Source organism: Kitasatospora sp. NPDC050543, from assembly GCF_044457565.1.
Classification (GTDB): domain Bacteria; phylum Actinomycetota; class Actinomycetes; order Streptomycetales; family Streptomycetaceae; genus Kitasatospora.
This window is the reverse complement of sequence record NZ_JBITGZ010000021.1, coordinates 54,834-112,504: the sequence shown is the minus strand read 5'-3', so window position 1 is coordinate 112,504 and position 57,671 is coordinate 54,834. Positions and strand designations below refer to the sequence as shown.

Here is a 57,671-nt window from a genome sequence, read left to right as displayed (position 1 = left end):
CGTACGGCGAGTGGGCGGGCGCTGCGCCGGCCCCGGTCGTGGGCCCCGCGCCGCAGGGCAACGCGAGGTAGGGCCGGCGGCCTACGCCCAAGGGACGAAGCGGCCCCGGGGCCGACGGCCGATCCGCACCGGGCGGGCCCGGGGCGAGAGTTGTGCCATGGACACCGCATCCGACATCGCACCGGACACCGCACCGAAGACCCCGCCGTCGCCGACCCCGACCGCGCCACCCGTCGCCGTGATCACCGGCGCTTCCCGAGGCCTGGGCCTGGCCCTGTCCAGGGCGCTGGCCGCCGAGGGCTGGCAGCTGGTGCTGACCGCCCGCGACGAGCGCGAACTCTCCGTCGTCGAAGCCGAACTGGCCGCCGTCACTAAGGTCTCGGCGCTCGCCGGATCGGTGGTCGACGACGACCACCGGGAGCGCCTGGCCCGGGCCGCGGCCGCCCTCGGCGGAGCGTCCCTGCTGGTCAACAACGCCTCCACGCTGAACGGTTACACCCCCGGCGGCGAGCCGCTGCCCCGGCTGGCGGACTTCCCGCTGCCCGGACTGCTGGAGACCTTCGAGGTCAACGTCCTCGGGCCGATCGCGCTCACCCAGCTCGTCCTGCCGCAACTGCGTGAACGCACCGGCGCCGTCCTCAACATCAGCTCGGACGCCGCCGTCGAGGCGTACGAGGGCTGGGGCGGCTACGGCGCCAGCAAGGCGGCGCTGGACCACGCCTCGGCCGTCCTCGCCGCCGAGGAGGCGCCGGTGCGGGTCTGGGCCGTCGACCCCGGTGACATGCGCACCGCGCTGTACCAGGAGGCCTTCCCGGGGGAGGACATCTCCGACCGCCCGCTGCCGGAGAGCGTCGTCCCGGCGCTGCTCACCCTGCTGCACACCCGCGCCGACTCTGGCCGCTACCGGGCCGCCGAGCTGCCGGCGTACGGCGGGGGTGAGCGATGACCACGGCGCTGGACGGCGTCCTCGACCTCACCGTCCCGCCGGAACTCTCCGCCCGGGCCCCGGCGGAGGCGCGCGGCCTGCGCCGGGACGGCGTGCGGATGCTGGTCGGGCACGGCGACCCGGTGGCGGTCGAGCACCGCGCCTTCACCGACCTGCCCGAGGTGCTGCGGCCCGGTGACCTGCTGGTGGTGAACAACTCGGCCACCCTGCCGGCCGCGCTCCCCGGACGGCTGCCGGACGGCACGCCCGTGGCCCTGCACCTGTCCTCAGCCGAGCCGGACCCGCGCGGCAGCCACCTGGTGGAGCTCCGCCGCGTACCCCGAGGATGCTCCGCCCGGAACGCCTCGGGTGGCTCGGGTGCCTCGGGTGCCTCCGAGTACTACCCGCCGGGCGTCGGCCCGGCCCGGCCGGGCCTGCGGGTGGCCCTCCCGGGCGGCGCCGCGGCCGAGCTCACCGAGGCGTTCACCGCCAGGCTCTGGCGGGCCCGCCTCACCCTGCCCGGCCCGCTCCCGGCCTACCTGGCGGGCCACGGCCGGGCCATCCGGTACGGCTACGTCGACCGGGACTGGCCGCTCGACGCGTACCAGACCGTCTTCGCGACCGTCCCCGGCAGCAGTGAGATGCCCAGCGCGGCCAGGCCGTTCAGCACCGAGGTGGTGGCCCGGCTGGCCGGGCGCGGGGTGCTGATCGCCCCGATCACCCTGCACACCGGTGTCGCCTCGCCCGAGGCACACGAGGCCCCGTATGCCGAGCGCTTCCACGTCCCGGCGAGCACCGCCCGGCTGGTGGGCCACGTCCGGGCGGGCGGCGGCCGGGTGATCGCGGTCGGCACCACGGCCGTCCGCGCCCTGGAGTCCGCCGTCGGCCCGGACGGGCGGGTGTGGGAGGCGGACGGCTGGACCGATCTGGTGATCACCCCGGAGCGCGGTGTGCGGGCCGTGGACGGCCTGCTCACCGGCTGGCACGAGCCGCGCGCCTCCCATCTGCTGATGCTCGCCGCAGTCGCCGGGCGCCCGCTGCTGGAGCGCTGCTATGCCGAGGCGGTCGAACACCGGTACCTCTGGCACGAGTTCGGCGACGTGAACCTGCTGCTCCCGCGATAGCCGAGCGCCTGCCCGAGTCCCCCGCCCGGAGCCCTCGCCCGAAGCCCCGCCCACAGCACGCGCCCGTGCTGCCGCCCGCACGGCCCCCGACGGCCGTGCGGGCCCGCGTGCTCCCGCCGCACCGGCGCCGCCCGGACGGGATCCGCCGATCGTGCTGCGCCACCCCCCGAACTGCCCTAGGGTGTCCCGTGCTTGAGGTAGCCGAGCTGGCTCGCCCGGACCCCGACCTGGAAGCGGTTCTCGGTGCCCAGCTTCTCCATCAGGTCGTACATCAGGCGGCGCATGGTCCGGATCGAGACACCCAGCTCGCGGGCTATCGCCTCGTCCTTCATGCCGGCGTTCATCAGCCGGAGGATTCCCGACTGCTGGGCGCTGAGTGGGATCTGGGCGGGTTCCTGCGGCGTCGGCGCGTCGGTGCCGAGCTCCACGGCCGACTGCCAGCAGTGTTCGAAGACCCGCCGCAGCAGCCGGGTGATCACCGGGCCGCGGGTGACCAGCGCGGTGGGGTGCGGCTCGGCGCCGAAGGCGGGGGTGAGGGCCATCACGTCGTCGATCACGATCAGCCGGAACGGGATGGTGGGAGCGAGGCGGACCCGGATGCCGGTGTTCTGCATCTCCTCCAGCAGGGCCAGGCCGTGCGGCAGCCGGGCGGTGGAGGCGAGGTGGATGGTGCGCATCCCCACGCCCCGGTCGATGACCCGGCGGTTGCGCTCCAGCCTAGCCTTGGAGCGGCTCTCCACCACCGGCCCCGGATGCATGCTGAGCACCTCGTCCTCGGCGAGGTCGGTGCAGTCCTCCAGGACCTCCGATATGCGGTCCAGGCCCACGATCAGCTCGGCCGGGGCCAGGCTGGCCTGCTGCTGGTACTGGTCGGCGAGTTCGGTGGCGAGCAGACGCATCGCCTTGCGGACCCGGACGGTCTCGTCCATCCAGCGCACGGCGGCCTGCTCGGCCTTGCCGGCCAGGCGGTTGAGGGCCCGCTCGGTGGAGGTGACCGCGAGCCGGCTCTCGGCGACGTCGGACTCGGTGAGCAGGCCGACCTCGGTGAGCAGGTCGGTGGCCTGCCGGAAGGAGGCCAGGTCGAGCCCGGATCTGTCGCACAGGTCGGCGATGCCGAGCGTGGGCTCGTTGCGGAGCTGCCGGTAAAGGTCGGCAAGGACCTTCCGGTCTTTCTCAAGATCCATTGTTCTCCCGCCAAAGCTGCTCGATCGTAATGCCCAGGTGTGGTGTGCCTGGCCTTGACTAGTCACGGCACGATTGGGACAGCGATCATCTCTGGACATGCCGTGGCGGGGGCAGCAGGATCGTTCTCGGCGCCGCCCACTGGACAGGTTACGGGGTGGTGCTGACCGCTCAGCAGTGAATGCACCGGGGGGTATTAGGAAATGACGGCCAATCATCACGCCTTAAGGCTCGAAAGGGTCGTAACGGACGCCTTCGGCGTCATCGGAGCCAGCGCATCCGTTTCGTGTACCGCGGGGTCGTGCACCGGAGGGGCCCGCACAGCGGGACCCGGTGCGGGGGGACCGGTCGCCGCGCACCTTCGCGCCGGCGACGACCTGGAGTGGGGCTGAGCGGTCGGCGGGCCGTCCGCCGCGGAAGGGGGAGGTCTCGATGCAGGTGACGCTTCCGTCGTGGGCGGCGCTCACACTGTTCGTCCCGACGGTGGTGGCCCTGGTGGCCATCCCCGGTCCGAACATGCTGCTCATCCTGAGCCGGGGGATCGGCCAGGGCCGGCGGGCGGCCTTCGCCTCCGCCGTCGGAGTCGAACTGGGCACGCTGGTCCATGTGCTGGGTACGGTGATCGGGGTGTCCGCCCTGATCGCGGCCTCCTCGCTGGCCTTCAACACGGTCAAGTACGCGGGCGCCGCCTACCTGGTCTACCTGGGCGTACGCACGCTGCTCGCCAAGCAGGACCAGGCGGCGCCCGGTGCGCCGGCCGCCGCCGGCGAGCGGCAGCCCGTGCGGACGCTGCTGCGCCAGGGCGCGCTGGTCAACGTGCTGAACCCGAAGGTCGCGCTGTTCTTCCTGGCGCTGTTGCCGCAGTACGTGAATCCGGGTCGGGGTTCGGTCGCCAGTCAGACGCTGGTGCTGGGGATGATCTTCTTCGTCATCGCGCTGGCCATGGACCTGGTGTACGCGGTGGCCTCGGTCGGGGTCGGTGCCTGGCTCGCCCGTAGTCTGCGATTCGCCCGCGCCCAGAAGTACATCACGGGCTGTACGTATCTCGTGCTGGGCATCAGTGCGGCATTCGCCCAGCCCGCGGGGCACCGGGCGGACTGAACGGTCGTTCGGTCCGGGATTTCCCCGGCACGCATCCAAGGGTCTGTTCATTGCTCAACTGATCCGTTCGGTTCACCCATCAACATTCACGGTGATTTCCGGTGGATTCCGGCGGATTTCGGTGCCCGCGGGCGCGGCTGCCCACCGCCGGACGCGAGCGAATTCTTCCTGCCCACAGATCGATTGCCGTCGGCCTTCCCGCGCGGCCCGGCTAATGCCGCGCGGGTGCCGGCTGGCGCCCACATCGAGAGAAGGAGGTGTGCTCAATGTCGTGGAGATCCCTGCCGGGTCTGGTCGCCGACCGGGCGAGAAGCCGTCCGCAGGCGCCGGCCCTGCTCTGGCATGCGGAGCAGATCAGCTACGAGCAGCTGTACGGTCTCGCCGGGACGGCCGCGCGGCGGCTGGCCGGCCTCGGGTTGCCGGCCGGCGAGCCGGTCGCGATGGTGGCCAAGAAGTCGCCGGAGGCCGTCGCCGTGCTGCTGGCCTGTCTGCTCCTCGGGCGGCCCGTCCTGGTGCCCTCGGCCGAGCTCGGGCCGCAGACCCTGGCGGAGCTGCTGGAGCGCTCCGGCGCCCACCGGCTGCCTGCGCCCGAGGACCTGACCGCGCCCGAGGAGGCGGCCTCGCCCGGAGAACTCGCCTCGGGGCAGGGCGGGTTCCTCCCGGAGGCCGATGCCGAGCCGGACGACGTCGCCCTGCTGCTGACCACCTCCGGGTCCACCGGCCTGCCCAAGGTCGTCCCGCTGTCCACCGGCGCGATCACCCGCTTCGCCGACTGGGCCGCCGGGCAGTTCGACATCGGCCCGGACAGCACCGTCCTCAACTACGCACCGCTCAACTTCGACCTCAGCCTGCTGGACGTCTGGACCACGCTCAGTCGCGGGGGCTGCGCCGTGCTCGTCGACCAGGAGCACGCCGGCAATCCGGCACACCTGTCCGCGCTGCTGCGGGCCCGCCCGGCGCAGCTCGTCCAGGGCGTCCCGATGCTCTACCGCCTGCTGGAGCAGGCCGGCGAGGAGCTCGGGCCGTCGCTGGAAGCCGTCCGGCACGCGATCCTCACCGGGGACGCCGTCACCGAGAGGGTGTTCACCCCGCTGCCCGCCCTGCTGCCCAAGGCGGTCTTCCACAACGTGTACGGCTGCACCGAGACCAACGACAGCTTCATCCACCCGATCGACCCGATCGACCCGATGCCGTACGGCGCGGTGCCGATCGGGCGGCCGATCGACGGCGTCAAGGCGCTCGTACTGGACGAGGACGGCGGCGAGCTGACCGGCCCCGGCCGCGGCGAACTCGTCGTCTCCACTCCCTTCCAGAGCACGGGGTACCTGGACGCCCAGCTGGACCTGGGCGTGTTCACCGAACGGGCGGACGGCCGCTACTACCGCACCGGTGACCTGGTGCGGCGCCACCCCGACGGCGTGCTGACCCTGGAGGGCCGACGTGACTTCATGGTGAAGGTGCGCGGCGTGCGGGTCAACACCGCCGAGGTGGAGGCGGCGCTGCGCAGCCACCCCGAGGTGGCCGAGGCGGCCGTCCTCACCACCGCCGACGAGGTCGCGGGCAGCAGGCTGCACGCCGTCGTCCAGCGGGCGCCCGGTGCCACCGTCAACAGTCTGGCGATCCGTCAGCACCTGATCGGGCTGCTGCCCAGGGTGGCCATCCCGACCACGGTCGAGCTGGTGGACACCGCCCTGCCCCGGACCAGTACCGGGAAGCTCGACCGCAAGGCCGTACAGCACGCGTCCCGGCATGCGCGGCCGCACCCCACGACCACCACCTCCGGAGGCTGACATGGCGCGCACCGACGACATCAAGAAGTACCTGATCGAGCAGTTCCTGCTGGACGTCACCGTCGAGGAGCTGGCCGACGACTTCGACCTGCTGGCCAGCGGCGTGGTCGACAGCCTGGGGCTGCTCACCCTGGTCGGCTGGCTGGAGAACACCTACCGGCTGGACATCGACGCGCTGGAGATCGCGCCGGAGAACTTCCGCACGGTCGGCGCCGTCGACGCCTTCCTGGACCAGGCCGAGGCGCTCACGAGCGGGGCGAAGTAGCCGTGCCCGAGCTGTTGCAGAGCCTGGTCCGCCGGGACGGCCCGGTGGAGCGGGCCGCCTGGGCCGACTTCTGGGAGCGGCTGCACGAGCGCCGGCTGCGCAGCGGCGAGGGCCTGGCCGTGCTGGCCGCGGCCTCCGGGTGGACCTCGGACGCGCCGACGATGGAGAGCTTCCTCGGTTCGCTGGCCGACCGCGCCCGGCCGCTGCCCGCGCGCTGGCCCGGCACGGTGAACGTGGTCGGCACCGGCGGCGGGCCGGCCACCTTCAACCTGAGCACCGCCGCCGCCCTGGTGGCCGCCGCCACCGGCGTGCGGATCGTCAAGACCGGCTCCCGCGGCTACACCAGCCGCTACGGTTCGATCGACATCCTGGACCGCCTCGGCATCCCCACCGCAACCTCGTACGCGCAGTGCGAGGACCTGCTGGAGCAGTACAACGTGGCGTTCGCCGGCGGCTTCGTCTACCCGGTCGAGCTGACCGAACTGGCTCGCGCCGTGGTGCCGTTCGGGTTCAAGCAGGTGGGGCGGTTCGTCAACCTGCTCGGGCCGTTCCTGGCCGCCGTCCCGGTCGGGGCGCAGCTGACCGGGGTGTCCGACCCCGAGCTGTGGCCGGCCTTCGGCGAGCTGGCGCGCGAGCGCGGGATCTGGCTGGTGCGCAACGAGCTGAGGATCGACGAGCTGGTCGCCTTCACCGGCAACACCGTCCTGGCGGGGGGCACGTCGTTCACCGTCGGGCCGGCCAGGGTCGGCCTGCCGGCCGAGGGGACGCCGGACGACCTGCGGCCGGCGGGGGAGGGCGAGTCGCCCACCGAGCACCTGCTCGCCCTGCTGCGCGGGGACGGCCCACGGGCCGCCGTGCGGAGCATCTGCCTGAACGCGGCCGCCGCGGCCGTCGCCTCCGGTCTGCGGACCGACTGGGCGCAGGCGTACGCGGTGGCGGAGCAGGCGGTGCGCGGCGGTGCGGCGCTGGAGCTGGTGGAGCGGCTGCGCCGGCCCCGTACGGGGGCGGTGGGCGCGGGTGTCTGAGCCACAGCTCGCCGAGTCACGCGTTGCCGGGTCGCAGATCGCCGAGTCGCGCGTCGCCGAGCCGGTGGCCGGAACCCGGGCCTCCGGGTTCTTCGCCGGGCGCGGGCCGGCCGATCCGGGGCTGGCGCTCTTCCTGAACGCCGGGGATCCCGGGCTGGACCGGCTCGCCGAGCTGGTGCACCTGCTCGACGCCGAGCGGGTGGACTGCCTGGAGCTCGCCGTGCCCTTCCCCGACTCGGTCACCGACGGCCCGGTGATCCGCCGTTCGGCCGACCGCGCCCTGGCGGCCGGGGTGGACCTGGACGCCGTGCTCGGCTTCGTCGACCGGGTCCGCCCGGGCCTGCGGCACACCCGGATCGCGCTGCTCGCCGACTGGTCGCACTCGGTGCGCGCGGTCGGGCTGGAGGAGTTCCTGCGCCGCGCCCGCGGCGCCGGGGCGGACGCCACCCTGCTGCACGGCCTGCCGCCGCTGGCCCGGCGGCGGTACCTGGCGGCCGCCGCGCGGATCGGGCAGCCGGTCGTGACCACGTGCTACCCGGGCTCCGACCCCGAAGTCCTGGCGGAGAGCGCCGAGTTCGCCTCGGCGTACCTCTACCTGGTCGCGCACTACGGGCGCTCGGGCACGGCCCCCGCGCCGGACCGGGCCGAGCTCGCCCCCGTCATCGCACGGCTGCGGGCGCTCACGGCGGCCCCGCTGGCGGTCGGCTTCGGGGTGCGCACCGCGGCGGACGTCGCGGCGATGGGCGGCATCGGGGCAGATGCCGCGATCGTCGGCAGCGCCCTGGTGGCCGAGGTGGAGCGGGCGGCGGCCGACGGCGCCGATCTGGGAGAGCGCTTCACCGGCTTCGTCGCCGGGCTGCGGCCGCCGGCGCGAGGCGTGCGCACCGGCACCACCTGAGCGGTCCGGCCCGCACCTGAACGCCGGGCACCTGAACGCCGGGCCCCGCGCCCGGGCGGACCTTCCCGCACCTGAGCGAACCGACCCGCACCTTCGAGAACCGACCCGCACCTTCGAGAACCGATCACACCTGAGAGAACGGAGAACGCGATGCTCGTCCGCAAGCTTGATGAGGTGAAGACGGTCGAGTGGGGGAACGGCGTGAGCCGCCGCTTCCTCCTCGAGTCCGACCGGATGGGGTACTCGGTCACCGACACGGTGGTCAAGGCCGGTACCAAGTCGCTGCTGGAGTACAAGCGTCACCTGGAGTCCTGCTACTGCATCTCGGGCCGCGGCGAGGTGGTCGACATGGAGGGCAACAGCCATGTCATCGAGCCCGGCACGCTCTACGCGCTCGACCAGCACGACGCGCACTGGCTGATCGCCTGGCCGGAGGAGGACCTGCGGCTGGTCTGCATGTTCACCCCGGCGCTCAAGGGCGACGAGGTGCACTCGCTGGACGGCGAGGCCTCCTCGCACTACTGAGTGCCGCCCGCCACCACCGGTCCGAGCCCCACCAGCCACCAGGGATGACGTGATGATCGATTGGTCCGCCGACCAGCGCGAGCTGCGTGACGGCCTGGCCCCATGGTTCGAGAAGTTCGGCGACGAGCACCTCGCTCACGACAAGGCCGCACGGTTCCCCCGCGGCCCGTGGCAGGCGGTCGGCGAGTCCGGCCTGCTCGGGCTGCCGTTCGACCCGGAGTACGGCGGGCTCGGCCAGGACCTGCTGACCACCATGTACGTGCTGGAGGGGCTCGGCCAGGGCTGCCGCAACGGCGGCCTGAACTTCTCGGTCACCACCAGCATGGTCAGCGTCGGGGTGCCGCTGCACCGCTTCGGCTCCGCGGCCCTCAAGGCCGCCCACCTGCCGGGCATCGCGGCCGGCAGCGTGATCGGCGCCCATGCGATCAGTGAACCGGGCGGCGGCTCCGACGCGCTGGCGATGCGCACCTCCGCCGTGCCGGACGGCGACCACTTCGTGCTCAACGGCAGCAAAACCTTCGTGAGCAACGGGCCGGTCGCCGACCTGATCGCGGTCTATGCCAAGACCGACCCGACCGCCGGCCCGCTGGGGGTGACCACCTTCCTGGTGGAGCGCGACACCCCGGGGCTGGCCGTCGGCAACCCGATCGAGAAGATGGGCCTGAAGGCCTCCCCGATGGCCGAGCTGTTCTTCGACGACTGCCGGGTGCCGAAGGCCAACGTGGTCGGCCGGGTCGGCACCGGCTTCCTGGTCCTCGACCATGTGATGAAGTGGGAGATCCTCTGCTCCTTCGCCGTCACGGTGGGGGAGATGCAGCGCCGGCTGGAGGGCTGCATCGCGTACGCCAAGGAGCGGACCGCCTTCGGGAAGCCGATCGGCTCCTACCAGGCGGTGTCCGGCAAGGTCGTCGAGATGAAGATCGGCGTCGAGACCTCGCGCAAGTGGCTCTACGACACGGCGGCGCGGCTGACGGCCGGGCAGAACGTCACCGTCGACCTGGCCGCCGCGAAGCTGGTGGTCAGTGAGGCCAACCTCGCCTCCGCCCTGCACGCCGTCCAGATCTTCGGCGGCAACGGCTACATGGCGGAGTACGGCGTCGAGCAGGAGCTGCGCAACGCCGTCGCCGGGACGATCTACTCCGGTACCTCCGAGGTCCAGCGGGTGCGGATCGCCACCATGCTCGGCCTGTGAACCGGCGCTCCCTCACCTTCAGTTACGGAGTCCTGATGTCCACCGCTGTGGAACCCTTCCTCGCCGCAACCGAGTTCATCGACCACACCTCGCCCGAGGTGGCCGCCTTCGTCGCCGGCGTGCTCCCCGACGGGGGCCGCGACGACCGGGACCGCGCCGTGCGGCTGTACTACGCCGTCCGGGACCGGATCGGCTACGAGATCTACGGCGCCGACTTCTCCCGCAGCGGTCTGACGGCGGGTCAGACCGCCCTGCGGGGAAAGGGGCTGTGCATCCACAAGTCCCTGCTGTACATCGCCGCACTGCGCTCGCTCGGCATTCCGGGCCGGCTGGTGCTCACCGACGTGCGCAACCACCTGGCGTCCGAGCGGATCCGCGAGTTCATCGGCGGGGACGTCTTCCACTACCACGCCTTGACCTCGGTCCGGCTGGACGGCGGCTGGGTGCGGGCCACACCCGTCTTCAACAAGCTGCTCTGCCGCCTGTACGGGATGAAGCCGCTGGACTTCGACGGCACCGCCGACAGCGTCCACCACCCGTACGGCGAGGACGGCCGCGCGCAGATGGAATTCCTGTACGAGCACGGCGAGTTCGACGACCTGCCGTACGAGCTGGTGCTCGACGGGATGCGCCGTGAGCACCCGGGCATCTTCGTCGGCCCCGAGCGGGAGCGCTTCGCCGCGGGCTCCCTGGTGGCCGACGCGGCCGCCCGCAGCACCTCCTGACCAGCCCATCAGCCTCCCGACCCTCCCGACTCGGAGACCTCATCGTGGACACCGTCAAGTACCAGCTCGCCGACTCCCAGATCCCGACCTCCTGGTACAACCTGGCCGCCGACCTGCCCGTCCTGGCCCCCGCCCTGCACCCGGGGACGGGACAGCCGGCCACGGTCGGCGACCTGGTCGGCATCATGCCCAAGGAGCTCGCGGAGCAGGAGCTCACCCGGGAGCGGGAGATCGAGATCCCGTCCGTGGTCCGCCAGATCTACGCCCAGTGGCGGCCGGCGCCGCTGTTCCGGGCCCGGCGGCTGGAGCAGGCCCTCGGCACCCCGGCCCGGATCTACTACAAGTACGAGGGCGGCAGCCCGGCCGGCAGTCACAAGCCCAACACCGCCATCGCGCAGGCCTTCTACAACCGCGAGGCGGGCATCCGCAGACTCGCCACCGAGACCGGTGCGGGCCAGTGGGGCTCCTCGCTCTCGCTCGCCGGGGCCTTCTTCGGCATCGAGGTCAAGGTCTTCATGGTGAAGGTCAGCTACCACCAGAAGCCCTACCGCCGGGCCCTGATGCACACCTACGGTGCGACCTGCGTGCCCAGCCCCTCCACCGAGACCGCCGCCGGGCGCGGCATCCTCGCCGAGGACCCGGACTGCCCCGGCAGCCTCGGCATCGCCACCTCGGAGGCGATCGAGGTCGCCATGAACGACCCGTTCACCAACTACGCGGGCGGCAGCGTGCTCAACCACGTGGCCCTGCACCAGACGGTGATCGGCAAGGAGGCGCTGCTCCAGCTGGAGATGGCCGACGACTACCCCGACATCGTCATCGGCGCGGCGGGCGGCGGCAGCAACCTGGCCGGCCTGGCCTTCCCCTTCCTCGGCGAGCAGCTGCGCGGCGGCCGCCGGGTCCGCGTGATCGCCGCCGAGCCCGAGGCCTGCCCGACCCTGACGCAGGGCCGGATCGCCTACGACTTCGGTGACACCACCGGCCTGACCCCGCTGCTGAAGATGCACACGCTGGGCGCCACCTTCGTCCCGCCGGCCATCCACGCGGGCGGCCTGCGCTACCACGGCATCGCGCCGCTGGTCAGCCAGGCGCTCCAGGACGGCCTGCTGGAGGCCCGGGCCGTGCCGCAGACCCGCTGCTTCGAGGCGGGCCTGACCTTCGCCCGGACCGAGGGCATCGTCCCGGCGCCGGAGTCCACCCACGCCATCCGGGTGGCGATCGACGAGGCGCTGCGGCTGAAGGAGGAGGGCCGCTCGGAGGCCATCCTGTTCGGTCTCTCCGGCCACGGCCACTTCGACCTCTCCGCGTACGAGAAGTACCTGGGCGGCGAGCTGGTGGACGACGGCTACGACCGGGAGCTGGTGCAGCGCTCGCTGGCCAAGCTGCCCACCCAGTACGACGCGCCCGAGGGCACGGCCTCGGCCTCCACGACGGCAAGGGGCTGAGGAGGCCGTGCGGCTGAAGGTGTGCGGGGCGAGGGGCGAGGGTCAGCTGAGGCTGCTCGCCGGGGCCCCGGTCGATCTGGTGGGCCTGTGGTACGGCGTGCCCGGCGGGCCCGCCGACCTGACACTCCCGGCCCTGGGCCGGCTGGCCGGCGCCGCCCGGGCGCTCGGCGGCCCCGAGCCGGTCCTGGTCACCCTGCTCGCCGACCCGGACGCGCTGCGCGAGGCGGTCGACGCCTCGGGCATCGCCCGGGTCCAGCTGCACGGCTACGCCACGCCCGCCCAGGTCCGGGCGGTGCGGGCGGCGCTGCCCCGGGTCGAGCTGATCAAGGTGCTGCACGTGCGGCGGGGCGCGGTGGTGGAGGCCCCGCTGATCGGGGCGTACGAGCAGGCGGGCGTGGACGTCTTCCTGTTCGACTCCGTCGCCGAGGACGGCCGGATCGGCAGCACCGGGCAGCCGCTGGACGCCTCGGCGGTCACCGCGGTGCTGGGCCGGCTCACCCGGCCGTTCATGCTGGCCGGGGGCGTGGACGCGGCGAGCGCCGCCGCCCACCGGGAGGCCGTACGCCACCCCGGGTTCCTCGGCATCGACGTGGACAGCGGGGCGCGCGGGCCGGACGGCTCGTTCGAGCAGGCCCTGGTCCGGGGCATCCGGGCGGCCTGGGAGCCCGGCGCGGCCGAGCCGGCCGGGCCCCCCGGGCCGGGCGGGAGCCTGGCCGCGGCGCTGCTCACCGCCCGGCTGCCGGTGATCATGGAGCTCAAGGCGCGCGGCGCGCACGGCGACGACCTCTTCCGGGGCCGCCCGGTGGGCGAACTGGTCGCCGAGTACGAGCGGTTGGGCGCACCGGCGCTCTCGGTGGTCACCGGCTCCTGGTTCGGCGGCAGCCGCGCGCTGCTGGACGAGGTGGTGGCCGCCACCGAACTGCCCGTTCTGGTCAAGGACTTCTTCACCAGGGAGAAGCAGCTGGCCGAGCTGCGCGCGGCCGGCGCGGCCGCCGTCCTGCTCACGGCGACGGTGCTGCCGCGCAGCGTGCTGCCGAAGCTGATCGAGGCCGCGCTCGGGCTCGGTCTCACCCCGTTCGTCGAGGTGACCGACGCCGAGGAGCTGGCGGCGGTGGTGCACGGGGAGTCCTGCGTCATCGCGGTCAACAACAAGGACATCCGCCGCCGCGAGCAGGACGCCCCCGACCTCGGCCGCAGCCTGCGGCTGCTGCCGGAGGTCCTCGCCACCGGCACCCGGGTGCCGGTCAGCGCCAGCGGGATCGAGACCCCGCAGCAGGCCGCCGACCTGCTCGCGGCCGGCTACCGCGGCCTGCTGATCGGCACCGGCCTGCTCCGCTCGGCCGACCTCGACAGCTGGTTCCGCACCCTCGGCCGGACCTTGGTGCCGGCCCGATGAACCACGGCGCGAAGGAGAAGCGGATGTCCGCAGGGGCGGAGACGGCGCGGGGTGCGGGGCAGGCCACCGGTGCGGACACCGTACGGGGGGCGCGGCAGGAGCCCGTCCCGACGGGTACGGGCGTGAGCGCGGGCGCGCACCCCGCGCTGTCGCTGCGCGCCGCGCTGGCGCGGCTGCGCGAGACCACCCCCGGCGCGGTGCTCACCCGCCCCGACCCCCTCGCACCCGAGGCGGTCGCCGGCGACTTCGCCGAGCGCTACGCGGGCGTACCCGCGGTCGGTGTGGCCCGGCCCGAACCTGCCGTCCTGTACACCGGCGTGGCCGGCCACCGTACGCCCGTCCTGCTCGGCCTGTACGGCGACGACGAGCGGCTGTACGACTGGCTGCCCGGACTGCCCTGGGCCCTCACCCCGGCCGCGGTGGCCGCGCTGGTGCGCGCGGCCAGGGCGCCGGTCCAGGTCACCGGGGCGCCCGTCCAGCAGCTCACCGCCGAGGGCGCCGAGGTGGATCTGCGCCGCCTGCCGGTGCTCACCACCACCCCGCGCGACGCCGGGCCGTACCTGACGGCGGCCCTGATCCACGCGCAGGACCCGGTCACCGGCGAGAGCAGTCTCTCCGCCCACCGGATGCTGGTCCTGGACCGCGACCGGCTGGCCGTCTGGATCGTGCCCGGCCGCCAGCTCGGCCTGCTGTACGAGCGGGCGCTGGAGCGCGGCGGCCGGCTGGCCGTCACGGTGAGCATCGGGGTGCCGCCGGCCGCGCTGGTGGCCTCGGCCGTCAACAGCAGGTTCCTGCCCGCCGGGCTCTCCAAGCTCGCCCTCGCCGGTGCGCTGGCCGGCCGGCCGCTGACCCTGGCGGCCGGGCGGACCCAGCCCGCCAGCGGCCTGGCCGAGGCCGAGATCGTGCTGGAGGGCCACCTGGACGGCACGCTCGCCGACGAGGCGTTGGGCGGGGCCGAACCCGGGCTCTCCCTACCGGAGTTCCTCGGCTACGACGGCCGGGCCAGGGCCGGGCTGCCGGTGCTCACCGTCACCGCCGTCACCACCCGGCGCGATCCGCTCTACCAGGCCGTCATCGGCCCCGGCCGGGAGCAGTCCCACCTGCTCGGCGCCGCCGGGGCGCTCTCGGTCGCCCTGTCGCTGCCGCAGACGCCCGCCCTCGCCGTTCAGGACCTGCACCTCTCCCCGGCCGGCGGCGGCATGCTGCTGCTCGCGGTGGCGGTGCGCAAGGAACGCCCGGAGGCGGACCGGCAGTTGAACGCCCTGGCCGAGGACATCCTGACCCGGCACCCGTTCGTCAAGACCGTCGTCCTCACCGACGAGGACGTCGCGATCCGCTGCGCCGAGGACCTCCTCTGGGCGCTCACCACCCGCTCCAACCTCGCCGCCGACACGACCGAGTGGACGCGGCTGCCGCCGGTGCCGATGGACCCGTCCCAGACGCCCGAGTGGGCCCTGGCCCGCGGCCACCGCGGCGGGATTCCCGGCCGCACGGCCATCGACGCCACCACACCGTTCGCGCTGCGCGCGCGCACCGCCCGCAGCTTCGGCCCGGGCACCACCTGACGGCTGCGCCCGCGCTCCCGCCGCGCACCGGACCTTCTGCGAGCACCGAGCCATTTCGAGGGGACACCATGACTGGGTACGGCACCGGCCACGAGCCGACGACGAGCGGGGACGAGGCTCGGCGCCGGAGCGTTCCGGCCCACTGGAACGACACCGCGCGGGAGCTGCCCGGCCCGGAGGCGACCCTGCCGGCCCTGATCGCCGCCCAGGCCGCCCGCACCCCGGAGCACCCCGCGCTGGTCTTCGGGGCCACCACCCTCAGCTACGCCGAACTCGACGCCCGCGCGGCGGACCTGGCGGCCCTGCTGGCGGAGCGCGAGGTCGGGCCCGGCCGGATCGTGGCACTGACCGTACCGCGCTCGTTGGAGCTGGTCGTCGCGCTGCTCGCCGTGCTCAGGACGGGCGCCGCGTACCTGCCGGTGGACCCGGACTACCCTGCCGACCGGATCGACTACCTGCTCGGGGACGCCGCGCCCGCCCTGCTGCTGACCCACAGCGCGGTCGGCCGGCCGGCCCGGGAGACGATCCCGGTGCTGGTGCTCGACCAGCTGCCCGAGCGCCCGGCCGGGCTCCGGCGGGAGCCGGAGCCGCTGCCCGGGCCCGCCGCCGCCGACGCGGCCTACGTGATCTACACCTCCGGCTCCACCGGCCGCCCCAAGGGCGTGGTCGTCCCGCACGCCGGCATCGTCAACCGCCTGCACTGGATGCAGGCCGAGTACGGCCTGACCGGCACGGACCGGGTGCTCCAGAAGACGCCGTCCGGCTTCGACGTGTCGGTCTGGGAGTTCTTCTGGCCGCTGATCACCGGCGCCACCCTGGTGGTGGCCCGCCCCGAGGGGCACCGCGACCCGGCATACCTGGCCGAGCTGATCCGGGCCGAGCGGATCACCACCGCGCACTTCGTCCCCTCGATGCTCCAGGCCTTCGTCGACGAGCCCGCCGCGGCCGGCTGCACCGGGTTGCGCCGGGTGATCTGCAGCGGTGAGGCGCTCCCGATCGAACTCGCCGGCAGGTTCCGCGAGTTGCTGCCGGACGTGCCGCTGCACAACCTCTACGGCCCCACCGAGGCCTCGGTGGACGTCACGTACTGGCAGTGCGTTCCCGAGCCCGGCGCCCGCTCCGTCCCGATCGGCCGGCCCGTCTGGAACACCCGCACGCACGTCCTGGACGCCGGATTGCGGCCGGTGGCCGTCGGCGAGGAGGGCGAGCTCTACCTCTCCGGCGTGCAGCTGGCACGCGGCTACCTGGGCCGCCCGGGGCTGACCGCCGAGCGCTTCGTCGCCGACCCGTACGGCCCGCCCGGCACCCGGATGTACCGCACCGGGGACCTCGCGAGGTGGCGGGCGGACGGCGTGCTGGAGTACGCCGGGCGCGCCGACCACCAGGTGAAGATCCGCGGCCTGCGGATCGAGCTCGGCGAGATCGAGGCCGCCCTGGACGCCCAGCCGGCCGTCGCGCAGTCGGCCGTACTGGCCCGCGAGGACCGGCCCGGCAGCAAGCAGCTGGTGGCCTACCTGGTGCCCGCCCCCGGCGCCGAGCCGGACCCGCACGCCCTCCGGGCGGCCGCCGCCGCGACGCTGCCCGAGTACATGGTCCCCGGCGCCTTCGTGGTGCTCGACGCCTTCCCGTTGACCCCCAACGGCAAGCTGGACCGCAAGGCGCTGCCAGCCCCCGACCTCGCCCCGCGGGGCGAGCGGACCGCACCGCGCACCGAGCGCGAGCGGGTGCTGCACGACCTGGTGGCCGAGCTGCTCGACCTGCCCGAACTCGGCGTCCACGACAGCTTCTTCGACCTGGGCGGCGACAGCATCCGCTCCATCCAGCTGGTCAGCCGGGCCCGCCGGGCCGGCCTCGCCCTCACCCAGCACGACGTCTTCACCCACCGGACCGTCGCCGCACTCGCCCTGGTGGCCGCCGAGTCGGGCACCGCCGCGCCCACCCTCGCCGCGCTGCCCGACCTCCGGCCGGCCACCCCGGACGCCGCGCACGGCGACGCCGTCGAGTACTGGCCGCTGACCGCGCTCCAGCAGGGCCTGCTGTTCCACGCCGAGCTGAACCGGGACGCCCTGGACGTCTACTCCGTCCAGCTGGTCCTGGACCTCGCGGCCGAACCCGAGGAGCTGCGCGCGGCCGTCGCCACGCTGCTGGAGCGCCACCCCAACCTGCGGTCCGGCTTCACCCAGGACGGCCGGGAGCAGCCCGTCCAGTTCGTCCCGGCGGCCGCCGAGCCCGAGTTCACCGTCGTGCGGTACGTGGGCCCGAACGCGCCCCGTAGGGCCGCCGAGCACTTCGACGCGCAGCGGCTGCGCCGGTTCGACCTGGCGGCCCCGCCACTGCTGCGGGTCACCGTCGCCGACCTGGGGCCGCTCGGCCGCCGGGCCGCGCTGACCTTCCATCACATCCTGCTGGACGGCTGGTCGCTGCCGCTGATCCTGGCGGAGCTGCGCGCCCTGCTCGCCGGCGCCGCGCCGCGCCCGGTCACCCCCTACCGGGACCACCTGGCACTGCTCGCCGGCCGCGACCGGCAGGCCTCGCTCGGCGCCTGGCAGCAGCTGCTCGACGGCCTGGAGGAGCCCACCCTGCTCGCCCCGGCCGGGCCGGCCGGCCCCGCCGACCGGCTGCCCGAGGACCACTGGGTGGAGCTGCCGCAGCCGCTCACCGCCCGCCTGGACGCCGCCCTGCGCGGACGCGGGCTGACCCTCAACACCGCCGTGCAGTCCGTCTGGGCCCTGCTGCTCGCCCGGCTGACCGGCCGCACCGACGTGGTCTTCGGCGCCACCGTCTCGGGCCGGCCGCCCGAGCTGCCCGGCATCGAGACCATGGTCGGCCTGTTCATCAACACCGTGCCGGTGCGCGTCGAGGTCGCCGAGTCCGAGTCGCTGGCCGGCCTGCTGGGCCGCGTCCAGGAGCAGCAGGCCGTGATGGCCGCGCACCAGTACACCGGCCTCGCCGACATCCAGCGCGCGGCCGGCCACGGCGAACTCTTCGACACCCTCACGGTGTTCGAGAGCTTCCCGGCCGACCTGGCCGGCGCCGACAGCCGCTACGCCGTCCACTACCCGCTGGCGCTGCTCGCCCACCCCGGTGAGCGGCTGCGGCTGCGGCTGAGCTACCACGCGGACCGCTTCACCCGCGCGCAGGCCGAGCGGCTCGGCGAGCGGGTCCTGCGGCTGCTCACCGCGCTGGCCGAGGACCTGGACCAGCAGGCCGGCCGGGTCGACCTGCTCTCCGCCGCCGAGCGCGAACAGCTGCTGGTCGGCTGGAACGACACCGACGCGCCCGCGGTGGAGCGCACCCTCCCGGACCTCTTCCAGGAGCAGGCCGCCCGGACCCCGGAGCGCATCGCGCTGATCGCCGGCGAGGAGCGGCTGACCTACGCCGAGCTGAACGCCCGGGCGAACCGGCTGGCCCACGAGCTGATCGCCCGCGGTGTGCGGCCCGAGCAGTTCGTCGCCCTCGCACTGCCCAGGGACGCCCGCGCCCTGGTCGCGCTGCTGGCCGTCCTCAAGGCCGGCGCCGGCTACCTGCCGGTGGACCCGGGCTACCCGGCCGAGCGGATCGCCTACCTGCTCCAGGACGCGGCGCCCGCCCTGACGCTGACCACCGCCGAGGTGTCCCTGCCGGACGTCCCGCGGCTGCTGCTCGACGACCCGGCGCTCGCTGCCGGCCGGCCCGACGGCGACCCGGAGGTCGCGCTGCTGCCGCAGCACCCCGCGTACGCCATCTACACCTCCGGCTCCACCGGCCGGCCCAAGGGCGTCGTGGTGCCGCACGCGGCGGTCGCCAACCTGGCGGCCTGGGCGCACCGCGAGTTCGGCGAGGAACGCCTCGCGCACGTGCTCTGCACCACCTCGCTCAACTTCGACGTCTCCGTCTTCGAGCTGTTCGGCCCGCTGCTCTGCGGCGGCACGGTCGAGCTGCTGCGGGACCTGCTGGCGCTCGCCGACCGGGACGGCGCGCCGGCCTCGCTGATCAGCGGCGTGCCCTCGGCGCTCGCCCAGCTGGTCGCCCAGGGCGACCTCAGGGCCACCGCCGCCACCGTGGTGCTGGCCGGCGAGGGGCTCTCCGGGCAGGCCGCCACCGAGATCCAGCAGGCCCTGGGCGCCGACCTGCTGGCCAACATCTACGGCCCCACCGAGACCACCGTGTACGCCACGGCCTGGTCCGCCGCGGGGCCCGTCCACAGCGCCCCGCCGATCGGCCGGCCGCTGCGCCGCACCCGGGCGTACGTCCTGGACGCCGCACTGCGCCCCGTCCCGGCCGGGGTCGCCGGCGAGCTGTACATCGCCGGATCGGGCCTGGCCCGGGGCTACCTGGGCCGCGCGGGCCTGACCGCCGAGCGCTTCGTCGCCGACCCGTACGGCCCGCCCGGCAGCCGGATGTACCGTACCGGGGACCTCGCCCGCTGGGGCTCCGGCGGCGTGATCGACTACCTCGGCCGGGTCGACCACCAGGTCAAGGTGCGCGGCTTCCGCGTCGAACTGGGCGAGATCGAGGCCGAGTTGGCCGCCGTCGACGGCGTGGCGCAGGCCGTGGCGGTGGTGCGCGAGGACCGCCCGGGGGACAGGCGCCTGGTCGGCTACGTGATCGGCGACGCCGAACCGGCGGCCGTGCGGCGGGCGCTCGCCGAGCGGCTGCCCGAGTATCTGGTGCCCTCCGCCGTCGTCGTACTGGAGGCCTTCCCGCTCAACGCCAACGGCAAGCTCGACCGCAAGGCGCTGCCCGCTCCCGCCTCGGGCGCCGGCGGTGGCGGACGGGCCGCCCGGGACGCCCGCGAGGAGCTGCTCTGCGCGCTGTTCGCCGAGGTCCTCGGCATCGAGCGAGCCGGCGTCCGGGACAACTTCTTCGAGCTGGGCGGCCACTCACTGCTGGCGACCCGCCTGGTCAGCCGGATCCGCTCCGCCTTCGGCGCCGAACTCGGTGTACGTGCCCTGTTCGACGCGCCCACCCCCGAGGCGCTCGCGCTGCGCCTGGACGGTGCCGCGGCCGCCCGCGCCGCACTGGGCCCGCTGCCCCGCCCGGAGCGCACGCCGCTGTCGCACGGGCAGCAGCGGCTCTGGTTCCTCGGCCGGATGGAGGAGAACCCGGCCACCCACCACATCCCGCTGGCTCTGCACCTGACCGGCCCGCTGGACGTACCCGCGCTGCGGGCGGCGCTGGCGGACCTGGCCGAGCGGCACGAGGTACTGCGGACGGTCTTCCCGACCGAGGCCGACCGGCCGTACCAGCTGGTGCTCGCCGGCGCCGCGCCGGAGCCCGAACTCGCCTCCGTGCCGGCAGAGCGGCTCGCGGCCGCGCTCACCGAGGCGGCCTCCCGGCCCTTCGACCTCGCCACCGAACCGCCGCTGCGCGCCCACCTGTTCGCGCTCGCCGCGCCGCAGTCCACCGCGGAGCGGCCCGCGCAGGCGCAGCCCGGGGACGAGTCCGAGCCGGAGCACGTGCTGCTGCTGGTGCTGCACCACATCGCCGCCGACGGCTGGTCGCTGGCGCCGCTGCAACGCGACCTCACCAGGGCGTACACCGCCCGGACCGCCGGGCAGGCCCCGCAGTGGGAGGAACTGCCGGTCCAGTACGCCGACTTCACGCTCTGGCAGCGTGACGTCCTCGGCGACGAGCACGCCGCGGACAGTCCGATCGCCCAGCAGCTGGCCTTCTGGCAGCAGGCCCTGGCCGGGCTGCCCGACCAGCTGGAGCTGCCCACCGACCGGCCGCGCCCGGCCCGGGCGAGCTACCGCGGTGAGACGCTCGCCTTCGAGCTCGACGCCGGGCTGCACCGGGGCCTGCTGGAGCTCGCCAGGGCCCAGCAGGGCACCCTGTTCATGGTGCTCCAGGCCGCACTGGCCACCCTGCTGACCCGCCTCGGCGCCGGCACCGACATCCCGATCGGCAGCCCGGTCGCCGGCCGCACCGACGAGGCGCTGGACGACCTGGTCGGCTTCTTCATCAACAACCTGGTGCTGCGCACCGACACCTCCGGCGACCCGGCGTTCACCGAGCTGCTGCGCCGCGTCCGGGACACCGACCTGGCCGCCTACGGCCACCAGGACGTGCCGTTCGAGCGGCTGGTCGAGGTGCTCAACCCGGACCGCTCGCTGGCCCGGCACCCGCTGTTCCAGATCTTCCTGGCCCTGCAGAACACCCCGGCCGCCGGCACCGAGCTGCCCGCCCTCACCGCGCGCCCGCTCCAGGTGGCCCTGGACGTCGCCAAGTTCGACCTCTCGCTGTACTGCGAGGAGCGCCCCGGCGGCGGCATCGCCATCGCCGCCGAGTACAGCACCGACCTCTACGACCGCGGCACCGTCCAGCTCCTGCTGGAGCGGCTGCGCCGGCTCCTGGAGGCGTTCGTCGCCGATCCCGAGCAGCGGATCGGCCGGGCCGCCCTGCTCTCCGAGGCCGAGTACGAGCTGCTGCTGCACGGCTGGAACGACACCGCCAGGCCGCTGCCGCAGCACTGCGTGACCGAGCTCTTCGAGGCCCGCGCCGCGGCCTCGCCGCAGGCGGTCGCGGTGCTGTCCGAGGCCGGCGAGCTCAGCTACCGCGACCTCGACGAGCGGGCCAACCGGCTCGCCCACCTGCTGATCGCCGAGGGCGTCCGGCCCGAGGACTTCGTCGCCGTCGCCCTGCCGCGCACCGCGGACCTGGTGGTCGCCCTGCTGGCGGTGCTCAAGACCGGCGCCGGCTACCTGCCGCTGGACCCGGACTACCCGGTCGAGCGGATCGACTACATGCTCCAGGACGCCGCCCCGGCCCTGGTGATCACCACCGCCGACCTGCCCACCGCCGGTGCGGTGCCCCGGCTGCTGCTGGAGGAGGACCGCCTGGCGGCGCAGCCGGCGGTCGCCCCCGGCGTCAAGGTGTCGCCGGCCACGCCCGCGTACGTCATCTACACCTCGGGATCCACCGGCCGGCCCAAGGGCGTCGTGGTGCCGCGCTCCGCCCTCGGCAACTTCCTCGCCGCGATGTGCGAGCAGTTCCCGATGACCGGCGCCGACCGGCTGCTGAGCGTCACCACCATCGCCTTCGACATCGCGGGCCTGGAGATGTACCTGCCGCTGCTCAGCGGGGCCGGCCTGGTTGTCGCGGCCAAGGAGACCGTCCAGGACCCGGCCGCCCTGGCCGCCCTGATCGCAGCCACCGGCACCACCGTCGTCCAGGCCACCCCCTCGCTGTGGCAGGCGCTGATCGCCACCCACCCGCAGGCACTGGCGGGGCTGCGCACGCTGGTCGGCGGGGAGGCCCTGCCGCCCGCGCTGGCCGCCCGGCTGCACGAGCTCTCCGCGCGGGCCACCAACATGTACGGCCCGACCGAGACCACCATCTGGTCGACCACCGCCGTTCTGGACGGCCGCCCCGGCGCACCGGGCATCGGCCGGCCGATGCACAACACCCGGATCCGGATCCTGGACGGCGGCCTCGCGCTGGTCGCCCCCGGCGTGGCCGGCGAGCTCTACATCGCCGGCGACGGCCTGGCCCGCGGCTACCTGGGCCGCCCGGGGCTGACGGCCGAGCGCTTCGTCGCCGACCCGTACGGCCCGGCCGGCGCCCGGATGTACCGTACGGGGGACCTCGCCCGCTGGGGCGCGGACGGCACGCTGGAGTACCTCGGCCGGGTCGACCACCAGGTCAAGCTGCGCGGGTTCCGGATCGAGCTCGGTGAGATCGAGGCCGTGCTCGCAGCCCGCCCCGGTGTCACCCAGGCCGCCGTGCTGGTCCGCGAGGACCGCCCGGGCGACAGGCGCCTGGTCGGCTACCTGGTGGGCGACGCCGAACCCGCGGCCGTGCGCCGCGCGCTGGCCGAGCGGCTGCCCGACTACATGGTGCCCGGGGCCCTCGTCGTCCTGGACCGGATGCCGCTGACCCCCAACGGCAAGCTGGACCGCAAGGCGCTGCCCGCTCCCGCGTACGAGGAGGAGCCGGGCGCCCGCCAGGGCCGGCCCGCGCGCACCGTCCAGGAGGAGCTGCTGGCCGAGCTCTTCGCCGAGATCCTCGGCCTGCCCACCGTCCCGGTGGAGGAGAGCTTCTTCGAGCTGGGCGGGCACTCGCTGCTCGCGATCCGGCTGCTCAGCCGCATCCGGTCGGTCTTCAACGCCGAGTTGAAGATCCGCCAGCTGTTCGAGGCCCCGACCGTCGCCGCGCTCGCCGAACGGCTGGCGGGCGCCGGCGGAGCCCGCCCGGCGCTGCGCCGCCACGAGGGCGCCGAGCGGCCCGAACGTCTGCCGCTGTCCTACCAGCAGAGCCGGCTCTGGTTCCTGAACCGCTTCGAGGGCGGTTCGGCGCTCTACAACATCCCGCTCGCTATCGAGCTGCGCGGCCGGCTGGACCGCTCGGCCCTCGCCGAGGCGCTCGCCGATCTGACGGAACGTCAGGACGCCCTGCGGACGGTGTTCGCGGAGCTGGACGGCGAGCCGTACCAGCTGGTCCTGGACGGCGAGCGGGCCCGCCCGGTGCTGCACGAGCAGCGCGTCGAGCGGGCCGGACTGGACGCCGCGCTGCGCCTGGCCTCCTCGGCCGGCTTCGACCTGGCCGAGGAACTCCCGCTGCGGGCCCACCTGTTCGAACTGTCCGAGGACGATCACGTGCTGCTGCTGGTGCTGCACCACATCGCCGCCGACGGCCCCTCCACCGGACCGCTCACCCGCGACCTCTCGCGGGCCTACGCCGCCCGCAGCGCCGGGGCCGCGCCGCAGTGGTCCGAACTCCCCGTCCGCTACGGCGACTACACGCTCTGGCAGCGCGAGGTGCTCGGCGCCGAGACGGACCGGGGCAGCCAGCTCGCCCAGCAGCTGGAGTTCTGGCGCACCACCCTGGCCGGCCTCCCGGACCAGCTCGACCTGCCCACCGACCGCCCCCGCCCCGCCGTCGCCGGCTACCTCGGCGCCGCCGTGCCGCTGGCGATCCCCGCCGGACTGCACCGGCGGCTCCAGGCGGTGGCCCGGGAGAGCGGCGCGACCGTCTACATGGCCCTGCAGGCGGCGCTGGCCGCCCTGCTCAGCCGCCTCGGCGCGGGCAGCGACATCCCGATCGGCAGCCCGATCGCCGCCCGCACCGACGAGGGCCTGGACCAGCTGGTCGGCTTCTTCGTCAACACCCTGGTGATGCGCACCGACACCTCCGGCGACCCCAGCTTCGCCGAACTCCTGGGCCGGGTGCGGGAGTACGACCTGGCCGCGTACGCCCACCCCGACCTGCCGTTCGAGCGGCTGGTCGAGCTGGTCAACCCGGCCCGCTCGCTCTCGCGCCACCCGCTGTTCCAGGTGATGCTGGCCTTCCAGGAGAGCCTGGACGCCGACCTCGACCTGCCGGGCCTGACCGCCACCACCTCGGTCGTCCCGCTCGGCCTGGCCAAGGTCGACCTCGCCCTGGACCTGGTCGAGCGCCGTGGCGCCGACGGCGGGCCCGGCGGCATCGAGGGCGTGATCGAGTACAGCCGCGACCTGTTCGACCACGGCACGGTCGAGCGCTTCGCCGGGTACCTCCTGAGGCTGCTGGAGAGCGCCCTCCAGGACCCGGGGCTGCCGCTCGCCAAGCTCGACCTCCTGCCGGGCCGGGAACGCGCCCAGCTGCTGGAGGACTGGAACGACACCGCCCACGAGGTGCCCGCGGCGACCCTGCCCGCGCTGTTCGAGGCCCAGGCCGCGCGCACCCCGGACGCCGATGCCGTCGTCTTCGGCGACACCGTCGTCTCCTACCGCGAGCTGAACGAGCGCGCCAACCGGCTCGCCCACCACCTGATCGCGCTGGGCGTGGGCCCCGAGCAGTTCGTCGCGCTCGCCGTGCCGCGCTCGGTCGACATGGTCGTCGGGCTGCTCGCGGTGGTCAAGGCCGGCGCCGCGTACCTGCCGATCGACCCCGGCTACCCCGCCGACCGGATCGCCTACATGCTGGCGGACGGCGCACCCGCGCTGGTGCTCACCACCACCGCCCTGGCCGGCCGCCTGGCGGGCGACGAACGCCCGCTCGTCCTGCTCGACGCCACCGGCGACCTCGACGGCCTGCCCGTCACCGACCCGGCCGACGCCGACCGCACGGCCCCGCTGACCCTCGCCCACCCCGGCTACGTCATCTACACCTCCGGTTCCACCGGGCGCCCCAAGGGCGTGGTGGTCTCGCACGCCGGCATCGCCTCGGTCGCGGGGACCCACATCGAGCGGCTCGGCCTGGACGGCACCAGCCGGTTCCTGCTGGTCGTCTCGATCAGCTTCGACGTCTCGATGGCCGACATCGCGATGACCCTCGCCTCGGGCGCCGCGCTGGTCCTCCCCGGCCCCGACCAGCAGGCCGTCGGCCGGGAACTGTACGACCTGATCGTCCGGCACCGGGTCACCCACACCGACCTGGTGGCGCCGATGCTGGCCTCGCTGCCGGACGGCGACCTGCCCACGCTGCGCGGCTTCGTGGTCGGCGGCGAGGCACTGCCCGCCGACCTGGTCGAGCGCTGGTCACCCGGCCGGCGGGTGATGCAGGTGTACGGCCCCACCGAGGCCACCGTGGTCGCGACCATGAGCGACCCGCTCTCGCCCGCGCCGCAGGCCCCGCCGATCGGCCGGCCGGTCTGGAACACCCGCACCCACGTCCTGGACGCGGGGTTGCAGCCCGCCCCCGTCGGTGTCCCCGGCGAGCTCTACATCGCCGGCGCCGGCTTGGCCCGCGGGTACTGGCAGCGCCCGGCCCTGACCGGCGAGCGCTTCGTCGCCGACCCGTACGGCCCGCCCGGCAGCCGGATGTACCGCACCGGCGACCTGGTCCGCCGTCGCGCCGACGGCAACCTGGAGTTCCTCGGCCGGGTCGACCACCAGGTCAAGGTACGCGGGTTCCGGATCGAGCTCGGCGAGGTCGAGACGGCGCTCGCCAAGCACCCCGGCGTGGGGGCCTGCGCGGTGGTGGTGCGCGAGGGCGCGGGCGGCGTCAACCGGCTGGTCGGCTACGCCGTCCCGGCCGACGCGTCGGACCGCGGCCCGGACCCCGCAGAGCTCAGGGCCTTCCTCGGCGCCCTCCTGCCCGACTACATGGTCCCCACCGTCGTCGTCGTGCTGGACGCGCTGCCGCTGACCCCCAGCGGCAAGCTCGACCGCAAGGCGCTGCCCGAACCCGACCTCGACCTCGTGGTCTCCTCGCGCGGCCCGCGCGACCCGCAGGAGGAGGTGCTCTGCCGTCTCTTCGCCGACGTCCTCGGCCTGGAGCGGATCGGCATCGACGACAGCTTCTTCGACCTCGGCGGCCACTCGCTGCTCGCCACCCGGCTGGTCGGCCGGATCCGCACCGCGATCGGCGTCGAGCTCGGCATCCGCGCCCTGTTCGAGGCCCCGACCGTGGCCCGGCTCGCCGAGCGCCTCGGCGCGGCCGGCGCGGCCCGCCCCGCGCTGACCGCCGCCGAGCGCCCCGCCGCCGTGCCGCTCTCCCACGCCCAGCGCCGCCTCTGGTTCCTCAACCGGATGGAGGGCCCCAACGCCACCTACAACATCCCGCTCTCCTTCCGCCTGCACGGCCCGCTCGACCAGCACGCGCTGCACGCCGCGCTGGCCGACCTCACCGAGCGGCACGAGAGCCTGCGCACCGTCTTCCCCGACCACGACGGCACGGCGCGCCAGCACGTGCTCGCACCGGCCGAGGCGCGGCCCGCGCTGGAACTGCTGCACACCACCGAGGCCGGACTCGCCGCCGCGGCCGCCGCGGCCGCCGCGCACGGCTTCGACCTGGCCGCCGAACTCCCGCTGCGGGCCACCCTGTTCATCCTCGGCGAGCAGGATCACGTACTGCTGCTCACCATGCACCACATCGCCACCGACGGCTGGTCGATGGCCCCGCTGACCCGCGACCTCGCCACCGCCTACGCGGCCAGGACGCGGGGCCGCGCGCCCGCCTTCGCGCCGCTGCCCGTGCAGTACGCCGACTACACCCTCTGGCAGCAGCGGGTCCTGGGCGCCGCCGACCGGCCGGGCAGCGTGCTCGCCGAGCAACTCACGTACTGGCGCCGGGCGCTGGACGGTCTGCCGGACCTGATCGCGCTGCCCACCGACCGGCCCCGGCCGGCCGTCGCCGGCCACCGCGGCGAGGGCCTGGACTTCCGGGTCGAAGCCGCGTTGCACGCCGCCCTGACCGACCTGGCCAGGCAGCAGCGGGCCAGCCTCTTCATGGTCCTCCAGGCCGGCCTGGCGGCCCTGTTCACCGCACTGGGGGCGGGCCCGGACATCCCGCTGGGCACACCCGTGGCCGGGCGCACCGACGAGGCGCTGGAGGAGCTGGTCGGCTTCTTCATCAACACCCTGGTCCTGCGTACCGACACCGCCGGCGACCCCACCTTCCGCGCGCTCCTGGAGCGGGTCAGGGAGGCGGACCTGGCCGCGTACGCCCACCAGGACCTGCCGTTCGAGCAGCTGGTCGAGGCGCTCAACCCGGCCCGCTCGCTGGCCCGGCACCCGCTGTTCCAGGTGCTGCTGACGGTACACACCGACGCCGAGCCCGGCCTCGACCTGCCGGGCCTGCGGACCTCGCCGTACGAGACCCGGCAGGCGGCCGCCAAGTTCGACCTGACGGCGCACTTCAGCGAGCGCCTGGACGAGGCGGGCCACCCGGCCGGCCTGGACGCCACCCTCAGGTTCAACACCGACCTGTACGACCGCGGCACCGTCGAGCAGCTGGTACGGCGCCTGCTGCGGCTGCTGACCCGGGCCGCCGCGGAGCCCGACCGGCCGATCGGCTCGCTGGAGATCCTCGAACCCGCCGAGCGCGAGCGCCTGCTGACCGAGTGGAGCGGCGCCGACCGGCCCGCCGTCGCCCCGTCGCCCCTCCTGCCGGTGCCCGAGCTGTTCCAGGCCCAGGTGGAGCGCACCCCCGACCGGCCGGCGCTGCGCGCGGACGGCCGGGAGCTCAGCTACGCCGAGCTCAACGCCCGGGCCAACCGGCTGGCCAGGCTGCTGGTCCAGCGCGGCGCCGGCCCCGAGCGGCTGGTCGCCCTCGCCCTGCCGCGCTCGGTGGACCAGGTGGTGGCGCTGCTGGCGGTGCTCAAGTCCGGCGCCGCGTACCTGCCGATCGACCCGGCGCACCCGGCCGAGCGGATCGCGTACACCCTCGCGGACGCCGCGCCGACCCTCCTGCTGACCACCCTGGACGCCGGCGCCGCCCTGCCGGCCGTCGACGGGCCCGAGGTCTGGGAGCTGGACCGGCCCGAGGTCACCGCGCTGCTCGCCGGGGAGCCCGACACCGACCTGGCCGACGCGGACCGGCTCGCCCGGCTCACCCCCGGTCACCCGGCGTACGTCATCTACACCTCCGGCTCCACCGGCCGGCCCAAGGGCGTCGTGGTCGAGCACCGCTCGGTCGCCGACTACCTCGGCTGGACGGCCGCCGACTACCCGAGCGCCCGCGGCGTCGCCCTGGTGCACTCACCGGTCTCCTTCGACCTGACCGTCACCGCGCTCTGGACCCCGCTGGTGGTGGGCGGCTGCGTCCACCTGGCGGCCCTGGACGAGGACCGGCCCACCAGGGACGCCCTCGCCGAGCACCCGGTGACCTTCCTCAAGGCCACCCCGAGCCACCTGCCGCTGCTCACCGCCCTGCCGCCCGAGTTCTCGCCCTCCGGCGAGCTGCTGCTCGGCGGAGAGGCGCTGACCGCCGGTGCGGTCGCCGAGTGGCGGCGCCGGCACCCGGACGTGGGCCTGGTCAACGTGTACGGGCCGACCGAGGCGACGGTCAACTGCACCGAGTACCGCATCCCGCCGGGCACGGAGCTGCCCGACGGGCCGGTGCCGATCGGCCGCCCGTTCGCGGGCACCCGGGCCTACGTGCTGGACGCGCACCTGCGGCCCACCCCGCCCGGCGTGCCCGGCGAGTTCTACATCGCCGGAGCCAGCCTGGCCCGCGGCTACCTCGGCCGCCCGGGGCTGACGGCCGAGCGCTTCGTCGCCGACCCGCACGGCCCGGCCGGCGCCCGGATGTACCGCACCGGCGACCTGGCGACCTGGCGCGCCGACGGCAACCTGGTCTACCTCGGCCGGGCCGACGACCAGGTGAAGCTGCGCGGCTTCCGGATCGAGCTCGGCGAGATCGAGACCGCCCTGACCGACCACCACCAGGTCCGGTCGAGCGCCGTGGTGGTCCGCGAGGACCAGCCCGGCGACCAGCGCCTGGTGGCCTACGTGGTCGGCGCCGACGGCCCGCCGGACACCGCCGCGCTGCGGGCCGCGCTGGAGCGGGCCCTGCCCGAGTACATGGTGCCGTCCGCCGTCGTCGCGCTCGACCGGCTGCCGCTCACACCCAACGGCAAGCTCGACCGCCGCGCCCTGCCCGCCCCGCAGGCCACGCCGCTGCCGGCCGGGCGGGAGCCGCGCACCGCACTGGAGAAGGAGCTGTGCGCCGCCTTCGCCGAGGCCCTCGGCCTGGAAACGGTCGGGATCGACGACAACTTCTTCGAGCTCGGCGGCCACTCACTGCTGGCGGCCAGGCTGCTCGGCCGGCTCCGGGCCGCCACCGGCGTGGAACTGGGCCTGCGGGCGCTGTTCGAGGCGCCCACGGTGGCCCGGCTGGCCGAACTCGCCACCGCCGGCGGGCCCCGGCAGGACGACTACGCCGTACTGCTCCCGCTGCGCGCCCGGCCGGCGGCCGGCGGCCCGGCGCCGCTGTTCTGTGTCCATCCGGCGGCCGGCATCGCCTGGGTGTACTCCGGGCTGCTGCGCGAACTGGAGCCGGACCGCCCGCTGTACGGGCTCCAGGCCCGCGCCCTGAGCGAGCCGGACGGCGCCCCGCAGTCGCTGGGCGAGATGGCCGGGGACTACCTGGCCCGGATCCGCGAGGTCCAGCCCGAGGGCCCGTACCACCTGCTGGGCTGGTCCTTCGGTGGCACGGTCGCGCACGAGATCGCCGTCCGGCTGCGTGAACAGGGCGAGCAGGTGGCCCTGCTGGCCCTGCTGGACAGCTACCCGCGGCAGGGCGCCCGGCCGGCGCTGACGGGTGATCAGCAGGCGCTGGCGGCACTCCTTGACTCGCTCGGCCATCCGGTGCAAGCTGACGCCGTTGAGGCGCTCACGCCAGAGAGCGCCCTGGGGCTGCTCAAGGCGCAGGACAGCCCGATCGCGGGGGCGAGCACGGAGCTCCTGCGGGCGATGGCCCGCGGGTTCGCCCAGCACCTCGAACTGGCCGGGGAGTTCACGCCGCGCCGGTTCGACGGGAGGCTGCTGTTCTTCACCGCCACGGCGGACAAGACGGCCGCCGACCCGACCGCCGCCCACTGGGCGGCCCACGTCGCCGAGATCGGCGACCACCCGGTGGACTGCGTCCACGGTGAGATGACCCGCCCCCGGCCGATCGCCGAGATCGGCGCGCGGCTCGCCGCCGAGCTCCGCCGGACCACGGCGAACTGACCCCGCATCCCGGCCGGGTCGGCCCGTCACGGACCGGCCCGGCACCCGCTCCCGAGAGGTAAGGAAGACCATGAGCACCAACCCCTTCGAGAACGCCGACGCCGACTACCTCGTCCTGGTCAACGACGAGGGCCAGCACTCGCTCTGGCCGCTCTCGGTGGACGTCCCGGCCGGCTGGGACACCGCCTTCGGCCCCGGCCCCCGGGCGGCGGCGCTGGAGTACATCGAGGCCAACTGGACGGACCTGCGCCCGCGCAGCCTGGTCGCGGCGGCGCACGCCGAGAGCGACTGACCACCCCTGGGACGGGCCGGCCCGCGAGGCCGGTCCGTCCGCACCCGTGCCGGTCCGGCCGGGTGGTGGCCACCGCCCACCACCGCCGGCCGGCACCTACGGAAGGAACCCCGTCATGACCGAGCGAAGCCGACGAGCCGTCCAGGGCCGGGTGGGCACATGAGCGCGGCCCCCGCCGCCGCGCCGGCCGGCCTGCGCGCCAGGCTGCAGAGCCCCTGGGCCGCGATGTTCGCGATCTGCTTCACCCAGGCGGTCGTCCTGCTGGACACCACGGCGGTGAACGTGGCCGTGCCCTCGCTCGGGGAGGGCCTGCACGCAGGCGTCGACCAGGTGCTCTGGATGATCAACGCCTACCTGCTCTCCTACGCCGTCCTGCTGGTCACCGGCGGGCGGCTCGGCGACCTCTTCGGCCCGCGGCGGATCTTCCTGGTGGGCCTGGCGGTCTTCGTGGCCTCCTCGGCGCTCTGCGGCTTCGCCCAGACGCCCGGACAGGCGATCGCCGCCCGGGTCTTCCAGGGCGTCGGCGGCGCGTTGCAGACCCCGCAGGCGATGGCGATCATCACCCGGATCTTCCCCGCCGAGCGGCGCGGCTCGGCGATGGGCGTCTGGGGCTCCTTCGCGGGTATCGTCGCCGCCGCGGGGCCGACCCTGGGCGGGTTCCTGATCTCCTGGCTAGGCTGGCGCGGCATCTTCTACATCAACATCCCGATCGGACTGATCGGTTCGGTCCTGGTGCTGACCTTCGTGCCCCCGCTGGAGGCCTCCCGCAAGCACCGGATCGACGTGCTCGGGTCGGTACTGCTCAGCATCGCCATGTTCTGCGTGGTGTACGGGCTGATCGAGGGTGAGTCGCACCACTGGGGCACACTCTGGGGCCCGCTGAGCGTCCCGCTGCTGATCGCGCTCGGTGGAGCCGTCCTCGGCGTCTTCCTCCTGGTCGAGCGCGGCCGCCAGGGCCGGGACCCGCTGGTGCCGTTCCCGATCCTGCGCAACCGCAACTTCACCGTGATGGCCGTGGTGGTCGGCGCCCTCCCGTGCGGCCTGGGCGGGATGCTCCTGCTGACCCCGCTCTACCTCCAGCAGGTGCACGGCTTCAGCGCCTTCCGGGCCGGCCTGCTGATCGCCGCCGCACCGCTGGTCTCGATCTTCGTGGCGCCGTACTCCGGCCGGCTGTGCGACCGCTTCGGCGGCAAGTACGTGATGGTCGCCGGGCTCACGCTGTTCGGTACGGGCCTGGGGCTGCTGGCGGCGCTGATCCGCGCCGACGCCGGCTGGTACGTGCTGCTGCCGGGGCTGGCCGTGGTCGGTCTCGGCATGGGGGTCGCCTTCGCCCCGGCGGGCGTGGTGGCCTTCGAGAAGATCGAACCGGAGATGTCCGGCGCCGCCTCCGGCCTGTTCAACACCACCAGGCTCTGCGGCAGCCTGCTCGGCAGCGCCGCGGTGGGCGCCCTGCTCCAGGCCCGCCTGGCCCACGGCGCCACCACGGACGCGATCCGGGGCACCTTCCTGCTTCCCGTCTCGGTGATGGCAGCCGCCGCGCTGGCCACCCTGCTGGTGCGCAGCCGGCCGGCCGCCGAGGCGTCCGCCGGACCGGCCGAGCTCGCCGCGGCCGGCCCCGCCAAGTCCTGACCTTCGATCGACTCGCTCAACAGGGGGGTACCACAGTGCACTTCAGTCTCTTCTACTTCGCGGACGGCCAGGGCCGGGGCCGCGACCAGTACCGGCTGCTGCTGGAGGGGGCCCGCTTCGCCGACACCCACGGCTTCAGCGCCGTCTGGACGCCGGAGCGGCACTTCCACGAGTTCGGCGGCCAGTACCCGAACCCCGCGGTGACCGGCGCCGCGCTGGCCACCACCACCGAGCGGGTCGCGATCCGGGCCGGCAGCGTGGTCGGCCCGCTGCACCACCCGGTGCGGATCGCCGAGGAGTGGTCGGTGGTCGACAACCTGTCCGAGGGCAGGGTCGGCCTCTCCTTCGCCTCCGGCTGGCACGCCAACGACTTCGTGCTGCGCCCGGAGAACTACGCCCGGCGCAAGGAGGTGCTGACCGAGACCATCGAGACCGTCCGGCGGCTGTGGCGGCAGGAGAGCGTGGAGCTGCCGGACGGTGACGGCACCGCGGTGTCGGTGCGCACCTACCCGGCCCCCGTCCAGCCGGAGCTGCCGGTCTGGCTGACCAGTGCCGGCAGCCCGGAGACCTTCCGCCAGGCCGGCGAGCTGGGCCTCGGCGTGCTCACCCACCTGCTCGGCCAGGACCTGGACGACCTGGCCAAGAAGATCGCCCTGTACCGGGGGAGCCTGCCCGCGGGTGCGTCCGGCGCGGCGGGTCAGGTGGCGCTGATGCTGCACACCTTCCTGGGCGCCGACCGGGACGCCGTCCGCGAGAAGGTCCGCCGCCCGTTCACCGACTACATCCGCAGCTCGATCGGCCTGATCATGAAGGCGGCCGGTGACATCCTGCCCGGCGTCGACCCGAACGAACTGGACGAGGACGACCTGGAGTTCCTGGTCGAGCGCTCCTTCGACCGGTACTTCGACAACGGCGGACTCTTCGGCACCGTGGAGGACGGGCTGAAGACCCTGGAGCGGCTGGAGGCGGTGGGCATCGACGAGGTGGCCTGCCTGATCGACTTCGGGGTGGACCCGGACGAGGTGCTCGCCGCCCTGGACCAGCTCGACCGGCTGAAGAACGCCTGGGCGGCCCGAGGGGCGGGATCGTGAACCTGCTGCTGGTCACCGGGACCATCGCCGAGACGTCCAGCTGCCGCGTCCTGACCACCCTGATCGGTGAACGGGCCGAGCTGGACGGCGCCCTGACGTCCGGTCAACTGGACCGCTCGCTGCTGAACCTGCCCGTGCTCGACCCCGCCCGGTACGCCGACGGCCGGCTCCGGCAGGATCCAGGGGTCGGCCGGCTGCTCAAGGAGTTCGCGGCGGCGGACGCGGTCGTCCTGGCCACGCCGGTGCAGCACGGCAGCCTCTCCGGCGCGCTCAAGAACACCCTCGACCACCTGCCGGACGACGCGCTCAGCGACCGGCCGGTGCTGATCGCGGCCACCGCCGCCGGCCTGCACAACGCGGCCGGCGCATGCGACCACCTGCGCTCGGTGGTCCGGGCGCTGGGCGGGTGGGCGGTGCCGACCCAACTCCTCGCCCAGCGGGCGGATCTGGCCGAGGCCGGGGCGCGCGAGGCGCTGATCCGCCGGATCGACAGGGCGGTGGCCGAACTCCTGCGGTTCGCCACCACCGTCGCGCCGGCCGCGCGCTGAAGCGGGTGGCCCGCGCCGCCCGCGGTCACCGGGCCCGGCGCCGTCGCCGCGCCGGGCTCCGCCGCTACCGGCGGGCGGTCCTCGGCGTCACCAGGCGGGCGCCGGACCAGGCGCCGCCGGTGCTGAGGGTCTTGGTCGTGGACAGCCCAGCCGTCTGCGCGGCCTCGCTGACGTCGCCGGTCTCGACATAGCCGTCCCGTCCGGGCTTGGGGGTGAGCAGCCAGATCACCCCGCCGTCCTCGATCAGGCCGATGGCGTCCACCAGGGCGTCCGTCAGGTCGCCGTCCCCGTCCCGGTGCCAGAGCAGCACGGCGTCGGCGACGTCGTCGTACTCCTCGTCGACCATGTCCAGGCCGGTGATCTCCTCGATCTCCTCGCGCAGGGCGTGGTCGCTGTCGTCGTCGTAGCCGATCTCCTGGATCACCTGGCCGGGCTGGAAGCCCAGCCTGGCGGCCCGGTTGGTCCGGCCGTCCGGCTGGCCCTCCGACTGGCCCTCCGTCCCGCCCTCGGTCTGGTCATCGGTCGCCGTCATCGCAGCCTCCTTGTCCGACTTGTCCGACGTGCCTGATCTGCTGCCTGACACCGCAGGCTAGCGCCCGAACACCGATTCCCCGGCCGAACACCGGTCGACTCGCCCGCAGTGGGCGAGTCCAACCGGTTGTGCCGATGGGATGATCAGACAAGTGCGGGTGTTGGGCGATCTACGACCGGGGTGCGCCGTACCAGCGCCACCTGGTCGGCCGGGCGTGGCCGGGGAGCTCGCCGCGGCCGGTGGCCCAGAGCAGCGTCGGCCAGGAGGCGGTGTCCTGCGGGGCCTGCGGGAACAGCCGGGTGAGCACCCGGGCGCAGAGGTCCGCCGGGGGCGTCCAGTCGAGCCCGAGCCCCTCGGCCAGATCATGGGTGTGCACCAGGGTCTCCACGACCCCCATCGCGGCGAAGCCCTCCGGGTCCGACACACCGTAGCCGTGATAGGCCCGGGTCTGCGGGGGCGTCGTACGGACCATGGCGACCAGCAGCGCGCCGCTCGCCTCCAGCACCTGGAGCAGCCCGGCGGGCCCCGCCGACCGGTCCGCGTGCACGGCGTTGGCCGGGCCGCCGGGCCGGCGGCTCTCCCAGAGGAACGGCACCTCGCCCTCCAGCGGCGGCTGCCGGGGGCCGAGTTGGACGGCGTAGGCGAAGAGGTCGTCGGCCAGGTGCTCGGCGGTCTCCCAGCAGTCCCAGGTCAGCGAGCCGGCCTTCGCGCTCCAGGCGTCCTGCGGCGCCTGGCGCAGGACGGCGACGGCGAGCCGGACGGCGCGGTCGACATCGTCCGCGGTGACGGGCGGCGGGGGCGGTGGTACGTCTTCGGGAGCCATGCACCCGACCGTACCGCCGACCCCCGGCCGCCGCTGACGGCCGGTCAGCGTTCGGCGAACAGCGTCCGCTGGGCGTGCAGGGTGTCGGCGTACTCGCGCACCGCGGTGATCAGGCCGTCCCGGACGGTGTAGATGCCCAGGCACTGGTTGTCGTACACGGCGCCGTTCGCCGCGACGCCCTTGGCCGTCCACTCGGCCACCACCTGGTCGCCGTCCGCCAGGAGGCCGGTGAGCGTCACCACCGGTGCGCCGCCCGGGGCGAACAGGGCGCCGGCGCCGCCCAGGAAGCCGTTGACGATGGCGTCGCGTCCGCGCCAGACGCCGCTGAGCGGGAGGTCGCCGGGGTAGGTCCAGGTGGCGTCGGGGTGGAAGCTGGCCGTGATCGTGTCGAGGTCGCCCTCGGCGACGGCCGTGACGTAGCGCTCCACCACGGTGCGGGGGTCGGTTGCGGTCATCGGTACCACTCCGTTCGAAGGGGGGTTTGCGGAAGAGGGGTTCGCAGAGAAGAGGGGTTCAGGAAGAGGGGTTCACGACACCGTCAGGACGGCGTTGCCGCGGATGCGGCGCTCGTAAAGGTCGTCCAGCGTCTCGGCGGTCCGGCTCCAGTCGGCCGTCAGGCCGATCTCGGGGTGCAGCCGGCCCTGCGCCACCAGGCGGACCAGCGTCCGCAGATCGGGCGCGTCCGGGCCGTCCACGTCGGCGTAGCTGAAGTGGCGGACGCGGGCGCCGACCGGGCCGGCGAAGAAGTCGAAGAAGTCCAGTTCGACGCGCTCGCGGCTGGCCTGGCCGAACCAGACCAGTTCCCCACGCGGCGCCAGCCGGGAGAGCGCGAGCGGGAGGTTTCGCCCGCCGGTGGACTCCAGCACCAGGTCGAAGGTGCCCCGCGCCTGCTCGATCCGCTCGACGACGGCCTCGGCGCCCAGCGCGCCGAGCACCGTACCCCGCTCCGGCGCGGAGCTCACCGCCGTGACCAGGGCGCCCGCGGCGGCGGCGAGTTCGGTGAAGTAGTGCCCGACGCCGCCGGACGCCCCGGTCAGCAGGATCCGCCGGCCGGCCGGCGCGCCCACCGCGCGCAGCAGGCGCAGGGCCGTCAGCCCGGCCAGCGGTAGCGCGGCCGCCTGCTCCGCCGACACCGACTCAGGCAGGCAGGCCAGCGCGCCGGTCGGCACGGCCGCGTACTCGGCCCAGCCACCGGACGCGGGGTGTCCGACCACCCGCCGGCCCACGGCCGGCCCCGAGCCGTCGGGTGCGGCCTGCACCACCAGCCCGGACACGTCCTTGCCCGGCCGCTCGCCCGCCGCCGACCCCTCCAGCCGGAAGATCTCGCCCCGGTTCACGGAGTACGCGTCGACCTTCACCAGTACCTCGTCCGCGCACTGCGCCGGCTCGCCCACCTCGGCGCGGCGGACCAGCCCGGACGCCTTCCCCGTCGCCTTCCCGGTCGCGCTCCCCGTCGCCTTCCCCGTCGCCACGAATGCCTTCATCGCCCTGCTCCTCGGTGATCGACCCGGCCGGTCCCCCCGGCGTGTGATCAGTCAACCCGCGGGCCACCGGGCCGGTCCAACAACCGGACGGGGCCTTTGACAACCACCGGTTGTGGGCCAGGATGGCAGTCGTGGATCTTGATCTCGCCCAGGTACGCGCCTTCGTGGCGACCGTCGAGCTGCTGCACTTCCGCCGCGCCGCGGAGCAGCTCGGGGTGACCCAGCAGGCGCTGTCCAAGCGGATCGCCCGGCTGGAGGAGGCACTCGGCGCGCGGCTGTTCGAGCGCGGCCAGGGCGGCGTGGAACTCACCGTCGCCGGGGCCCGGCTGCTCGGTCCGGCCCGGGCCGTGCTCACCGCGGGCGCGGCGGCCGTCGCGGCGGTCCGGGAGGTGGAGCGCCCGGTGCGGCTGGACCTGTGGGGGCACCTGTTCCACCCGCTGCGGACCGTACGGGAGGTGCTCGACGCCCCGGCCGCCGCCGTGCACGCGGAGGTGGGCGTCGGCCGGGACCTGCCGGCGGTGGCCGGGGCGCTGCTGCGCGGGGAGGCCGACGCGGGGTTCGGCCGGTTCCACCACTGGGGCGAGCAGCGGGACGTGGAGCTGGACCACCGCCTGGTCCGGCTGGAGCCGGTGGACGCGCTGATCGCCGCCGGCCACCCGCTGGCCGGGTCGGCCGCCCTGCGGCCCGCCGACCTGACGGACTGCCGCCTGGTGCTGCCGGCCGCGGCCGAACGCCTGGACTTCGCCCGGCGGTTCGCCGAGCACTTCGGCATCCCGATGCTGCCGGGGGAGGCCAACCTCGGCTTCGAGCACCTGCTGGAGCGGGTCCGTACGACACCCGGCGGGATCACGCTGTTCCCCGCCGAGGTGCCACTGCCGCCCGGCTCGGGGCTGACGGCCGTCCCGCTGATCGGGCCTACCCCGCTGTACGCCTGGTCGCTGGTGTGGCCGCGCCGGGCGCCCGGGCCGGGCGTCGCGGCGCTGCTGCGGGCCTTCGCGGAGGTCGGGCGGCGCCGGCGCTGGCTGGAGTACCGGCCCGAGCGCGACTGGCTGCCCGAGGCCGACCAGGCGGACGCCCGGACGCTGTGAGCCGCCGACCCGCCCCGGGGCGGCTCAGCCCTGCGGGGCGGGCGGGTCGGCGGCCGCCCGTGCCCGGCCGTCCGCGAAGAACGCCTGCACGGCGGCCGCGTCGGTGAGTTCGCGCAGCGGGCGGGTGGCGCCGAACGGGGCGTTCCAGAACGGGCCCTGGCGGCGGGTCCACGGCCCGACGTAGGCGTACGGCTCGCCCGCGTGGGAATCGCCGGGTGAGACACCGTAGTTGACCGAGTCCACCGTGATGCCGAGGTCGAAGTGCTCCGGCCAGAGCACGGGTCGCAGGTCGGGGGCGAACGCGCGCAGTGCGGTGTCCCCCCGCGCGAAGCCGTCCAGGATCAGCCGGGCGGCGGCGGGGTCGACCCGCAGGACCTCCTCGGCGCCCACCCCACTTCCCTCGGCGTACAGCCCGGCCGGTGCGCCCGCCTCGGCGCCGGCCTCGCGGGCCAGGGCGGCGCAACTGGCGCCGTCCAGCGGCAGCCGCCGAACGTCCGAGCCCGCGTCCGAGCCCGTCACCAGCTCGCCACCCTCGACCCGCAGCTCCGGCTGCGCCACGGTGGCGAAGCCGCCCGGCCCCACCCGGAGTCTGATCGTGCCGCTGGCCCGGTACTGCGGGCCGGCCATGACCAGCTCGGCGACCGCGTGCAGCGCACGTCGCGTGTTCTGGAGCGTTGCGCTGTCCACGGGTCCTCCGGGCGGGGGCGGTCGGATCGGGGTCGGTACCCCGCGCAGCATCACCCGGGCGCCTGGCCGCGGCCGGTGGCCCGAACGGCCGGGCGGGCAGCTTCACCCGCTCGCACCCGCCGCACTGCTCCACCCGGGGGACGACCAGGGACGGCCGGGGGTGCGGTCCGAGGCGACCGAAGCCGGGCCGGCCGGTGGGGAGACCGGCCGGCCCGGCGAGGGCCCGGCGAGGCGAGCGGCTAGTTCGGCGTCACGTACGCGCCGGAGATGCCGCCGTCCACCAGGAAGGTGTTGGCCGTCATGAAGGAGGAGTCGTCGCTGGCCAGGAAGGCCACGGCGGCGGCGATCTCCTCGGGCTCGGCGAACCGGCCGAGCGGGATGTGGACGAGCCGGCGGGCGGCCCGCTCCGGGTCCTTGGCGAACAGCTCCTGGAGCAGCGGGGTGTTCACCGGCCCCGGGCAGAGCGCGTTGACCCGGATGCCCTCGCGGGCGAACTGCACGCCCAGCTCGCGCGACATCGCCAGCACGCCGCCCTTGGAGGCGCTGTAGGAGATCTGCGAGGTGGCCGCGCCCATCACCGCGACGAAGGAGGCGGTGTTGATGATCGAGCCCTTGCCCTGCTTCTGCATGTGCGGGATGGCGTACTTGCAGCAGAGGTAGACGCTGGTCAGGTTGACCTCCTGGACCCGCTTCCAGGCGTCCAGGCCGGTGGTCAGGATCGAGTCGTCGTCGGGCGGCGAGATGCCGGCGTTGTTGAAGGCGATGTCCACGCGGCCGTACTCGGCCACCGCGCTCTCGTACATCGCGCGGACGGCGTCCTCGTCGGTGACGTCGGCCTGGACGAAGAGTCCGCCGACCGCGTCGGCCGCGGCCTTGCCGGAGGCCTCGTCGAGGTCCACACAGACCACCTTGGCGCCCTCGGCGGCGAAGCGCTTGGCGGTGGCCAGGCCGATGCCGCTGCCCGCGCCGGTGATGACGGCCACCCGGCCGTCGAGACGGTTGATCATGGTCACTCCTCCGTGGAGATGAAGACGTTCTTGGTTTCGGTGAAGGCGTTCAGGGCGTCCGGGCCGAGTTCCCGGCCCAGGCCGGACTGCTTGAACCCGCCGAACGGGGTCGAGTAGCGCACCGAGGAGTGCGAGTTGACGGACAGGTTGCCCGCCTCCACACCGCGGGCGACCCGCAGGGCCCGGCCCAGGTCGCGGGTCCAGATGGAGCCGGAGAGCCCGTACTCGGTGGCGTTGGCGATCCGCAGGGCGTCCTGCTCGTCGCGGAACGGCACCACTGTGACGACCGGGCCGAAGATCTCCTCGGTGAAGGCGGGCGAGGCCTGGTCGACGGGTGCCAGCACGGTCGGCGGGAACCAGAAGCCCTTGCCCTCGGGCACCGCGCCACGGACGGCGACCGGCGCCGACTCCGGTACGTACCGGGCGACCCGGTCGCGCTGCGCGGCCGAGATCAGCGGCCCCATCTCGGTCGCCTCGTCGCGCGGGTCGCCGACCTTCACGCCGAGGACGGCGGGCTCCAGCAGTGCCATGAACTCCTCGAACGCGCTCTCCTGGACCAGGATCCGCGAGCGTGCGCAGCAGTCCTGGCCGGCGTTGTCGAAGACGGCGTACGGCGCGCTGGCCGCGGCCTTCGCCAGGTCGGCGTCGGCGAAGACGATGTTGGCGCTCTTGCCGCCGAGCTCCAGCGTGACGGGCTTGACCTGGGCGGCGCACCCAGCGGCCACGGCCCTGCCGACCGCGGTGGAGCCGGTGAAGACCACCTTGCGGACGTCGGGGTGGGTGACGAACCGCTCGCCGACCACCGCGCCGCGCCCGGGGAGCACCTGGAGGACGCCCTCGGGGATACCCGCCCGCAGGGCCAGCTCGGCCAGCCGCAGCGCGGTCAGCGGGGTCAGCTCGGCGGGCTTGAGGACGACGGTGTTGCCGGCGGCCAGTGCGGGGGCGAAGGCCCAGGCGGCGATCGGCATCGGGAAGTTCCACGGCACGATGACGCCGACCACGCCCAGGGGCTCCTGGAACGTCACGTCGATCCCGCCGGCCACCGGGATCTGGCGGCCGAACAGCCGCTCCGGCGCCGCCGCGTAGTACTCGATGACGTCGCGGGCGTTGCCGGCCTCCCAGCGCGCGTTGCCCACCGTGTGGCCGGCGTTGGCGACCTCCAGCTGGGCCAGCTCCTCGCGCTCGGCGTCCACGGCCGCGGCGAAGGCCCGCAGCAGCCGGGCCCGGTCGGCGGGGGCGACCCGGCGCCAGCTCTCGAAGGCGGCCTTGGCGCGGGCGATCGCGGCGTCGGTCTCGGCGAGGCCTGCCATCGCCACCGTCTCGATCACCTCCTCGGTGGCCGGGTTGACCACCTCGAAGAGGTCGGGCTCCGCTTGGGTCATGACTGGGTCTCCTTGACGAAGGCTTCGAACAGGCGGGGATCGCCGGGGTCGGCCTCGGGGTGCCACTGCACCCCGAGGGTGAAGCGCCGGCCGGGCAGTTCGAGGGCCTCGACCGTCTCGTCGGCGCTCCACGCCGTCGCCAGCAGCCCGCCGCCGAGGCGGCCGACCGCCTGGTGGTGGTAGCAGGGCACCTTGGCGGCGTGGCCGAGGATCTCGCCCAGCCGGCTGGCGGGTCTGATCACCACGCCCTGCCGGTTGTAGGTGGCGGGCGCGATCTGGTGGCTGTCGTCGCCGGTCCGCTCGGGCAGGTGCTGCACCAGGTCGCCGCCGAGGGCGACGTTGAGCAGCTGCATGCCCCGGCAGACGCCGAGCAGCGGCAGGTCGAGTTCGAGCGCGCCGTGCAGCAGGTCCCACTCCCAGGCGTCCCGCAGCGGGTGCGGCTCGCCCGTACGCGGGTGCGCGGGGGCGGTGTACCTGGCCGGGTCGATGTCCGGGCCGCCCGCCAGCACCAGGCCGTCCAGCCGGCCCAGCAGCCGCCGGACCGGGCCGGACTGCGGCGGCAGCAGGACGGGCGTGCCGCCGGCCCGCTCGACGGCGTCGACGTACGCCTGCGGGAGCAGCGCGGCCGGGGTGCGCCAGACCGCCCAGGCGGCCTCGTCGAGGTAGCTGGTGATCCCGATCAGCGGGCGGTCCGGCGCGGGCGTCGGGCCCGTGGACGCGGCGTGCGGGGTGCTCACAGCCGCTCGAAGCCGCGGCGCCGCTCCCAGTCGGTCACCGCCGCGTCGTAGGCGGCCAGTTCGACCCGGCCGGCGTGGGTGTAGTGGCGTACGACGTCCTTGCCGAAGGCCAGCGCGGCCGGCTCGCTGCGCTCGAACGCCTCCACCGCGTCGCGCAGCGTGGCGGGCACCCGCGGCGCGTCACTGGCGTACGCGTTGCCGCTGAACTCGGGCTCCAGCTCGAGCTGTTGCTCCACGCCGTGCAGTCCGGCGGCGATCAGCGCGGCGACCGCCAGGTAGGGGTTGACGTCCCCGCCGGGGACCCGGTTCTCGAACCGCAGTGACGGGCCGTGGCCGACCACCCGCAGCGCGCAGGTCCGGTTGTCGCGGCCCCAGGCGATCGCGGTGGGGGCGAAGCTGCCCGGGACGTACCGCTTGTAGGAGTTGACGGTGGGTGCCAGCAGCAGCGCGAAGTCGGCCAGGCAGGCCAGCTGGCCGGCCAGGAAGTGCTCCATCACCTTGGAGAAGCCGTGCGGTCCGTCGCCCGCCATGACCGGCGTGCCGTCCTCCTCGCGCAGGCTGAGGTGGATGTGGCAGGAGTTGCCCTCGCGCTCGTTGTACTTCGCCATGAAGGTGAGGCTGACGCCCTCCTGGGCGGCGATCTCCTTGGCGCCGGTCTTGTACACCGCGTGGTCGTCGCAGGTGGTCAGCGCGGGGCCGTACTTGAAGGCGATCTCGTGCTGGCCGAGGTTGCACTCGCCCTTCGCGGACTCGACCACCAGGCCGGCACCGGACATCTCGTTGCGCAGCCGGCGCAGCAGCGGTTCGATCCGGGAGGTGCCCAGGATGGAGTAGTCGACGTTGTACTGGTTGACCGGCGTCAGCCGGTGGTAGTCCTTGTCCCAGGCCTGCTCGTAGCTGTCGCGGAAGACGATGAACTCCAGCTCGGTGCCCGCGTAGGCGTGCCAGCCGTAGGCCGCCAGGCGCTCCAGCTGGCGGCGCAGCACCTGCCGGGGCGAGACGGCGACCGGGGTGCCGTCGTGCTGGTGGACGTCGCACTGGACCATCACGGTGGCGGGGTGCCAGGGGACGCTGCGCAGGGTGGCGAGGTCGGGGGTGAGGACGAAGTCGCCGTAGCCGCTCTCCCAGGAGGAGACGTCGTACCCGTCCACGGTGTTCATGTCGATGTCGACGGCCAGCAGGTAGCCGCAGCCCTCGGCGGCGTTCGGGACGACGTCGGTGAGGAAGTACTCGGCGGCGATCCGCTTGCCCTGCAGCCGGCCCTGCATGTCGGTCATGGCGAGCACGACGGTGTCCACGGAGCCGTCGGCGACGAGTTCGCGCAGCCGTTCCAGGGTGAGTCGGGGCCTGGTCATCGGGTCTCCAGTTCGGCGGTCCGGTCGGGGAGTTCCTCGGGGCTGTCCTGGACCTTGGGCCCGGTGAACCAGTGCCGGGCCGAGATCAGCCACCAGATCCCGGCGAAGCCGAGGACCGCCGCGACCGCGACGGGGGTGTAGTTGAAGCTCACTGCGGTGATCGGGCTGACGGTCGGCAGCATGAACAGCACGGTGATCAGCGCCGTCCAGCCGACGGCGAGGATACCGACGGGCTTGCTCCAGCGGCCCAGGTGCCACGGGCCGCGCTGGAAGGAGTCACCCTGACGGAGTCTCAGGAACACCGGGATGACATAGGCGATGTAGAGCCCGATCACCGACACCGAGGTGACGGCGGCGTACGCGGTGGCGTTCCAGAGGTCCTGCGCGCCGAGCAGGAAGGCACCGCCGGTGGCCAGCCAGACGGCACTGGTGGGCGTCTGGGTGCGCGGGTTGATGCGGTGCCACAGCCGTGATCCCGGCAGCGCGCCGTCCCGCGAGAAGGCGTAGATCATACGGGAGTTGGCGGTAACCGAGGCCATCCCGCAGAAGAACTGGGCGCCGATCACGATCAGCAGCAGCAGCTTGGCGCCGGTGTCGCCGATGGCGTCCAGGAAGATCTGCGCGGGCGGCACGCCCGTGGAGCTGCCCAGCGCGCCGTCGTAGTCCTGGATGGCGAAGGTGATGCCGAGCAGCAGCACCCAGCCGGCGGCCAGCGAGACCAGCACCGAGTTGACGATGCCGCGCGGGCCGGAGCGCGCGGCGTCGTGGGTCTCCTCGGTCATGTGCGCGGAGGCGTCGTACCCGGTGAGGGTGTACTGCGCGAGCAGCAGGCCGAGCATCGCGACGTAGAAGGAGCTGTGGAAGCCGGTGTTGTTGACGAACTTGGTGAACACGAAGGACGCGGAGGCGTGGTGGGAGGGCACCAGCACCAGCGCGCCGACGATCACCAGCACACCGACCAGGTGCCACCAGACGCTGACGTTGTTGAGGATCGCCACCAGCCGCACGCCCCGGGTGTTGAGCAGCCCGTGCAGGAGCAGGATGACGGCGAACAGGGCGACGGTGTGCGCGGGTGTCGCCGCGAAGCCCCACTGCATTTCCAGGAAGGCGTTGGTGAAGAAGGCAGCGCCGAAGTCGACCCCGGCGGTGACCGCGACCTGCCCCATGAAGTTGAAGTAGCCGGTGAACCAGGCCCAGGCGGGCCCGCGCGAGGGGGCGAGCTTGGCGGCCCAGTAGTACAGGCCGCCGGCGGTCGGGTAGCTGGAGCAGATCTCGGCCATCGCGAGGGCGACGCAGAGCGTCATCAGGCCGACCAGCGGCCAGCCCCAGGTGATCATCGCCGGGCCGCCGGTGTTGAGGCCGAAGCCGTAGAGGGTGAGGCAGCCGGAGAGGACGGAGACGATGGAGAAGGAGACGGCGAAGTTGGAGAAGCTCGACATCGAGCGGGCCAGCTCCTGGGTGTAGCCCAGTTCGCGCAGTCGCTGCTCATCGGATGAAACGGGTGGTGCATCTGCCGGAAACATCGGAGCGGCAGCGTGGTCGACGGGTGATTTCTCGGAGGACATGCGCACCCCTGGGGGTTCGGTGGGGGATCCGAAACGTGCGCCCACAGCACTGTGGTCGGTCAATGGCCCGGAAGTAGACCATTGGCGTAGACGGCATGTTTCCCCCAGCGTGGCCATCACGTCAAGGGGGTGTGCGCAGGGTCCGCCGGCGCCGCACCTCGGTACGATTCCGGGGTGGACCAGGCTGGCGGGCACGACACGCGGATGGACTGGCAGGGCGGTGCGATCTTCCGCCCCGTCCGGATGGGCAACGCGTTCGAGGAGACGGTCGAGCGGATCCTGGAGGCCGTGAAGCTCGGCGTCTTCGGCTACGGCGACCGGCTGCCCGCCGAACGCGAACTCGCCGCCCGGCTGAACGTCAGCCGCGAGACCCTCCGGGAGGCGATCCGCTCGCTCCAGCAGGCGGGCTGCGTGGAGTCCCGCCGCGGCCGGTACGGCGGCACCTTCGTCACGTACCGGCTGCCGCCGCCCGACCTCGGCGAGCTGCGCCGGGTCGTCCAGGACATGGGCGCCGAACTGGAGGACGCGCTCACCTACCGCCTGGTGCTGGAGACCGGCGCCTCCGAGCAGGCCGCCAGACGCCGGCTCACCGAGGACCAGCGGGCCTACCTGCAGGAACGCCTCTGCGAACTGGAGGGCGCGAGCCCGGAGGCGTACCGACAGCTGGACTCGCGCTTCCATCTCGCGATCGCCGAGCTCACCGGCTCGCACTCGCTGGCCGCCGGGATCGCCCAGTGCCGGATGCGCCTGAACGACCTGCTGAACGCCATCCCGATGCTGGAACGCAACATCGACCACGCCTCGGAGCAGCACCGCGCGATGGCCGAGGCGATCCTGAGCGGGGACGTCGAGGGCGCCCGCCGCGCCACCGAGGAGCACCTGGAGGCGACGGCCGCGCTGCTCCGCGGCTTCCTCGGCTGAGGTCTCGCACGGACCGCCGTCGGCGTGTCGCCCGAGGTCACCCGGTCGGCCCACTGGCAAACCCGTCGTTACCGATTCGCGACATGAATCGCGCCGCCGGGACGTGCGGTCGGCGCGTCACCGGACGACACTCGGAGGCTCACCCGGCACGGGCGGCAACGGCGCCGCCCGGACAAGGAGAGCGGCATGTTCGGTCGGAAGTCCACCAGCTCCGAGAGCGATTGCCTGGCTGCCCTGGTCGCTGACGCCAACCGCTGGCAGTACGGCGGCCAGTACGCCCGGCGGCTCCAGGAGCACCGCCCACGGCCCCCGCGCACACCGGAGCAGCGCACCCCGCCGGCCGGCAGCTGAGCGCCGGCGGGGCGAAGCCGGGCCGCGCACTGTGCGGGGCCTGGCTTCGGGCGGCCGGCCCGCAGGGGGCAGGCGGGTCGGCCGGCGGCCATCGGCCGGGCGCGTTCGTACAGCGCGGGAGTCCACGAAGTGCTCCTGCAACGCGGGCGACGACAACCCGTTCTAGCGGTCCGAAGGGTCACAACCCCGAAGGTCCCGGCCGCATTCGCGCCGGGGCCTGCGGCACGCGGTGTGCGTGCGTAGGGTGCCGTCATACGACTCCGGTGGGACTGGTTGAGCCCCGTGATGACCGTGCCGTTCGTGCCGACGCTCGGCCCGGTTCACCCCGACGGCCTTGGTCCCGAGGTGTTCGCGGACGTCATCAGGGTCGCCGGCACCGGCCGGTTCCTGCCGTACGACAAGGATCGGCGCTGGTCGGACGACAAGGACGAGACCGTCCTCGCGCTCGACATCGTTCACCGGCCCGGCCAGACCCTCCTCCCGACACTCACCCGGCGCGGAGCGGGCGCCGTCAAGGTCCACGTCTACGGCGAGCCGGGACTACCGCAGTACTTCGGCGTCCTGCCGGGCTACCGGGGCCGCGGCTACGGCCGCAGGCTGTGGCGGGCCGCCATGCACTGGGGTCAGACACATGACGCCGTCTACCAGCTTCTTCAGACCGAGGTCGCAGGCCCGTCCGACGCCCTGTGCAGATCCGAAGGTCTGACCGATCTCGGCCTCGTCCACACCGCCACGCTCTGAACCCCGTCCGGGCCGCCGGTCGGCCGTCCTCCGCTGGTCAGGGCCGCGGTCTGACCAGCGGAGGACCTACGGGGATATCGAGTGACGCCGTCCCGAGAAGGGAGGCCGCCCGCACTCCCACCGCCGGTACAAGGCCGGGGACTTCCCCGTCGCCGAGCACGCCCACGCCCACCCGAGCTCCCGGTCTGGCATCGTGAGCAGGATCTGGAACTGGCCGAGCAGTACGTACGCGCGGCCATCAAGATCAGCGACCATCACAAGGAGCTGCTGTGACCGTCATCTCCTCCGAGTTCGTGGCCGGCTTGGCGGCCGACGCCGAAGCCGCCGGCATCACCGGCTGCGTCGCCGCCGCCGTGATCAACCACGACGGCCGCGTGCTGCTCGTGCGCCGCAACCCCGACGACTACATGGGGGGCCTGTGGGAGATCCCCTCCGGGACGGTCGAGTCCGGGGAGACCATCCTGGACGCTCTGCACCGCGAGACCAACGAGGAGACTGGCCTGACCATCGATCAGGTCACCGGCTACATCGGACACTTCGACTACGAGAACAGCCGCGGCGGCACCACCCGCCAGTTCAACTTCGCCGTCACCGTGGAGAAGACCGAACCGGTAGTCCTCACCGAGCACGACGCACACCAGTGGGCACTCCCCAGAGAGCTGCCGGAGGTGAGCGACGCGGTTCGGGGGCTGATCGCACCCTGAGGTGGTGCGAGTGTGGCGGGCCCCCGGGGATCCGAGGGCCCCGCCCACACTCGCACCACCCCGATCAGTGCCGGTGGTGGTTGTCGGGCTGGGCCGGGTCGCCCGGGTGTTCCAGGCCGGGGATCAGCTGGAGCCGGTGGGCGCGGGCGTGGTCCAGCCAGCGGACGAAGGCCGTGCGGCGTGCGGCGGCCAGCAGCTGCGGCTTCGGGTCGGTCTCCGTCGGGCCGGCCCGGCGCTCCCCGGCCAGGGCCGCCGTCCACTCGCCGACCACCACCTGCTGCCCCGGCTCCACCGAGCGCAGCGCCGTCGCCAGCGCGTCCGGCAGGGTCTGCGGATCCGCCTCGAATTCGCCGTCCGGGGTGACGATCCGCCAGAGCGAGCCCTGCGCGGGGCGGGCGGTCGCCGCCCGGTAGCCGGCCACCTCCTCGGGCGTGACCGTCACCTCGGCGGTGACCGCCTCGTACAGCGCCCGGACGGCGGCGCTGCCCTCGAAGGCCGCGGCCGTGATGGAGCCGAGCTCGACCGCCGCCCGCTGGTCCAGGCGCACCGGCGGCGCCGCTCCGACGTCCAGCCCGCGCCCGGCGGCCTCGGCCGTGCACAGCTCCTCGGTGAGGATCACCTGGGCGACCCAGCGCCGCAGCTGCCGGTCCTCGGCGCTGCCCCGCACGGGCAGGGCGGAGGACCTGGGCCCGCCGCGCAGGGCGGCGAGCCGGCGGTCGAGTTCGGTCCGGGGCAGCGGCCGCCCGTCGAGCAGGCCGAGCAGCGCGGGCTGCTGCGGCGGATGCTCGTGGCCGCGCTCGTGCACCCGGTGGTCGTGCGACGCGTGCTGGTGGGTCACGGCGCCACCACCAGCTCGACGGTGGGCGCGTACTGGCAGCGGCCGAACCACATCACCTTCGCCAGAGCCCAGTACGCCCCCGGTTCGGCGTCGCGTGGCACCGCCAGCTCGAAGTCGACCTCCGCACCGGCGCCGGCCGCCACCGAGAAGCCGCGCACCGGATCGGCGATCAGCTCCCACGTCCCCCACGGGGAGACCAGCTGGAGCTCACCGCGGATCTCGCCGCGGGTGCGGTTGGTCAGCACCACCCCGAGCCGCGCCCGCCCGCCCGGGGCGAGCCGCAGCGAGCCGGCGGAGACGGCCACCGACAGCCCGGTGTCCCGCCCGGCCTCGGCCCGGGTGCCCTGGGCCGCCGCCCAGTCCTCGGGCACCTCGCCCGGCACCGGCAGGACCTCGGACGGCTCGCCGACGGCGATCGTCGCGACGTCCTCGATGCTCTGCCCGTCGTGCTCCACCCGGGCGGCGACGAAGTACAGGCCCGGCTCCAGGCCCGCCGGGGGAGTGAGCGTCACCGGGAACCGCAGATGACCCCCCGGCGCGAGCCGATACGGCCGCCGGCCGGTGCTCACCCGCCACCCCGCCGGGGCGAGCACGCTCGCCGTGCCCTCCACCGAGGCGTCCCGCAGCTGCGAGGCCAGCACCACCGACAGCTCCACCGGCCCGCCGTCCGTCCGCAGCAGACCCGGCGTCAGGCCCACCGAGACCGGCAGGTAGCCCATCGGCGCCGGCCCCCGGTTGTGCAGCCAGTACCGGGCGTGCACCGGCTGCGCCCGCTCGGCGACCGGACCCAGCGGCGCCCCGCCCGCCCAGGCCATCGCCGGCACGCCGACCACCGTCGCCACCTCGGAGCCCGCCAGCTCCAGGCTCGCCGGCGCGTCCGAGCTGCGCTCCAGCAGGTCGGCGGCGCGCAGCTGGGAGAACTCCAGGGCGCCCGCCAGCCGCGCCGTGCGGCCGAGCCCGGTGGACTCCACCAGCCGCAGCGTGACGCCGGAGGCGGGCTCGGAGACCGCCGCCGAGCCGTGCGCGATGGGGTTGCCGGTGGCCTTCAGGGCGCCGAGCAGTACCTCGCGGGCCGGCTCGACCCGCAGGTAGGAGTGGGCGGCCGGCAGCGGGCCCGGGTGCGGCTCGGCCGGCGCGGCGTACAGCGGGTGGTTGAACTCCTGCCCCTGCGCGGGCAGCGTCAGGGCCCGCCAGTCGCCGTCCCCGGAAACCAGAGCGTAGGCGAACTCGTGCGTCCAGTGCTGGAGTTGGAAGGAGCTGCCGTCCGGTGAGGTGCGCCGCGGCGGATCGATCCAGACACCGGAGGGCCAGCCGGTGCACGAGCGCATCAGCGACAGGTGCAGCGCGCCGCTCGGGTCGACGGCGAAGCCCGGCAGCCCGTACGTGAGCAGCGCGACGGTGTGGTCGGTGAGCTGCTCGGCGGCGGGCAGCTCACCCGCGCAGACGGCCGACACCCGGGCGTCGGCCAGGTCCTCGGCCAGCGCCGCCGGGTCGGTGACCACCAGTGCGGGCAGCGCCCGCAGGTCGCGCAGGTCCGCGTTCGGCTGCCAGACCTCGTGCAGCGCCTTCTCGGCGGGCACCCAGACCCGTCCGTGCCGGGACAGCATCGCGCCGTACTCGGCCCCGGCCCGCTCCAGCAGCTCCTTGGCCGCGTCGTTGCGCTCCGGGCCGCCCAGCACGATCCGGAAGTCCGGCAGGTTGGAGTCGACGTCCAGCCAGCCGTAACGCGACCAGTCGGCGCTCGCCGTGGTCGCGGTGACGCCGACCCGGGCCAGCGCCACCACCAGCTTGCGGGCGTCGGCGGCGCTCCCCAGCTCCGGGACGACCACCTCGGCGACGCCCAGCGCCCGCTCGCCGAGCGGCGTGCCGTCCGGCGCGCTCAGCCGGACGCGGGCGGTGGAGCCGAGCCCGAACCAGGTGTTCGCCGGGTTGTCCAGCGTCCACGGCGCCTCGGCCACGTCCACGTCCGGCAGCGCGAAGCCGCGCCCGACGACCGCGTCGGCGACCTCGCTGACCGGCAGCGCACCCGGCAGGTCCAGCGGGAAGCGCACCCGCAGCAGCCGGTCGGCGCCGGAGTGGTCGACCACCCGGGTGCGGCAGTCCACCCGCTCGACACCGTGCCACAGGGTGACGCTCTGCTCGTAGCGCACCCCGTCCACGGTGCCGGAGATCAGCAGCCGCTCACCGAGCGGCCCGCTCTCGCACCGCACGCTCGCGGCGCCCTCGCACGAGCCCAGCACCGGACCCTTCGGCAGCAGGTGCCACGGGCCCTCGCCGAAGTCGGGGTGCTGCGGGTACTCCTTGTACACCCGCAGCTCGTTGCCGACGCCGCCGCCCCGGATCAGCTCCCGGCCGTGCGCCTTGTCCAGGACGGACGCCAGGCCGCCGCCCCGCTCCGGATCGGCGCTGACGCGGTACCGGTCGTTCTCGATGGTGCGGCCGGCCTTGGCGCTCCATGCGGGCTCCACGGTGCCGGCGCCCGGCAGCAGCCGCCAGGTGCGCCAGCCCAGCGCCGGGACGTCGGCCGCGAAGAAGCGCAGGGTGCCCCGGTCCACCACGCAGGGCAGCTCGGTGCCGTGTTCGTCGAGCACCCGGCCGCCCTCGAAGCGCTCCGGCAGCCGGACGGCGACCAGCGCCGAGCGGTCGAAGGACAGCGTGTTGGCGACGACGACCGCCGTGCCCTCCCCGCGGGTGTCCACCCGCCCGATCAGGGCCTCCAGCGCGGTGTCCCGAACGGCGCCGGCCAGATCGTGGGCCTCCCGCCAGCCGGCCAGCAGGTCGATGTAGACCTGGTCGGACTCCGAGCCGGTGATCGCGTCGTGGTGGGCGCCGTAGGCGAGTTGGCGCCAGACCTTGTCCAGCGCGGCGTCCGGGTAGCTGCCCAGGCCCTCCAGGGCGGCCAGGGTGGCGAGCTTCTCGGCGTCCACCGCGGCCACCTCGCCGGCCCGCTGCGCCTGCTTGGTGTCGATGTACGAGACGTCCTTGCCGGTGTAGACGGGGTTCATGTCGCGGGTCTGCGGGCTGGGCCGGCGGCCGGTGGCGGCCAGTTCGGCGCGGACGGCGGTCAGGAAGTCGCGCGGGGTGCCGCAGACGAACCTGGGCCAGAGGTAGCGGGCGGCCCAGGAGCGGTGGATCTCGGTGACCCACTTGTTCGGCGGGGTGTAGTCGGTGCCGACCGGCAGCAGCAGGTTCTTCGTCGCGCCGACCGGCTTGAGCTTGCGGTACAGCTCGTAGACCGCCTGCTCGGCGGCGGCGAGGTCGGGGGAGGAGTCCATCCACCAGCCGGCCGAGTAGTGGTGCGGCATGAAGTGGGTGAGCACCCCGCGGCCCGAGGGCGAGATCCACTCGAACTCGCTGGGGAACTGCATGACGGTGGCGTCGTCCTTGGCCTCACGGAAGTTCTTCTGGATCGGGCCCCACTGGTGGAACGGGCCGCGCGCCCAGGCGCTGCCGGTGAGCCCGGCGGCGGCCAGGTAGCCGGGGAACTGCGGGTCGTGCCCGAACACGTCGAGCTGCCAGGCCGTCTGCGGGTCGCCGCCGAGGATGTCGCGCTGGTAGCCGACGCCGTAGACGATGTTGCGGATGGTGGTCTCGGCGGCCGTCAGGTTGGTGTTGGGCTCGTTGTAGGTGCCGCCGATCAGCTCCACCTGGCCGCTCGCCAGCAGCCGGCGCAGGTCCTCCCGGCGCTCGGGATGCAGGTCGAAGTACGGCTTGAGGTAGTCGATCTCGGCGAGTACGAAGCGGTAGACCGGGTCCCGCAGGGCAAGGTCGAGGTGGGCGTCCACCAGCGCGAAGCCGTTGCGCTCCCAGAGCGGGCGGGTGGTGGCGTCCCCGGACAGCAGCTCCCAGGGGGAGGTGTACGCCGCCTGGGTGTTCCACCACACCGGGTCGTAGTGGAAGTGCGAGACCAGGTACATGGTCCAGCCGGGTTCGGCGACGCTCACCTCGGCCTCGGCGCGCGCGGCGCCGGCCGTCACGACGACCGGCAGCCGCGCGCCCGGTACCGGGTCGGCGATGCTCAGCGGCACCTCGACCACCCCCGTGCCGTGGGCCTCGCCGCCGACCCCCGGGCCGGTGACGCGGACCTCGCTCGGCGGCCCCGCCAGCGTCACGCGCAGGATCTGGCGCGGCGCGTCCTCGGAGCCGACGAACAGGTCGGTGGATTCGACGGCGGTGATGGTGACCGGCACGGGGGTGGTCCTCTCTGTGGTGGCGGAGCGTACTGCCCGGGCAGACCGGCCCTACGAGCCCCAGGCCTCGAACTCGTAGACGCGGGCGGCCGGGTCCGAGGTCTGGGTCGGCCCGGTGACGACCAGCCGGACGTAGCGGGCGGTGGTGCTCACCGGGTGGGTGGTGCTCGCCGCGGTGTTGCCGGTGGTGGTGGCCACGGTGGTCCACGGGTCGGAGGTGGAGCCGCGCACCTGGATGGTGAAGTCGCGGGTGTTCCAGGCGGCGCTCTCCCCGCCGGCGGCGGCGTGCCGGACCACGAACCCGGACAGCGGATGCGCCGCCCCGAGGTCCACCTCCAGCCACTTGCCGCCGCTGTTCAGGGTGCACCACTTGTCGCCGTTGCCGCCCGTGACGCTGCCGTTGACGGCCTTGGCCGGGCCCTCGGCGGCGTTGCACTGCCCGGACGCGGTGGCCGGGCGGCCCAGTGCCAGGTTGCTCACCGCCGGCGTGGTGTCCGTCCAGCCGACGGTGGTGGTCGCCGCGGCCGAGCGGCCGTACTCGGTGGAGATCGCCTCGACCTCCACGGTGGTGCTGCTCTCGGTGCCCACCCGGTCCAGCCGGGGGACGAAGTAGGCGTCGTCGGGGGTGGCGCCGAGGAAGGTCCGGCTGCCGTCCGGGTTGCGGCGGTACACCTCGTAGTGGTGCACGGCGCCACCGGCCGAGGCCGTCCAGGCCAGGCGCAGCGACTTGCGGCCGGGGGAGACGTCGGCCGCGCCGAGCACGGTCGGCGCGGTGGGCGCGGCGGTGGTGTCCACCGCGCCGTCGTAGAGCGCGAGCTGACCGATCCGCACCTCGTAGGAGTCGATGCTCTGCGCGGCGGCGGCCCGGAGCCCGATCTGGGCGATCGTCCGGCCGGCGAACGCGGACAGGTCGAGCGTCCTGCGCTCCCAGCCGGTGCCGGTGGTTGAGCCGAGGTCCAGCGTGGTGAAGACCGTCGGGGCGTCGGTGAACGACACCGCCGCCCGGAGGTTGGTCGGGCCGGCCGCCGGGGTCTTCAGCACCACCGAGAGCCGGGTGTCGGCCGCCACCGGCAGCCTGGTCTGGTAGAGCCGCACGGTGTTGGCCGCGTCCAGCCGCCCGGCCAGGCGCAGCGAGGAGCCGCCCTGGTAGGCGTCGGTGAAGTCGATGGAGGGCGTCAGCCTGCTGCCGGTGGAGGTGACCAGCCAGCGGTAGGTGGGCGGGACGTCCTGGAGGGAGAGGTTGTTCCAGCCGCCGGTGGCCGCCCGGGCGCCGCCCGAGTTGTAGAAGTCGCCCTGGCCGGTGTTGAACGAGGTCACGAACGGCTTGGCGGTGATCGCGGTGGCCTCGGCGACGTAGTTCGCCAGGCCCTTCCAGGGGGAGGAGGTGGTGGTGTCGGACGGATCGCCGTTGGCACCGACCCAGTAGCGCGCGTCCCTGGCGTAGAAGTCGGCCCGGTCGGTGGCGGACTTCCAGGTCCACTCCGGGCGGTAGAGGCCCAGCGAGGTGGTGTGCGCCCTGCCGGCCGGGAAGAGGGTGTCCCAGGAGACGCCGGTGTTGTAGCCGTTGGCCTCGGTGTCGATGCCCGAGTACAGCTCGTACTCGCCGCGGCCGAGGGATCTCGCCCGGTCACGGGAGGAGTCCAGGCCCGCGGCCGTCCAGCCGAAGTTGAGGAACATCGAGTCGGAGCTGCGCCGGGAGCCGTCCTGGAGGAAGGCGTCGTTGGCCGTGGTCAGCGCGTTCTGCCAGTTGACCGAGCCGGACTCGGTCATCGCGTCGTACCACATGAACTCCACCGGGCTCCGCGCCTTGGTGTACTGCATCAGGGCGCGCACCTCGGAGGCGAGCGCGCTGTCGCCGCCGTCGGTCTCCTGGTTGATGAACCAGCCGTCGAAGCCGTAGTACTGCGCCGCCTGGGCCAGCTTGTCCGCGACGGGGTAGCGGCCGCCGGACTTCTGGGTGAGGTCGCGCACCCATTGGAGCCGGCCGCCGTACGCGGTGGGCGGGAAGAACACGGTGCCGTACACCTTGACGCCGTTGCGGTGGGCGGCGTCGATGACGGTCGGGTTGGGGGCGAGGATCAGGCCCTCGCCGGCCGAGCCGCCCCAGAAGACCAGCTTGTCGACGTACTGCCAGTAGCCGAAGGCGTAGTAGTCGGGGTCGGCGGAGCCCTGGGAGGGGTTGGCGGAGGTGGGGCCGAAGGAGACCAGCGAGGCGATCCGGCCCTCACCACTGCGGGCGTTGGCGTTGGCTCTGAGGGCGGGGTCGGCGGTGCGCGGTTGCAGCGGCACACGGGAGCGGTTGAACCTGGCGTCCGGGTCGGTGGCCGGATCCCAGCCGAGGATGGTGTTCGGGTACCAGTAGGAGGCGTACGGTTGGCCGCCGCCCGTAGCCGTAGCCGTAGCCGTAGCCGCAGCCGGTGCCGGCGCCGCCGGGGCGGGGGTGGCGGTGGCCGCCGGGGTGGCGGTGGCGGGGGACGTGCAGAGGGCGGTGGCGGCGAGCGCCGCGCAGATCGGTAAGGCTGACGCCAGTCGTACTCGCATCCGGGTGCTCCGATTCCAGCGTGGGAGGAAGGCGTTGCTGGTGCGGTGGAACGACGCGCGGTGCCGTCGGCGGCCGGGGCGCGAGCCGTGGCCGCCCGTGGCCGGGGCGGCCCCGAGGCCCGGCCGGCCCCTGCTCGGGTCGCAGCCTAAACCGATTTAGGGACTCTGCCAAGGGTCGGCGGAGCAGTGCTCTCCCGGACGGTCAGGCGAGGTGTGGGCGTCTGGACGTCCGCCCGGGTCGCCGGTTCGGCGATCGCCGCCAGCAGGACGTCCGCGACCTGCTCGCCGAGCGTGAAGGTGTCCCGGGACAGCGCGGTGAGCGCCGGGTGGACGATCCGGGCGAGCACCGAGTCGTCGAAGGAGACGATCGACAGCTCGCCGGGCACCGCCACGCCCATCTCGGCGGCGACGCCCAGCCCGGCCACCGCCATCACGTCGCTGTCGTAGACGATCGCGGTCGGCCGCAGCGGCCGGGAGAGCAGCGTCCGGGTGGCGGCGGCGCCCTCGGCGTCGCTGAAGTCGGTCGGCACCGAGACCGCCTCCGCCAGGCCCAGCCGCCGGGCGCAGTCGCGCAGCGCGCGGATCCGGCGCTGGGTGTGCTGGAAGGCCGGCAGCCCCGCGAGGTGCGCGATCCGGGTGTGGCCGAGGGCGGCCAGGTAGTCGATGATCGAGAGCATCGCCTCCCGGTCGTCGGCCCAGACACTGGGCAGGCTGCCGTGCCGCCCGGGCCCGCCGAGCACCACGGACGGCACGCCGAGCTCCTCCAGTACCGCGATCCGCGGGTCCTGGACCTGGAGGTCGACCAGGATGAAGCCGTCCACCCGGTGCTCGGAGGCCCACCGCCGGTAGACCTCGATCTCGGCCGCGGTGTCCTCGACCACCAGCAGCTGGAGCGCCACCGCCTGCGCGGACAGGCCGGCCTGGAGCCCGGACAGCAGCTGGGCGAAGAACGGCTCGACGCCGATGGTCCGCGCCGGGCGGGCGATGACCAGGCCGACCGCCCCGGCCCGGGCGCCGCCCAGGGCGCGGGCCGCGCTGTGCGGGCGCCAGCTCATCTCCTCGGCGATCCGCAGGATCCTGGCCCTGGTCGCCTCGCTCACCCCGGGGCGTCCGTTGAGCGCGAACGACACGGCGCCCTTGGACACCCCGGCCCGCTGCGCGATGTCGGCGATCGTCGGTCTGCCCACGGAGGCGGCTCCTCTTCCCTCTGGTTTCCGGCTGCGGTGGCCGGGGTGCGGGCCCGCCGACGACCGGCGGCCCGAACGACCTGCTGAACGACCTGCCGGCTGACCCTGCTGAACGATGCGATGACCGGTCACCGGCGGGTGTGCCGGCCGGCCCGACCTGACCAACGATCCGGGCCGCGAAGGGTGCTCCCGCCGCGGCGGATCGCCGCTCGCCACCGGCGGCGGACCGGCCGGGCGAGGAGCCGAACGGGCGACGCGGTGGCGCCGGCGGGCCGCGGCGGAGCACCGCGATGCGGCCGCCGCCCTCTTGACGCCGAAGTCTAGCCAAGAGGATAGTCCTGCATCGCTAGAGCGGTTTAGTTCCCCGGCCATCAGCCGGAGGCGGGACGGTCCAGGCGGTCGGCCCGCTTGTCCGGATCACTCAGCACAGCGGGAGAATCATGCGCAGACACTGGACCCGGCCCGCCCTGACCGTCCTCGCGGCCATCGCGCTCGCCGGCTGCGGCCTCGGCAGCAGCGGCCCCGCCGAGGACGCCGCAGGTCAGGTCACCGGCGAGGTGAAGGGCAAGGTCACGCTGCAGACCTGGGCCCTGAAGCCCAAGTTCACCGACTACCTCCAGGGCGTCGTCGCCGCCTTCGAGAAGAAGCACCCCGGCGTCCAGGTCGACTGGCTCGACCAGCCCGGCGACGGGTACTCCGACAAGGTGCTCAGCCAGGCGGCCGCCGGCGGCCTGCCGGACGTCACCAACCTGCCGCCCGACTTCGCGCTCCCCCTGGTCCAGCAGGGCCTGCTGCTCGACGTGGCCGAGGCCGATCCCGGGCTGACCGAGGAGTACGTGGCCGGCGGGGTGGACGCCTACCGCTTCGCCGGCCACGGCGGCGCCTACGGCTACCCCTGGTACCTGAACACCGACGTCAACTACTGGAACTCCGAGCTGCTCGCCGAGTACGGCCTGGACCCGAAGAAGCTGCCGACCACCCTGGACGAGCTGATCGCCCAGGCCAGGGTGGTGAAGGAGAAGTCCGGCGGCGCCACGTACCTGATGAGCCGCAAGCCCGGCCTGGGCGACCTGGCCAACGCCGGGGTGAAGATCATGTCCGAGGACGGCAAGAGCTTCACCTTCAACACCCCCGAGGCCGCCGCCCTGCTCGACAAGTACCGCGACGCCTATCGGCAGGGCCTGCTGCCGCAGGACGTCCTGACGGACAAGTACGCCGGCAACGCCAAGCTGTTCAACGCCGGCACCGCCGCCTGGACGACCGGCGGCGGCAACTACATCACCAGCCTCGCCACCGACAACCCCTCGCTGGCGCCCAAGGTCATACCCTCGCCCGCGATGGGCACCCCGCCGCTCTACGTCCAGGGCCTGTCCGTCTCGCGGAAGAGCAAGAACCTGCCCGCGGCGATCGCCCTCGCCCGCTGGGTCACCAGCGCCGAGAACCAGGCCGCCTTCGCCCACCTCA

Annotated in this window: 40 protein-coding genes (2 of these 40 cut by a window edge); 25 read left to right on the top strand and 15 right to left on the bottom strand. The window is 74.1% G+C overall.

All coding sequences use genetic code 11. The features are described 5' to 3' along the window. The 3 genes from ACIBH3_RS24395 to ACIBH3_RS24385 all read left to right on the top strand — a co-directional run. A protein-coding gene (locus tag ACIBH3_RS24395) for a pseudouridine synthase (RefSeq protein WP_396314184.1) crosses the window boundary here: on the top strand, positions 1–71 show its 3' end. 919 nt of this gene lie to the left of the window's left edge; 71 of the gene's 990 nt are visible here — the last part of the coding sequence; its start codon lies off the left edge, out of view; its stop codon occupies positions 69–71. 86 nt (positions 72–157) lie between these two features. Next, complete coding sequence (locus ACIBH3_RS24390) at positions 158–946, top strand: SDR family NAD(P)-dependent oxidoreductase (protein ID WP_396314183.1); 789 nt, start codon at positions 158–160, stop codon at positions 944–946. After that, positions 943–2,049, top strand: a complete 1,107-nt coding sequence (locus ACIBH3_RS24385) for an S-adenosylmethionine:tRNA ribosyltransferase-isomerase (RefSeq protein ID WP_396314182.1) — start codon at positions 943–945, stop codon at positions 2,047–2,049. The genes ACIBH3_RS24390 and ACIBH3_RS24385 overlap by 4 nt, the downstream gene beginning before the upstream one ends. A gap of 176 nt (positions 2,050–2,225) precedes the next feature. On the opposite strand, the gene ACIBH3_RS24380 is transcribed toward ACIBH3_RS24385, so the two are convergent. Continuing rightward, entirely contained in the window at positions 2,226–3,233 is a 1,008-nt protein-coding gene (locus tag ACIBH3_RS24380) for a LuxR C-terminal-related transcriptional regulator (protein WP_396314181.1), read from the bottom strand. A 430-nt stretch (positions 3,234–3,663) separates the two neighbouring features. Between ACIBH3_RS24380 and ACIBH3_RS24375 the strand changes: the two genes are divergently transcribed. From ACIBH3_RS24375 to ACIBH3_RS24300, 16 genes are all read left to right on the top strand, one after another. Next, positions 3,664–4,332, top strand: a complete 669-nt coding sequence (locus ACIBH3_RS24375) for a LysE family translocator (protein ID WP_396314180.1) — start codon at positions 3,664–3,666, stop codon at positions 4,330–4,332. A gap of 266 nt (positions 4,333–4,598) precedes the next feature. Next, positions 4,599–6,122, top strand: coding sequence for an AMP-binding protein (locus ACIBH3_RS24370; protein ID WP_396314179.1), 1,524 nt, complete (start codon positions 4,599–4,601; stop codon positions 6,120–6,122). A 1-nt stretch (position 6,123) separates the two neighbouring features. After that, complete coding sequence (locus tag ACIBH3_RS24365; RefSeq protein ID WP_396314178.1) at positions 6,124–6,387, top strand: phosphopantetheine-binding protein; 264 nt, start codon at positions 6,124–6,126, stop codon at positions 6,385–6,387. Between the two features lie 2 nt (positions 6,388–6,389). After that, positions 6,390–7,412 carry a hypothetical protein gene (locus ACIBH3_RS24360; RefSeq protein WP_396314177.1) on the top strand — a complete coding sequence of 341 codons (1,023 nt, stop codon included), beginning with the start codon at positions 6,390–6,392 and terminating at the stop codon, positions 7,410–7,412. Beyond that, positions 7,405–8,310, top strand: a complete 906-nt coding sequence (trpA, locus tag ACIBH3_RS24355) for a tryptophan synthase subunit alpha (RefSeq protein ID WP_396314176.1) — start codon at positions 7,405–7,407, stop codon at positions 8,308–8,310. Before ACIBH3_RS24360 ends, trpA begins: the two co-directional genes overlap by 8 nt. A 150-nt stretch (positions 8,311–8,460) precedes the next feature. Beyond that, the gene (locus tag ACIBH3_RS24350) at positions 8,461–8,835 is read left to right on the top strand and encodes an ectoine synthase (protein WP_396314175.1); all 375 of its coding nucleotides are present in this window, start codon (positions 8,461–8,463) and stop codon (positions 8,833–8,835) included. A 52-nt stretch (positions 8,836–8,887) separates the two neighbouring features. Then, positions 8,888–10,027 carry an acyl-CoA dehydrogenase family protein gene (locus ACIBH3_RS24345; RefSeq protein WP_396314174.1) on the top strand — a complete coding sequence of 380 codons (1,140 nt, stop codon included), beginning with the start codon at positions 8,888–8,890 and terminating at the stop codon, positions 10,025–10,027. A gap of 35 nt (positions 10,028–10,062) precedes the next feature. Then, complete coding sequence (locus ACIBH3_RS24340) at positions 10,063–10,752, top strand: transglutaminase family protein (protein ID WP_396314173.1); 690 nt, start codon at positions 10,063–10,065, stop codon at positions 10,750–10,752. Between the two features lie 41 nt (positions 10,753–10,793). Then, positions 10,794–12,197 carry a TrpB-like pyridoxal phosphate-dependent enzyme gene (locus ACIBH3_RS24335; RefSeq protein WP_396314201.1) on the top strand — a complete coding sequence of 468 codons (1,404 nt, stop codon included), beginning with the start codon at positions 10,794–10,796 and terminating at the stop codon, positions 12,195–12,197. A gap of 7 nt (positions 12,198–12,204) precedes the next feature. Continuing rightward, positions 12,205–13,593 carry a hypothetical protein gene (locus tag ACIBH3_RS24330; protein WP_396314172.1) on the top strand — a complete coding sequence of 463 codons (1,389 nt, stop codon included), beginning with the start codon at positions 12,205–12,207 and terminating at the stop codon, positions 13,591–13,593. A gap of 23 nt (positions 13,594–13,616) precedes the next feature. After that, a complete protein-coding gene (locus tag ACIBH3_RS24325) occupies positions 13,617–15,158 on the top strand; it encodes a UbiD family decarboxylase domain-containing protein (RefSeq protein WP_396314171.1) in 1,542 nt (513 codons plus the stop codon). 68 nt (positions 15,159–15,226) lie between these two features. Beyond that, positions 15,227–30,514, top strand: a complete 15,288-nt coding sequence (locus ACIBH3_RS24320; RefSeq protein WP_396314170.1) for an amino acid adenylation domain-containing protein — start codon at positions 15,227–15,229, stop codon at positions 30,512–30,514. A gap of 70 nt (positions 30,515–30,584) precedes the next feature. Continuing rightward, positions 30,585–30,806 carry an MbtH family protein gene (locus ACIBH3_RS24315; protein WP_396314169.1) on the top strand — a complete coding sequence of 74 codons (222 nt, stop codon included), beginning with the start codon at positions 30,585–30,587 and terminating at the stop codon, positions 30,804–30,806. Between the two features lie 159 nt (positions 30,807–30,965). Next, positions 30,966–32,435, top strand: coding sequence for an MFS transporter (locus tag ACIBH3_RS24310; RefSeq protein WP_396314168.1), 1,470 nt, complete (start codon positions 30,966–30,968; stop codon positions 32,433–32,435). 35 nt (positions 32,436–32,470) lie between these two features. Continuing rightward, a complete protein-coding gene (locus ACIBH3_RS24305; protein WP_396314167.1) occupies positions 32,471–33,526 on the top strand; it encodes an LLM class flavin-dependent oxidoreductase in 1,056 nt (351 codons plus the stop codon). Next, positions 33,523–34,074 (top strand): NADPH-dependent FMN reductase, encoded by a 552-nt coding sequence (locus ACIBH3_RS24300; RefSeq protein ID WP_396314166.1) that lies wholly within the window; start codon positions 33,523–33,525, stop codon positions 34,072–34,074. Before ACIBH3_RS24305 ends, ACIBH3_RS24300 begins: the two co-directional genes overlap by 4 nt. 64 nt (positions 34,075–34,138) lie before the next feature. On the opposite strand, the gene ACIBH3_RS24295 is transcribed toward ACIBH3_RS24300, so the two are convergent. From ACIBH3_RS24295 to ACIBH3_RS24280, 4 genes are all read right to left on the bottom strand, one after another. Beyond that, the gene (locus ACIBH3_RS24295; RefSeq protein ID WP_396314165.1) at positions 34,139–34,606 is read right to left on the bottom strand and encodes a DUF3052 domain-containing protein; all 468 of its coding nucleotides are present in this window, start codon (positions 34,604–34,606) and stop codon (positions 34,139–34,141) included. Positions 34,607–34,775: 169 nt separating this feature from the next. Further along, positions 34,776–35,429: a maleylpyruvate isomerase N-terminal domain-containing protein gene (locus ACIBH3_RS24290; RefSeq protein WP_396314164.1), complete on the bottom strand. Its 654-nt coding sequence runs from the start codon at positions 35,427–35,429 to the stop codon at positions 34,776–34,778. 44 nt (positions 35,430–35,473) lie between these two features. After that, entirely contained in the window at positions 35,474–35,884 is a 411-nt protein-coding gene (locus tag ACIBH3_RS24285) for a nuclear transport factor 2 family protein (protein ID WP_396314163.1), read from the bottom strand. A 72-nt stretch (positions 35,885–35,956) separates the two neighbouring features. Then, positions 35,957–36,913 carry a zinc-binding dehydrogenase gene (locus ACIBH3_RS24280; RefSeq protein ID WP_396314162.1) on the bottom strand — a complete coding sequence of 319 codons (957 nt, stop codon included), beginning with the start codon at positions 36,911–36,913 and terminating at the stop codon, positions 35,957–35,959. Positions 36,914–37,035: 122 nt separating this feature from the next. Here ACIBH3_RS24280 and ACIBH3_RS24275 point away from each other — a divergent pair, with 122 nt between their 5' ends. After that, positions 37,036–38,001: a LysR family transcriptional regulator gene (locus ACIBH3_RS24275; protein ID WP_396314161.1), complete on the top strand. Its 966-nt coding sequence runs from the start codon at positions 37,036–37,038 to the stop codon at positions 37,999–38,001. 24 nt (positions 38,002–38,025) lie between these two features. Here the strand turns inward: ACIBH3_RS24275 and ACIBH3_RS24270 are convergent, their stop codons facing one another. From ACIBH3_RS24270 to ACIBH3_RS24245, 6 genes are all read right to left on the bottom strand, one after another. Continuing rightward, positions 38,026–38,688: a hypothetical protein gene (locus ACIBH3_RS24270; protein WP_396314160.1), complete on the bottom strand. Its 663-nt coding sequence runs from the start codon at positions 38,686–38,688 to the stop codon at positions 38,026–38,028. Positions 38,689–38,927: 239 nt separating this feature from the next. After that, positions 38,928–39,695 carry a 3-oxoacyl-ACP reductase gene (locus ACIBH3_RS24265; RefSeq protein ID WP_396314159.1) on the bottom strand — a complete coding sequence of 256 codons (768 nt, stop codon included), beginning with the start codon at positions 39,693–39,695 and terminating at the stop codon, positions 38,928–38,930. A gap of 2 nt (positions 39,696–39,697) precedes the next feature. Continuing rightward, a complete protein-coding gene (locus ACIBH3_RS24260) occupies positions 39,698–41,077 on the bottom strand; it encodes an aldehyde dehydrogenase family protein (RefSeq protein WP_396314158.1) in 1,380 nt (459 codons plus the stop codon). After that, positions 41,074–41,814, bottom strand: coding sequence for a gamma-glutamyl-gamma-aminobutyrate hydrolase family protein (locus ACIBH3_RS24255; RefSeq protein ID WP_396314157.1), 741 nt, complete (start codon positions 41,812–41,814; stop codon positions 41,074–41,076). Before ACIBH3_RS24255 ends, ACIBH3_RS24260 begins: the two co-directional genes overlap by 4 nt. Then, the gene (locus ACIBH3_RS24250; protein WP_396314156.1) at positions 41,811–43,169 is read right to left on the bottom strand and encodes a glutamine synthetase family protein; all 1,359 of its coding nucleotides are present in this window, start codon (positions 43,167–43,169) and stop codon (positions 41,811–41,813) included. The genes ACIBH3_RS24255 and ACIBH3_RS24250 overlap by 4 nt, the downstream gene beginning before the upstream one ends. Beyond that, positions 43,166–44,692 carry an amino acid permease gene (locus ACIBH3_RS24245; RefSeq protein WP_396314155.1) on the bottom strand — a complete coding sequence of 509 codons (1,527 nt, stop codon included), beginning with the start codon at positions 44,690–44,692 and terminating at the stop codon, positions 43,166–43,168. Before ACIBH3_RS24245 ends, ACIBH3_RS24250 begins: the two co-directional genes overlap by 4 nt. A 216-nt stretch (positions 44,693–44,908) precedes the next feature. Here ACIBH3_RS24245 and ACIBH3_RS24240 point away from each other — a divergent pair, with 216 nt between their 5' ends. From ACIBH3_RS24240 to ACIBH3_RS24225, 4 genes are all read left to right on the top strand, one after another. Continuing rightward, entirely contained in the window at positions 44,909–45,655 is a 747-nt protein-coding gene (locus tag ACIBH3_RS24240; protein ID WP_396314154.1) for a FadR/GntR family transcriptional regulator, read from the top strand. Positions 45,656–45,841: 186 nt separating this feature from the next. Next, positions 45,842–46,006, top strand: a complete 165-nt coding sequence (locus tag ACIBH3_RS24235; RefSeq protein ID WP_396314153.1) for a hypothetical protein — start codon at positions 45,842–45,844, stop codon at positions 46,004–46,006. Between the two features lie 285 nt (positions 46,007–46,291). Beyond that, positions 46,292–46,747 carry a GNAT family N-acetyltransferase gene (locus ACIBH3_RS24230; protein WP_396314152.1) on the top strand — a complete coding sequence of 152 codons (456 nt, stop codon included), beginning with the start codon at positions 46,292–46,294 and terminating at the stop codon, positions 46,745–46,747. A 269-nt stretch (positions 46,748–47,016) separates the two neighbouring features. After that, the gene (locus ACIBH3_RS24225; protein WP_396314151.1) at positions 47,017–47,451 is read left to right on the top strand and encodes an NUDIX domain-containing protein; all 435 of its coding nucleotides are present in this window, start codon (positions 47,017–47,019) and stop codon (positions 47,449–47,451) included. Between the two features lie 64 nt (positions 47,452–47,515). On the opposite strand, the gene ACIBH3_RS24220 is transcribed toward ACIBH3_RS24225, so the two are convergent. The 4 genes from ACIBH3_RS24220 to ACIBH3_RS24205 form a co-directional block, all read right to left on the bottom strand. Next, the gene (locus ACIBH3_RS24220; protein ID WP_396314150.1) at positions 47,516–48,289 is read right to left on the bottom strand and encodes a hypothetical protein; all 774 of its coding nucleotides are present in this window, start codon (positions 48,287–48,289) and stop codon (positions 47,516–47,518) included. Continuing rightward, positions 48,286–52,479 (bottom strand): NEW3 domain-containing protein, encoded by a 4,194-nt coding sequence (locus ACIBH3_RS24215; RefSeq protein WP_396314149.1) that lies wholly within the window; start codon positions 52,477–52,479, stop codon positions 48,286–48,288. Before ACIBH3_RS24215 ends, ACIBH3_RS24220 begins: the two co-directional genes overlap by 4 nt. Positions 52,480–52,530: 51 nt before the next feature. After that, a complete protein-coding gene (locus ACIBH3_RS24210; RefSeq protein WP_396314148.1) occupies positions 52,531–55,020 on the bottom strand; it encodes a discoidin domain-containing protein in 2,490 nt (829 codons plus the stop codon). A 146-nt stretch (positions 55,021–55,166) separates the two neighbouring features. Further along, positions 55,167–56,207: a LacI family DNA-binding transcriptional regulator gene (locus tag ACIBH3_RS24205; protein WP_396314147.1), complete on the bottom strand. Its 1,041-nt coding sequence runs from the start codon at positions 56,205–56,207 to the stop codon at positions 55,167–55,169. 440 nt (positions 56,208–56,647) lie between these two features. Between ACIBH3_RS24205 and ACIBH3_RS24200 the strand changes: the two genes are divergently transcribed. After that, positions 56,648–57,671, top strand: partial view of an ABC transporter substrate-binding protein gene (locus tag ACIBH3_RS24200; protein ID WP_396314146.1) — the 5' portion only. The gene runs 257 nt beyond the window's last position; the window shows 1,024 of its 1,281 coding nt (coding positions 1–1,024); it begins with the start codon at positions 56,648–56,650; its stop codon lies beyond the right edge, outside the window.

Excerpts from the sequence above, each read along its gene's own strand:
- ACIBH3_RS24390 (WP_396314183.1), top strand. The coding sequence starts at position 158 with ATGGACACCGCATCCGACATCGCACCGGACACCGCACCGAAGACCCCG.
- ACIBH3_RS24385 (WP_396314182.1), top strand. The coding sequence starts at position 943 with ATGACCACGGCGCTGGACGGCGTCCTCGACCTCACCGTCCCGCCGGAA.
- ACIBH3_RS24380 (WP_396314181.1), bottom strand. The coding sequence starts at position 3,233 with ATGGATCTTGAGAAAGACCGGAAGGTCCTTGCCGACCTTTACCGGCAG.
- ACIBH3_RS24375 (WP_396314180.1), top strand. The coding sequence starts at position 3,664 with ATGCAGGTGACGCTTCCGTCGTGGGCGGCGCTCACACTGTTCGTCCCG.
- ACIBH3_RS24370 (WP_396314179.1), top strand. The coding sequence starts at position 4,599 with ATGTCGTGGAGATCCCTGCCGGGTCTGGTCGCCGACCGGGCGAGAAGC.
- ACIBH3_RS24365 (WP_396314178.1), top strand. The coding sequence starts at position 6,124 with ATGGCGCGCACCGACGACATCAAGAAGTACCTGATCGAGCAGTTCCTG.
- ACIBH3_RS24350 (WP_396314175.1), top strand. The coding sequence starts at position 8,461 with ATGCTCGTCCGCAAGCTTGATGAGGTGAAGACGGTCGAGTGGGGGAAC.
- ACIBH3_RS24345 (WP_396314174.1), top strand. The coding sequence starts at position 8,888 with ATGATCGATTGGTCCGCCGACCAGCGCGAGCTGCGTGACGGCCTGGCC.
- ACIBH3_RS24340 (WP_396314173.1), top strand. The coding sequence starts at position 10,063 with ATGTCCACCGCTGTGGAACCCTTCCTCGCCGCAACCGAGTTCATCGAC.
- ACIBH3_RS24325 (WP_396314171.1), top strand. The coding sequence starts at position 13,617 with ATGTCCGCAGGGGCGGAGACGGCGCGGGGTGCGGGGCAGGCCACCGGT.
- ACIBH3_RS24320 (WP_396314170.1), top strand. The coding sequence starts at position 15,227 with ATGACTGGGTACGGCACCGGCCACGAGCCGACGACGAGCGGGGACGAG.
- ACIBH3_RS24315 (WP_396314169.1), top strand. The coding sequence starts at position 30,585 with ATGAGCACCAACCCCTTCGAGAACGCCGACGCCGACTACCTCGTCCTG.
- ACIBH3_RS24310 (WP_396314168.1), top strand. The coding sequence starts at position 30,966 with ATGAGCGCGGCCCCCGCCGCCGCGCCGGCCGGCCTGCGCGCCAGGCTG.
- ACIBH3_RS24295 (WP_396314165.1), bottom strand. The coding sequence starts at position 34,606 with ATGACGGCGACCGATGACCAGACCGAGGGCGGGACGGAGGGCCAGTCG.
- ACIBH3_RS24290 (WP_396314164.1), bottom strand. The coding sequence starts at position 35,429 with ATGGCTCCCGAAGACGTACCACCGCCCCCGCCGCCCGTCACCGCGGAC.
- ACIBH3_RS24285 (WP_396314163.1), bottom strand. The coding sequence starts at position 35,884 with ATGACCGCAACCGACCCCCGCACCGTGGTGGAGCGCTACGTCACGGCC.
- ACIBH3_RS24280 (WP_396314162.1), bottom strand. The coding sequence starts at position 36,913 with ATGAAGGCATTCGTGGCGACGGGGAAGGCGACGGGGAGCGCGACCGGG.
- ACIBH3_RS24275 (WP_396314161.1), top strand. The coding sequence starts at position 37,036 with ATGGCAGTCGTGGATCTTGATCTCGCCCAGGTACGCGCCTTCGTGGCG.
- ACIBH3_RS24265 (WP_396314159.1), bottom strand. The coding sequence starts at position 39,695 with ATGATCAACCGTCTCGACGGCCGGGTGGCCGTCATCACCGGCGCGGGC.
- ACIBH3_RS24260 (WP_396314158.1), bottom strand. The coding sequence starts at position 41,077 with ATGACCCAAGCGGAGCCCGACCTCTTCGAGGTGGTCAACCCGGCCACC.
- ACIBH3_RS24250 (WP_396314156.1), bottom strand. The coding sequence starts at position 43,169 with ATGACCAGGCCCCGACTCACCCTGGAACGGCTGCGCGAACTCGTCGCC.
- ACIBH3_RS24245 (WP_396314155.1), bottom strand. The coding sequence starts at position 44,692 with ATGTTTCCGGCAGATGCACCACCCGTTTCATCCGATGAGCAGCGACTG.
- ACIBH3_RS24235 (WP_396314153.1), top strand. The coding sequence starts at position 45,842 with ATGTTCGGTCGGAAGTCCACCAGCTCCGAGAGCGATTGCCTGGCTGCC.
- ACIBH3_RS24230 (WP_396314152.1), top strand. The coding sequence starts at position 46,292 with ATGACCGTGCCGTTCGTGCCGACGCTCGGCCCGGTTCACCCCGACGGC.
- ACIBH3_RS24210 (WP_396314148.1), bottom strand. The coding sequence starts at position 55,020 with ATGCGAGTACGACTGGCGTCAGCCTTACCGATCTGCGCGGCGCTCGCC.